51 protein-coding genes (2 of these 51 running past the window's edge) are annotated in these 57,671 nt (G+C 45.8%); 33 read left to right on the forward strand and 18 right to left on the reverse strand.

The genetic code is table 11. The features are described from left to right. Together CGRAC_RS05195 and tgt are read left to right on the forward strand one after the other, a co-directional pair. Nucleotides 1–1,043, forward strand: partial view of a DUF262 domain-containing protein gene (locus CGRAC_RS05195; protein WP_005871636.1) — the 3' portion only. 718 nt of this gene lie to the left of the window's left edge; 1,043 of the gene's 1,761 nt are visible here — the last part of the coding sequence; its start codon lies off the left edge, out of view; the stop codon is at nt 1,041–1,043. A 186-nt stretch (nt 1,044–1,229) separates the two neighbouring features. Further along, nucleotides 1,230–2,396 carry a tRNA guanosine(34) transglycosylase Tgt gene (gene tgt / locus CGRAC_RS05200; RefSeq protein ID WP_005871634.1) on the forward strand — a complete coding sequence of 389 codons (1,167 nt, stop codon included), beginning with the start codon at nt 1,230–1,232 and terminating at the stop codon, nt 2,394–2,396. A gap of 679 nt (nt 2,397–3,075) precedes the next feature. On the opposite strand, the gene CGRAC_RS05205 is transcribed toward tgt, so the two are convergent. Further along, entirely contained in the window at nt 3,076–4,209 is a 1,134-nt protein-coding gene (locus tag CGRAC_RS05205; RefSeq protein ID WP_005871632.1) for a hypothetical protein, read from the reverse strand. Nucleotides 4,210–4,269: 60 nt separating this feature from the next. After that, nucleotides 4,270–6,087: a glutamine--fructose-6-phosphate transaminase (isomerizing) gene (gene glmS, locus CGRAC_RS05210; protein WP_005871631.1), complete on the reverse strand. Its 1,818-nt coding sequence runs from the start codon at nt 6,085–6,087 to the stop codon at nt 4,270–4,272. 141 nt (nt 6,088–6,228) lie between these two features. Here glmS and mqnE point away from each other — a divergent pair, with 141 nt between their 5' ends. The 10 genes from mqnE (at nt 6,229) to CGRAC_RS05260 (ending at nt 17,807) form a co-directional block, all read left to right on the forward strand. Next, a complete protein-coding gene (gene mqnE / locus CGRAC_RS05215) occupies nt 6,229–7,311 on the forward strand; it encodes an aminofutalosine synthase MqnE (RefSeq protein ID WP_005871630.1) in 1,083 nt (360 codons plus the stop codon). Between the two features lie 18 nt (nt 7,312–7,329). Then, on the forward strand, nt 7,330–8,625 hold the full coding sequence (locus CGRAC_RS05220; RefSeq protein ID WP_005871629.1) for an NCS2 family permease: 1,296 nt from the start codon (nt 7,330–7,332) through the stop codon (nt 8,623–8,625). A 15-nt stretch (nt 8,626–8,640) separates the two neighbouring features. Then, a complete protein-coding gene (locus CGRAC_RS05225) occupies nt 8,641–9,090 on the forward strand; it encodes a phosphoribosyltransferase (protein ID WP_005871628.1) in 450 nt (149 codons plus the stop codon). A gap of 111 nt (nt 9,091–9,201) precedes the next feature. Beyond that, on the forward strand, nt 9,202–10,428 hold the full coding sequence (locus CGRAC_RS05230; protein ID WP_040304045.1) for a glycosyltransferase family protein: 1,227 nt from the start codon (nt 9,202–9,204) through the stop codon (nt 10,426–10,428). Nucleotides 10,429–10,455: 27 nt separating this feature from the next. After that, nucleotides 10,456–11,139: a pilus assembly FimT family protein gene (locus CGRAC_RS05235; RefSeq protein ID WP_005871625.1), complete on the forward strand. Its 684-nt coding sequence runs from the start codon at nt 10,456–10,458 to the stop codon at nt 11,137–11,139. 46 nt (nt 11,140–11,185) lie between these two features. Next, nucleotides 11,186–13,183 (forward strand): methionine--tRNA ligase, encoded by a 1,998-nt coding sequence (gene metG / locus CGRAC_RS05240; RefSeq protein ID WP_005871623.1) that lies wholly within the window; start codon nt 11,186–11,188, stop codon nt 13,181–13,183. A gap of 2 nt (nt 13,184–13,185) precedes the next feature. Then, nucleotides 13,186–14,034 carry a hypothetical protein gene (locus tag CGRAC_RS05245; protein WP_040304043.1) on the forward strand — a complete coding sequence of 283 codons (849 nt, stop codon included), beginning with the start codon at nt 13,186–13,188 and terminating at the stop codon, nt 14,032–14,034. Continuing rightward, the gene (locus tag CGRAC_RS05250; RefSeq protein WP_005871617.1) at nt 14,034–15,023 is read left to right on the forward strand and encodes a hypothetical protein; all 990 of its coding nucleotides are present in this window, start codon (nt 14,034–14,036) and stop codon (nt 15,021–15,023) included. The genes CGRAC_RS05245 and CGRAC_RS05250 overlap by 1 nt, the downstream gene beginning before the upstream one ends. A gap of 9 nt (nt 15,024–15,032) precedes the next feature. After that, on the forward strand, nt 15,033–16,868 hold the full coding sequence (locus CGRAC_RS05255) for a menaquinone biosynthesis decarboxylase (protein ID WP_005871615.1): 1,836 nt from the start codon (nt 15,033–15,035) through the stop codon (nt 16,866–16,868). Nucleotides 16,869–17,132: 264 nt separating this feature from the next. Continuing rightward, a complete protein-coding gene (locus CGRAC_RS05260) occupies nt 17,133–17,807 on the forward strand; it encodes a methionine ABC transporter permease (protein ID WP_050346321.1) in 675 nt (224 codons plus the stop codon). 450 nt (nt 17,808–18,257) lie between these two features. Here the strand turns inward: CGRAC_RS05260 and CGRAC_RS05265 are convergent, their stop codons facing one another. The 5 genes from CGRAC_RS05265 to CGRAC_RS05285 form a co-directional block, all read right to left on the reverse strand. Next, nucleotides 18,258–22,730, reverse strand: coding sequence for an autotransporter outer membrane beta-barrel domain-containing protein (locus CGRAC_RS05265; protein WP_050346322.1), 4,473 nt, complete (start codon nt 22,728–22,730; stop codon nt 18,258–18,260). A 495-nt stretch (nt 22,731–23,225) separates the two neighbouring features. Next, nucleotides 23,226–24,029, reverse strand: coding sequence for a transporter substrate-binding domain-containing protein (locus CGRAC_RS05270; protein ID WP_005870746.1), 804 nt, complete (start codon nt 24,027–24,029; stop codon nt 23,226–23,228). Nucleotides 24,030–24,130: 101 nt separating this feature from the next. Further along, nucleotides 24,131–24,937, reverse strand: coding sequence for a transporter substrate-binding domain-containing protein (locus tag CGRAC_RS05275; protein ID WP_005870745.1), 807 nt, complete (start codon nt 24,935–24,937; stop codon nt 24,131–24,133). A gap of 94 nt (nt 24,938–25,031) precedes the next feature. After that, the gene (locus CGRAC_RS05280) at nt 25,032–25,841 is read right to left on the reverse strand and encodes a transporter substrate-binding domain-containing protein (protein ID WP_005870743.1); all 810 of its coding nucleotides are present in this window, start codon (nt 25,839–25,841) and stop codon (nt 25,032–25,034) included. 413 nt (nt 25,842–26,254) lie between these two features. Continuing rightward, complete coding sequence (locus CGRAC_RS05285; RefSeq protein WP_005870741.1) at nt 26,255–26,758, reverse strand: hypothetical protein; 504 nt, start codon at nt 26,756–26,758, stop codon at nt 26,255–26,257. Between the two features lie 83 nt (nt 26,759–26,841). On the opposite strand from CGRAC_RS05285, the gene CGRAC_RS05290 reads away from it, so the two are divergent. From CGRAC_RS05290 to CGRAC_RS05315, 6 genes are all read left to right on the forward strand, one after another. Continuing rightward, a complete protein-coding gene (locus CGRAC_RS05290) occupies nt 26,842–27,720 on the forward strand; it encodes an aminotransferase class IV (protein ID WP_005870740.1) in 879 nt (292 codons plus the stop codon). Between the two features lie 117 nt (nt 27,721–27,837). Next, nucleotides 27,838–28,155 (forward strand): hypothetical protein, encoded by a 318-nt coding sequence (locus CGRAC_RS05295; protein WP_005870739.1) that lies wholly within the window; start codon nt 27,838–27,840, stop codon nt 28,153–28,155. A 422-nt stretch (nt 28,156–28,577) separates the two neighbouring features. Then, nucleotides 28,578–28,853: a hypothetical protein gene (locus CGRAC_RS05300; RefSeq protein ID WP_040303724.1), complete on the forward strand. Its 276-nt coding sequence runs from the start codon at nt 28,578–28,580 to the stop codon at nt 28,851–28,853. 36 nt (nt 28,854–28,889) lie between these two features. Continuing rightward, nucleotides 28,890–29,222 (forward strand): hypothetical protein, encoded by a 333-nt coding sequence (locus CGRAC_RS05305; RefSeq protein ID WP_005870737.1) that lies wholly within the window; start codon nt 28,890–28,892, stop codon nt 29,220–29,222. Then, nucleotides 29,213–29,914, forward strand: coding sequence for a nucleotidyl transferase AbiEii/AbiGii toxin family protein (locus CGRAC_RS05310; RefSeq protein ID WP_005870735.1), 702 nt, complete (start codon nt 29,213–29,215; stop codon nt 29,912–29,914). The genes CGRAC_RS05305 and CGRAC_RS05310 overlap by 10 nt, the downstream gene beginning before the upstream one ends. Continuing rightward, nucleotides 29,911–30,585 (forward strand): AAA family ATPase, encoded by a 675-nt coding sequence (locus CGRAC_RS05315; RefSeq protein WP_005870733.1) that lies wholly within the window; start codon nt 29,911–29,913, stop codon nt 30,583–30,585. The genes CGRAC_RS05310 and CGRAC_RS05315 overlap by 4 nt, the downstream gene beginning before the upstream one ends. 873 nt (nt 30,586–31,458) lie before the next feature. Here the strand turns inward: CGRAC_RS05315 and CGRAC_RS05320 are convergent. Further along, nucleotides 31,459–32,799 (reverse strand): ATP-dependent DNA helicase, encoded by a 1,341-nt coding sequence (locus tag CGRAC_RS05320; protein ID WP_005870730.1) that lies wholly within the window; start codon nt 32,797–32,799, stop codon nt 31,459–31,461. Between the two features lie 56 nt (nt 32,800–32,855). On the opposite strand from CGRAC_RS05320, the gene CGRAC_RS05325 reads away from it, so the two are divergent. Then, complete coding sequence (locus tag CGRAC_RS05325) at nt 32,856–34,244, forward strand: SH3 domain-containing C40 family peptidase (RefSeq protein WP_005870729.1); 1,389 nt, start codon at nt 32,856–32,858, stop codon at nt 34,242–34,244. 340 nt (nt 34,245–34,584) lie between these two features. Here CGRAC_RS05325 and CGRAC_RS05330 read toward each other — a convergent pair whose 3' ends face one another. From CGRAC_RS05330 to CGRAC_RS05335, 3 genes are all read right to left on the reverse strand, one after another. Then, a complete protein-coding gene (locus tag CGRAC_RS05330; protein ID WP_005870727.1) occupies nt 34,585–35,148 on the reverse strand; it encodes a methyltransferase family protein in 564 nt (187 codons plus the stop codon). A 355-nt stretch (nt 35,149–35,503) separates the two neighbouring features. Next, the gene (locus CGRAC_RS11860; RefSeq protein ID WP_156187201.1) at nt 35,504–35,677 is read right to left on the reverse strand and encodes a hypothetical protein; all 174 of its coding nucleotides are present in this window, start codon (nt 35,675–35,677) and stop codon (nt 35,504–35,506) included. Nucleotides 35,678–35,728: 51 nt separating this feature from the next. Then, a complete protein-coding gene (locus CGRAC_RS05335; RefSeq protein WP_040303722.1) occupies nt 35,729–36,748 on the reverse strand; it encodes an ABC transporter substrate-binding protein in 1,020 nt (339 codons plus the stop codon). Between the two features lie 159 nt (nt 36,749–36,907). On the opposite strand from CGRAC_RS05335, the gene CGRAC_RS05340 reads away from it, so the two are divergent. The 4 genes from CGRAC_RS05340 to CGRAC_RS05355 all read left to right on the forward strand — a co-directional run bounded on the left by CGRAC_RS05340 (nt 36,908) and on the right by CGRAC_RS05355 (nt 40,534). Beyond that, nucleotides 36,908–38,332: an SPFH domain-containing protein gene (locus CGRAC_RS05340; protein ID WP_005870721.1), complete on the forward strand. Its 1,425-nt coding sequence runs from the start codon at nt 36,908–36,910 to the stop codon at nt 38,330–38,332. Nucleotides 38,333–38,503: 171 nt separating this feature from the next. Further along, nucleotides 38,504–38,716 (forward strand): hypothetical protein, encoded by a 213-nt coding sequence (locus CGRAC_RS05345; RefSeq protein ID WP_005870720.1) that lies wholly within the window; start codon nt 38,504–38,506, stop codon nt 38,714–38,716. Between the two features lie 284 nt (nt 38,717–39,000). Further along, complete coding sequence (locus tag CGRAC_RS05350; RefSeq protein WP_005870717.1) at nt 39,001–39,678, forward strand: hypothetical protein; 678 nt, start codon at nt 39,001–39,003, stop codon at nt 39,676–39,678. A gap of 115 nt (nt 39,679–39,793) precedes the next feature. Next, on the forward strand, nt 39,794–40,534 hold the full coding sequence (locus CGRAC_RS05355; protein WP_005870713.1) for a sulfite exporter TauE/SafE family protein: 741 nt from the start codon (nt 39,794–39,796) through the stop codon (nt 40,532–40,534). 61 nt (nt 40,535–40,595) lie between these two features. On the opposite strand, the gene CGRAC_RS05360 is transcribed toward CGRAC_RS05355, so the two are convergent. Continuing rightward, the gene (locus tag CGRAC_RS05360) at nt 40,596–41,216 is read right to left on the reverse strand and encodes a hypothetical protein (RefSeq protein WP_143297848.1); all 621 of its coding nucleotides are present in this window, start codon (nt 41,214–41,216) and stop codon (nt 40,596–40,598) included. A 449-nt stretch (nt 41,217–41,665) separates the two neighbouring features. On the opposite strand from CGRAC_RS05360, the gene CGRAC_RS05365 reads away from it, so the two are divergent. The 7 genes from CGRAC_RS05365 to CGRAC_RS05395 all read left to right on the forward strand — a co-directional run bounded on the left by CGRAC_RS05365 (nt 41,666) and on the right by CGRAC_RS05395 (nt 47,177). Then, nucleotides 41,666–42,343, forward strand: a complete 678-nt coding sequence (locus tag CGRAC_RS05365) for a CsgG/HfaB family protein (RefSeq protein WP_005870708.1) — start codon at nt 41,666–41,668, stop codon at nt 42,341–42,343. A 9-nt stretch (nt 42,344–42,352) separates the two neighbouring features. Then, a complete protein-coding gene (locus CGRAC_RS05370; RefSeq protein WP_005870707.1) occupies nt 42,353–42,847 on the forward strand; it encodes a DUF4810 domain-containing protein in 495 nt (164 codons plus the stop codon). Next, nucleotides 42,844–43,524 (forward strand): DUF799 domain-containing protein, encoded by a 681-nt coding sequence (locus CGRAC_RS05375; RefSeq protein WP_005870706.1) that lies wholly within the window; start codon nt 42,844–42,846, stop codon nt 43,522–43,524. The genes CGRAC_RS05370 and CGRAC_RS05375 overlap by 4 nt, the downstream gene beginning before the upstream one ends. An 18-nt stretch (nt 43,525–43,542) precedes the next feature. Then, nucleotides 43,543–44,001: a DIP1984 family protein gene (locus tag CGRAC_RS05380; RefSeq protein ID WP_005870705.1), complete on the forward strand. Its 459-nt coding sequence runs from the start codon at nt 43,543–43,545 to the stop codon at nt 43,999–44,001. A gap of 392 nt (nt 44,002–44,393) precedes the next feature. Then, entirely contained in the window at nt 44,394–45,080 is a 687-nt protein-coding gene (locus CGRAC_RS05385) for a tyrosine-protein phosphatase (protein ID WP_005870704.1), read from the forward strand. 543 nt (nt 45,081–45,623) lie between these two features. Then, the gene (locus CGRAC_RS05390) at nt 45,624–46,094 is read left to right on the forward strand and encodes a hypothetical protein (protein WP_005870702.1); all 471 of its coding nucleotides are present in this window, start codon (nt 45,624–45,626) and stop codon (nt 46,092–46,094) included. A gap of 750 nt (nt 46,095–46,844) precedes the next feature. Further along, nucleotides 46,845–47,177 carry a hypothetical protein gene (locus CGRAC_RS05395; protein ID WP_005870697.1) on the forward strand — a complete coding sequence of 111 codons (333 nt, stop codon included), beginning with the start codon at nt 46,845–46,847 and terminating at the stop codon, nt 47,175–47,177. 595 nt (nt 47,178–47,772) lie between these two features. Here CGRAC_RS05395 and CGRAC_RS05400 read toward each other — a convergent pair. From CGRAC_RS05400 to CGRAC_RS05425, 6 genes are all read right to left on the reverse strand, one after another. Further along, complete coding sequence (locus CGRAC_RS05400; RefSeq protein WP_005870695.1) at nt 47,773–48,300, reverse strand: NAD(P)H-dependent oxidoreductase; 528 nt, start codon at nt 48,298–48,300, stop codon at nt 47,773–47,775. A gap of 283 nt (nt 48,301–48,583) precedes the next feature. Next, nucleotides 48,584–49,927 carry an anaerobic C4-dicarboxylate transporter gene (locus tag CGRAC_RS05405; protein ID WP_005870691.1) on the reverse strand — a complete coding sequence of 448 codons (1,344 nt, stop codon included), beginning with the start codon at nt 49,925–49,927 and terminating at the stop codon, nt 48,584–48,586. A 285-nt stretch (nt 49,928–50,212) separates the two neighbouring features. Further along, the gene (locus CGRAC_RS05410; protein WP_005870686.1) at nt 50,213–51,619 is read right to left on the reverse strand and encodes an aspartate ammonia-lyase; all 1,407 of its coding nucleotides are present in this window, start codon (nt 51,617–51,619) and stop codon (nt 50,213–50,215) included. Nucleotides 51,620–51,934: 315 nt separating this feature from the next. After that, nucleotides 51,935–52,534 (reverse strand): DedA family protein, encoded by a 600-nt coding sequence (locus CGRAC_RS05415; RefSeq protein WP_005870681.1) that lies wholly within the window; start codon nt 52,532–52,534, stop codon nt 51,935–51,937. Between the two features lie 236 nt (nt 52,535–52,770). Beyond that, a complete protein-coding gene (locus CGRAC_RS05420) occupies nt 52,771–53,595 on the reverse strand; it encodes a peptidylprolyl isomerase (protein ID WP_005870679.1) in 825 nt (274 codons plus the stop codon). A 114-nt stretch (nt 53,596–53,709) separates the two neighbouring features. Beyond that, nucleotides 53,710–54,486 (reverse strand): MetQ/NlpA family ABC transporter substrate-binding protein, encoded by a 777-nt coding sequence (locus tag CGRAC_RS05425; RefSeq protein WP_005870677.1) that lies wholly within the window; start codon nt 54,484–54,486, stop codon nt 53,710–53,712. A gap of 233 nt (nt 54,487–54,719) precedes the next feature. Here CGRAC_RS05425 and CGRAC_RS05430 point away from each other — a divergent pair, with 233 nt between their 5' ends. The 3 genes in view from CGRAC_RS05430 to CGRAC_RS05435 are tightly spaced (at most 60 nt apart) and all read left to right on the forward strand, a layout consistent with a single transcriptional unit that may run on beyond the window. After that, nucleotides 54,720–57,335, forward strand: a complete 2,616-nt coding sequence (locus CGRAC_RS05430) for a valine--tRNA ligase (RefSeq protein ID WP_005870675.1) — start codon at nt 54,720–54,722, stop codon at nt 57,333–57,335. Nucleotides 57,336–57,375: 40 nt separating this feature from the next. Next, nucleotides 57,376–57,522, forward strand: coding sequence for a hypothetical protein (locus CGRAC_RS12205; protein ID WP_169748464.1), 147 nt, complete (start codon nt 57,376–57,378; stop codon nt 57,520–57,522). A gap of 60 nt (nt 57,523–57,582) precedes the next feature. Further along, nucleotides 57,583–57,671: the 5' end (the start) of a diaminopimelate dehydrogenase gene (locus CGRAC_RS05435; protein ID WP_005870674.1), read on the forward strand. It continues 898 nt past the right edge of the window; the window shows 89 of its 987 coding nt (coding positions 1–89); its start codon is at nt 57,583–57,585; the stop codon falls past the right edge of the window.

Below are 57,671 nucleotides of genomic sequence, written 5' to 3' on the forward strand. Positions count from 1 at the left end.
CGGTGAACATATTTATTCGTATTAACTCGGGCGGGACACACCTTAGCTATTCTGATATCTTATTTAGCTATGCTATCGCTAACTGGAGACAAAAAGATGCAAGAAAAGAGATCAATGAACTTGTTGATTTTATAAATAACTCTAAAGGCTTTAGTATCTCGAAAGATTTAGTACTAAAAGCGTTTTTATATTTATATCACGAAAATATAAAATTTGACATAGGTAGTTTTAATAACGGATTTATAGAAAATATCGAACAGCAATGGGATAGCATAAAAATGGCCTTCCATAGCGTTTTTGATTTGCTCGAAAATTTTGGGTTTAATGCGCAGACAATGAGTTCAAATAATGCAATCTTACCGGTACTTTATTATGTCTATCATAAAAATTTGGCCAGTTCCATAGTTCACGGTACTGGGCAAAAGCAAACTAGAGAAGTTATAAGAAAATACTTACTAAGAGCTACGCTATTTAAGCCGTTTGGAGGAAGCGCAGATAGCGTTTTAACCGCAACGAGAAAAGTATTTAAAAAGGATTTTGACGGTAAAGTATTTTTTGACGAAAACATTGATGAATTTCCGTTAGAGGGTATTGAAAAGTCTTATAGATATAGTAATATAATCGATGATGGCTTTTTACAAGATTTAATGTTGTATAGGAAAAATAGCCCAGAAGCTTTTGCTGTATTATCTATCTTATATCCAAATTTAGACACAAAAAATAACTTTCACAAGGATCACTTGCATCCAGAAAGCAGGTATAAAGAATATAAAAAAGCAATGAAGGAAAATAAAAAGGAATGCTATGACTTTTCTATGTACGACGCTCTCCCTAATTTACAACTACTAGATGCAAACGAGAATATGGCTAAAAATGATAAGAGTCTTGAAGAATGGGTTGAAGTCGAATGCAGAAATAAGGACAAGAGTAAATTCTTAAAAGACCATCTAATACCTGATGTTGATTTGTCTTTGGATAACTTTAATGAATTTTTTGAGGCGCGTAAAGAGCTTTTAATAAGTAAGTTAAAAGAGCTCATATAGGCCTAATTTTGACACTAATAGAGAGGTAGATTCTTTTTTTGCGTTTTCTTAAAAGAACAGCATTTAATTTTAAATAATTGGCTAAAAAGAAAGTGATATTTGGCGTAGAATTTCCTTCCTTTATTTTTGCCGTAAATTAAAATTTCGCGCCGAGCGCGCGCAAGAAGCTAAATTTAAAGGATCAAGATGGAATTTCAAATAGACGGCGCGGACGGCGCGGCGCGCGCTTGCACGATCCGCACGGCGCACAGCACGATCCGCACTCCCGTTTTTATGCCGGTCGGCACCGTGGGCGCGGTCAAGGCGCTCGATGCGACGGACGTAGCCGGAATTTTAGACGCGCAGATCATCCTTGCCAACACCTATCACATGTATCTGCGCCCGGGCTCGCGGGTGGTGGCGGAATTCGGCGGGCTGCACGGATTTACAAAATTTCCTCGCAGCTTTTTGACCGACAGCGGCGGCTTTCAGGCTTTCAGTCTGCGCGCAAACACCAAAAACGACGAGGGCGGCATAAAATTTAAAAGTCACATCGACGGCAGCATGCATTATTTCACGCCGCGCTCCGTGCTGGATACGCAGTATGAGCTAAACTCCGATATTATGATGATTTTGGACGACTTAGTGGAGCTACCGCGCGAGCCTGGCGCGCTTAGCAGCGATGATAGATCGCGGCTTAAAAAGCGGATCGATCTAAGCGTCGCGCGCACAATAAAATGGGCTCGCGAGGCGATAGATTATCACGAGGCCATGAAATCTCGCGGCTTGCATACGCATCAAAATATCTTCGGTATCATCCAAGGCGGCACCGACCCGCAGGCGCGCAAATTTTGCGCCGAAGCGCTGTGTGAGATGAGCTTTGATGGGCTTGCGATCGGAGGGCTTAGCGTGGGCGAGAAAAACGAGCTGATGTACGAAACCGTCGAGGCTATGATGCCATACGTCGATCCCGCACGCCCGCGATATTTGATGGGGGTCGGCACGCCAGAGGATCTCGTCGAAAATGTCGCTCGCGGCGTGGATATGTTCGACTGTGTGATGCCCACGCGCAACGCCCGCAATGGCACGCTATTTACGAGCTTCGGCAAGATCAGCATCAAAAACGCGAGCTTTATCAGCGATTGCGATCCGATCGATCCGCACTGCGACTGCTACACGTGCAAGCGCTTCAGCCGCGGCTACCTAAATCATCTATTTCGCGCGCGCGAGCTTAGCTTTTACCGCCTTGCGAGCATTCACAATCTGCATTATTACCTGCGCCTTGCCGCGGATATGAGAGAGGCGATCGTGCACGGGCGGTTTGCCGAGTTTAGGCGGGAATTCTATGCCGCGCGAAGTGGGGCGCGAGATTAAATTTCAGCAGGCGAGGGCGTGGAATTTAGCGCGGTAGTTAAATTTAGCCGCGGCGGCGGGCGGAATTTTAATACGGCGTGCGGGCGGCTAAATTTAAACGCGACAAGATGCGCGGGCGATGAAATTTAATTAGCTGCGGAGCGAGGAGCTTGTAGCTTTAAATTCCGCACTTAGGCTTTGGCATCAATTAGAATTTTATTTTGGCAAAATTTTATTATGATAGAGCTATGTCTTGGAATTTTGCCGTATAATGCGATGCGAAATTTGGCTTTGAATTTTGCGCTGAATTGCGTGGATAAAATTCTGCGTTGATATGCGCTGAGCGTGCGAGATTTAAAGATGGAATTTAGCGGTAGGTTTTACAGACGCGATGTAAAATTGCTATGGCTTTTGTCAAATAAGGGGGGCATTGCATCGAAATTTCGCAGGCATTGGTGTATTTTTGTAAGCGTGCATTAACGCGTATAAAACACATATATTGCTTTAGGGCGTGCGATCTGCATTTAAAATTATGGAATTTTATTGTGATAAAATTTTAATGCGGTAGAATTTTACTTTGATAAAGTTCGAATTTCCACTAAATTCTGCCTTCGTGCTAAATTTTGCAATGAAATTTTGGGCAGAATTCTATCATAATAGAATTTCATCGCAGCCAAATCTGCGGTAAAATTTTGTAAAATTATTTTTTAATCCGCCTTATCATGCAAAATCCAAGGAAATAAAGTGGCGACATAACGATAAAGATTATGATGTATCTCCACGCCGTGCTTGCAAAAAATAGCCCCGTAAGCTCCATAAATTTCATCGACGCGCCAGTATAGCGGTCGCCGATGCCGATGAAAATAATAGCTGCGAGCTCCACAAGTAGCGCGGGGGCGAATAGGATCGAGCCTGCAGTTTTGAAAAACATAAACGCAAACGCCTTGAACTTATAATAAAACGAAATGAGCCCAAATCCGATCACGCCGCAGATGAAAATCTGCTCAAACTCATCCAGCCCCAGGCTCTTATCCTGTAGGATCGTAGAGATGACGCACAGGATGATAAAGACGTTGTAATTCGCCATTTGACGCATCGGGTATTGATCGTGCGTCGCTATGGAGAGTAGGTTTATCGCGCGGTTAAGCGGCAGCAGATAAAATAACGCAAAACTAAGGAAAATCAGCAGGTCCATCACCATATAAACCGTATCTTGATTGACATAAGCTTCGATCTGCGAAAAAGATAGAAATATGCTTGCGATTTGCGAACGGAATATCAAAATAATGACTATCGGCACTATCGGCAGGATTATGGATTTAAGCCCTTCCTTACGGATAGATGAAGTATAAATCTTACTCTCAACGCTTTGCGTAGTGCGCAGATCATCGGTTTGGACGAACTCAAATCCAAAGAATTTCGGTTTTTTTGCACTCGTAGGCTTGGCTTTGCGGCTAAATTTAAATTTATTAAATTTTTTTGCGACCTTCGTTTCTTTTACGGCAGATATATCGTTTGCAATATTTTCGGTAGAGCTTTGAAAGGATGGCGTTTCGGATATATTGTTTTCTGCAGAATTCTTATCACCAAAAATTTCATCGTTTTGTTTTGCAGATTCTTTTGGCTGTGGGGCTACTTTTTGCGCTACGCGGTCTTTAGATTTAGAGCCCTCGACGCGCTTTATATTTATCGCACTGGATGCTAGCGTGTCGAAGCTTACCTCATCGCCGTCGGTTAGGCTAGGATCGCGTTCGCCAAGCATTTCGTAGCTATACTCGACCCCGCCTGTGGCGACTATGACATTTTCACCTCTGATAAATCCGATAAGTCTCATATACTAACATTCCCCGATTTTTTAATGAGAAATATTAGTCAAAATGAACTTAAAAAACGATTATTCTACGGTGACGCTTTTGGCTAAATTTCGCGGCATATCCACGTCATTACCGAGCCGCACGGAAATTTCAAGAGCTAGAATTTGTAAAATTATCATCATCTCAAAAAACTCGCTCATCGCGTGGCTCTGCTCGCTTGTTTTGATAAAATCATCCGCGATTTCCGGTTCTTCCGGGCTGATAGCTAAAATATACGCATCGCGCGCGGCAAGCTCTTCGACATTGCTTTTTGTTTTTTCGTAGAGCAAATGCTTTGGCATCAGCGCAACTGTAAAGAGATTAGAATCGGCAAGCGCGATCGGTCCGTGCTTCATCTCGCCGCTCGGATAGCCCTCCGCGTGCAGATATGAGATCTCTTTGAGCTTGAGTGCGCCCTCAAGAGCGAGCGGATAGAAAATATCGCGACCAATAAAGAAAAAACCGTGTCCATGCAGATAGTGCTTACTCATGCGGTAAATTTTATCCTGCAAGCCGTCCTTGATCTTTAGAATTTGCGGGATATGAAGCATCGCCGAAATTTCAGCGGAATTCGTGCGCGCCGAGATGACTTCGCGCAGATTTGCAAGATACACGACGAACATCCATAGCACCATTACCTGCGTTGCAAAAGCCTTCGTAGATGCTACGCCCTTTTCGATACCTGCGCGAGTTAGAATCACGCTGCCCGCCATGCGCACGATCGAGCTGTTATCGACGTTGCAGATCGCAAGCGTCCTAAGACCGGCTTTTTTAGCGATATGCAGCGCCTCTAATGTATCGGCGGTCTCGCCACTTTGCGAGATCACGATAAATAATGAATTCTTGTTTAAAAATGGTTCTTTATAGCGGAATTCGCTGGCAACTTCTACTTTTGTGCGGATTTTAGCGATGCGCTCGAAAAGATACGAACTTACGAGCGCGGCGTGATAGCTCGTACCGCAGGCACATAGCACGACCTCGTCGATGCCCTCGAACATCGCCGCATCAAGTTCGTCAAATTTTATCTTGCCACCCTTGATCACGCGTCCCATCATTGCTTCAGTTACGACTTGCGCTTGCTCGTAAATTTCTTTTTCCATAAAAAATCTAAAGCCCTCTTTTTGCGCATAGCCTTTATCTTTCGGAAGCTCGCTAAAAGCGCAATTATGCGGTTTAGAGTTTTTAAAAACGTCGATCTGCCCGAGCTTGGCAACGCCGTAAATTTGATCGTCCAGATACGCGGCCGTATTTGCAAGCCCGATGAGCGGAGCGTCCGAGGAGCTAAAGAAAATTTCGTTTTTATCGTTTTTCGCGACAATGAGCGGAGCTGCGTTTTTAGCAAAGAAAATTTCTCCGGGTGCTGCCTTGGTGATTAAAAGCGTTGCGTATGCGCCTTTTAGTCGTTTAATTGTAGCTTCGTACGCCTTAAATGCGTCGTTGCTAGCCTTGAAATTTTTTTCAAAAAGATGCACGATTACTTCGGTATCGGTCTGGCTTAAAAATTTCACGCCATCCGCTTCGAGCTCATCTTTTAGCTCGATGTAGTTTTCGATGATGCCGTTATGTACGACGAAGCTAAAATCTCCAAAATGCGGATGCGCGTTAAGCTCAGTAGGCTTTCCGTGCGTCGCCCAGCGAGTATGCCCGATCGCAACGCCAAAGCCTTGCGAAGTGAAATCTTTCATCTTTTCTTCGAGATTATTTAGCTTACCGACCGCTTTGAAATATTTGATATTGGCGCTCTCGTCCATAACGGCAAGCCCAGCGCTGTCGTATCCGCGATACTCGAGTTCTTTTAGCCCGTTTATTATGATTTTTTTCTTTTCGGCATTTCCTATGTAGCCTACGATTCCACACATTTTGCTTTCCTTGTTTAAAATTTGGCGCCCATTTTACTACGCTATTTTAAATTAACGAAATTCGGCTCTAAATTTAGTCCGCCTATCCGTTTTGTAAGCAAAAAATTATATAATTAGCACAAAATTTGGCTTGGGAAATCGATGGAAATTTTAGAAAAACTACAAAGCGGCGAGAGATTAAATTACGAAGACGGCGTGAAATTATGGGATCTGGATCTTTTTGATCTGGGCAAATTCGCCTTTGCTATTCGCAAAGAAAAAAACGGCAAAAACGTCTATTTCAACGCAAATCGTCATATCAATCCTTCGAATTTATGCGCAGATACCTGTAAATTTTGTGCATTTTCGGCGCACCGCAAGAACGAAAACGCCTATACGATGAGCGATGATGAGATCATGCGTATCGTGGACGAGACGGTAGCGCGCGGCACGAAGGAGATTCATATCGTAAGCTCGCACAATCCATTCGTTACGCCGCAGCAATATTTGGGAATTTTCAAAGCGATAAAGCAAAAATATCCGCTTTTGCACATCAAGGCTATGACCGCGGCGGAGATCGATTACTGGCGGCGAAAGTGGAAGATGAGCTACGAAGAGACGATAGGGCTGATGATGCAAAGCGGCGTGGATTCGATGCCCGGCGGCGGCGCCGAAATTTTTGACGAGGACGTGCGCGATAAAATTTGCAAAGGTAAGGTCTCAAGCGAGCAGTGGCTGCGTATCCACTCGCTGTGGCATGCTCGCGGGCGTCAGAGCAACGCCACGATGCTCTTTGGACATATCGAAAGCCGCGCTCACCGCATCGATCACATCTTGCGTATTCGCGCGCTGCAAGATGAGAGCCTCTCTCGCGCTAACGGCGGCGGTTTCAACGCTTTCATCCCGCTCGTGTATCAGCGCGAGAATAACTACTTGGATGTGAAGGGCTTTTTGGGCTCGGTCGAAATTTTAAAAACGATCGCGATTAGTAGAATTTTGCTCGACAACGTCGCGCATATCAAGGCGTATTGGGCGACCTCGACGCTAAGCTTAGCTCTTGTGGCGCAGGATTTCGGCGCGGACGATCTTGACGGCACGATCGAGAACGAAAGCATTCAAAGCAGCGCCGGCGCCGGCAGCAAAAAAGGGCAGAGCAAGCGCGATTTTATCGATATGATCGGCACCGCAGGCTTTGTACCCGTAGAGCGCGACAGCTTGTATAATCAGATCGAAATTTACGAATAAATTCTAAAGGAGGAGCAAGTGGAAAAATTCTTTCATCTCGCCGCGGCAAAAACGTCGGTAAGGCAGGAGCTTATTGCAGGGCTTACTACGTTTTTGGCGATGATTTACATCGTGCCGGTAAACGCTAACATTATGAGCATCGCAGGTATGCCGTTTGATGCGCTGGTTACGGCAACCGCGCTTATTACGATAATCGCAACGTTATTTAACGGGCTCTTTGCAAATACCCCCGTCGCGCTTAGCGTCGGCATGGGGCTAAATGCGTATTTTACCTTTGCGTTGTGCGTGGATGCGAAGATGCCGTGGCAGAGCGCACTTGGCATCGTAGCAATAAGCGGGGCGCTTTTTACCGTGCTTTCGTTTACCAATTTTCGCGTTTGGGTTATCAAATCTATCCCGCTTGATCTGCGTCGCGCAATAAGTGCGGGTATCGGGGCTTTCATCTGCTTTATCGGACTTAAGCAGATGGGCGTCATCGCGCCTAGTCAGGCGACGCTAGTAACTTTAGGAAATTTAAAAGATCTAAACGTTTTGCTTGGAATTTTAGGCTTAGCGGTCGTGCTGGTGCTCTTCGTGCTTAGAATCAAGGCGGCGTTTATCTTAAGCATTTTGATTACTTCGTGCGTTGCGTGGGTGGCTGGAATTTCGCCCGCACCACATGGTATCGTAAGCGCGCCAAGCGGCATAACGCCGATATTTGCTAAGCTAGATATCCCCGGAGCGCTGAAGCTTGCGTTCGTGCCTTTTATAATCACATTTTTTGTCACGCATCTATTCGATAGCATCGGCACTCTAACCGGCGTGGGAAACCGCGCAGGGCTTTTTGGAGAGAATAGTAAAGACGGCATGAAAAAACTATCTAGAAATTTAACCTCCGATGCGATAGGAAGCGTCGCAGGAGCCGTTATAGGAACGAGCACGGTCACCGCATTTGCCGAGAGCGCGAGCGGAGTAGAAGCGGGCGGTCGCACGGGGCTTACCGCAGTGTTTTGCGCTATATTTTTCGTGCTGACGCTGTTTATGTTGCCGCTATTTAAGGCGATCCCCGCAAATGCAATCTATCCGATCCTCGTAATGGTCGGGGTTTTGATGTTTAGCGAGCTTGGCAAGATCGATTATGGCGACGCTGGAATTTTAATCCCTGCCTTTTTTATAGTGTTTTTGATGCCTTTTACCTATTCGATCACCAACGGCTTAAGCTTCGGCTTTATCGCTTATATCGTAGTTAGACTCGCTCAGCGCAGGATAAAAGATTTAAATTTCGGCGTTTTGACGCTTGGCGCGATTAGCGTTTTAGTATTTTTAATGCATTAAATTTTAAGGAAAGATATGAGATTTTATAGTTTTGACGAGATGGATCGCGATGCAAGAGTTATAGCAAAGCAGGTTAGGGACGAATTTATGCCCGATGCAATCGTAGCGATCGCTAGAGGTGGGCTCACATTCGGTCACGCGCTAGCCAATGCGCTTGATATGCGGACGATATTTTCGATAAATTCCATCCACTACGCGGACACCAAAAAGCTCGACACCATCGACGTTTTCAACGTGCCCGATCTGGAGCTTTACAAGCGCGTGCTGCTGGTGGACGATATCATCGACAGCGGCGACAGCATGGTCGAGATCAAGCGCGTGCTGCTGGAGAAATTCCCGCAAATAGAGCTTAAAACCGCGGTGATTTTTTACAAACCTAAGGCGCTTATCCAGCCCGATTTTAAAATTTCAAAGACGGATGAGTGGATAAATTTCTTTTGGGAAAATTATACGATAGAGGAATGAAGCGGCGCGCGGTTAAATTTAGCGGCTAAATTTTAAAGGATTTGGTGGCTTAAATTTTATAAAATTTCGGCCATATAATTTAGTCGTAAATTTAAAGCGCCCGCAGCAAGGATGAGAGTGAAGAAGCTTTATCAAAACGAAATTTTCGTGATCTTTATAATGTGCCTGTTTCAGGGCATATTTTTGCTTTATGCTATCTCAAATTTAAGCATCAGCTACTACGAAGCCGAAATTTTTTATGATAAAAAATCCCTCGTTTCGCTAATCGCAAATTTAAGCTGCGAAATTTTCGGGCGCAACGACTACGCCCTGCGCGTACCGTTTATTTTGATCCACTTCGCAAATGCCGCGATGATCTATAAAATTTCAAAATTTATTCTAAAGCGCCGCTTCGATATGGTGGTCGCTACGGCGCTATTTATGGCGCTTCCTGCGTCAATGAGTAGCGCGATCTTGCTAAATCCTGCGGGCATCATCGTTTTTTTCACGCTGCTGGCGATATATTTTGCAAAAAGCGAATACAATATCGCGCTTTTCGTACTTCTGTCCGTTTGCGCCCTGATCGATCGCGCGTTTTTTATGCTATACGTCGGCTTTGGAATTTGGGCGCTTTATACGCGCAAAAAGGAGCTTTTGCTGCTTTGCATAGCGCTATTTAGCTTCAGCGTGATCTTTTACGATGTAAGCTCGGAGGGCAAGCCGAAGGGATATTTTCTGGACACCGTGGGCGTTTTTGCGGGCGCATTTTCGCCTTTAGTGTTTTTATTTTTCATCTACACGATCTATAGAATTTGGATCAAAGAGGAAAAGAGCCTGCTGTGGTTCATCGCTACAAGTGCGCTTTGTCTGACGATGCTTTTTTCTCTAAGACAGCGCGTGCCACTTGAGATGATGCTGCCGTATTGCGTCATCGCTACGCCTTTGATCATTCGGGTTTTGTTTAATTCGTACCGCGTTCGATTGCCTAAATTTCGCACTTTTCATAAGATTGCCGTAGGTGTGACGCTGGTAAGCTTAGCGGTGAGTTATTTTGCAGTGATTTTCAGCGACGTGATGTATGAGGCGATGTTCGCAAACAAACCGCAGCGGCATTTTATCTATAAATTTGACGTAGCTAGGCAGCTGGCAAGTGAGTTAAAAAATCGCGGAGTAAAAAGCGTAAGCTGCGAGGACGAGAGGCTCTGCCTGCGGCTGAAATTTTACGGACTGCCTAGCGGGGACAGCGCTTTTATCTATGCGGATAAGCCGGAATATGTCTCTGATCATAAAAATTCGATACAAAATATAGATATTTACAAGCGAGGCGTGCGAATTGCGAAATTTTATGTTAAAATATAAACAAAATTTTTATGAAAGGTAAAAATTATGAAAAAAGCATTTACTATGATAGAGCTGATTTTCATCATCGTGGTGGTTGGAATTCTAGCGGCGGTGGCAGTGCCTCAAATCAATCGAAATAGCCTTGTGGAGGCGGCAGATCAAGTAGCTGCTCATATTCGCTATACTCAGCAACTGGCTATGAATGATAACAAATTCGATCCTGACGATCCTAATTGGTTTAAGAGATTTTGGAGGATTCAATTTACTGATCAAGGAGCACCGGGCTCTGCGGCAGGATGGCGATATAATATATATTGGGATAACGGAGACTTCCCTGGTTCAAACGGACAACCAAATAGCCTAAATTCTATGGCAGCTGATCCGCAAAATCCTAACAAACTGCTTACTTCGGGCTTCGCTAGGCAGCCCGCCAATACTGATGGTGCAAGAATGAATCAAAAGCTAAATTTAGGAGCAACATATAATATAAGAAATATACAATTTACTAATTGCGGTAATAGAAACAATCACACCATCTCCTTTGATTCTTACGGTCGCCCAATGGGGCAGTTAGCGAACTCTAATGTGCCATATGATAGGCTTTTTGTGGGCCAGTGCGTTATTACACTTACTAATGATGCAAGAGAGACCGCTAGTATTACTATCGAGCCGGAGACCGGATACGTAAGATACACGCTAAATTCTAATACCGGCACAGCCGCACAATAGGACTAATAAAATTTTTAGTCAAATTTAAGTAAGCGCAAGGAGAATAATGAAAAAATACATAATGACGCCGATTTATTACGTAAACGACGTCCCGCACATCGGTCACGCATATACGACGATCATCGCCGATACGATGGCTAGATTTTACCGCCTGCAAGGACACGAGGTGTTTTTTAAAACGGGCACCGACGAGCACGGTCAAAAGATCGAGGAGGCCGCAGCTAAGCACGCTCAGAGCCCAAAGCAGTACGCAGACGGCGTAAGCGCTAAATTTAAAGACCTGTGGGACGAGTTTGACATCAGCTATGATATGTTTTCGCGCACTACCGATGCCGCGCATGAGGCGGCGGTGCAAAACGTATTTCGCAAGATGTATGAAAAGGGCGACATTTATAAGGGCGAATACGAAGGCAACTATTGCGTAAGCTGCGAGAGTTTTTTTCCTTCCGCTCAGCTAATCGACGGCGAGTATTGCCCCGACTGCGGCAAAAAGACTAAAATTTTAAAAGAGGAGAGTTATTTTTTCAGACTTAGCGCCTATGCAGAGCGGCTTTTGAAATGGTATGAAGACGAAAAGTGCATCCTGCCACTAGGCAAAAAAAACGAGGTCATAAGCTTCGTAAAAAGCGGACTGAAGGATCTTTCGATCACGCGAACGGGCTTTGATTGGGGCGTTAAAATTCCGCCCGAGCTGAACGATCCGAAGCACGTGATTTACGTCTGGCTGGACGCGCTAATGGATTATCTTAGCTCGCTTGGATTTTGCGCGGGCGGCGAGCGGATGGAGTATTGGAGCGACGCGCTGCACATCGTGGGCAAGGATATTTTGCGCTTTCACGCCGTTTATTGGCCTGCGTTTTTGATGAGCCTGGGACTAAATATGCCACGCAGCATCGCAGCTCACGGCTGGTGGACGCGCGACGGCAAAAAGATGAGCAAGAGCCTTGGCAACGTCGTGGATCCGCGCGAGGTCGCAAACGCCTACGGGCTGGAGCAGTTTAGGTATTTTTTGCTGCGCGAGGTACCGTTCGGTCAAGACGGCGATTTTTCGCAAAAAGCGATCATCAACCGCGTAAATTCCGAGCTTGCCAACGAGCTTGGAAATCTACTCAGCCGCATCGTCGGCATGAGCGCAAAATACTCGGATTACGTCATAAATTCCAAAGACGTGATGAAATTTTTCACCGCCGAGATCAAGGAAGCAAACTCCTATCTGAGCGCCGCAATTAGCGCGCTTGAGGAGGTTGCTACCAATAGATATTTAGAGGAGCTTTGGAGGGCGCTTGCGCTCGCAAACGCTTCGATCGCGAAATACGAGCCGTGGAATTTGATTAAAAACGGCGAGCAGGCTAAGGCGTTGGCTCTCGTCGCATTGGTCGCAAACATTTTGGCTAAAGTCGCCGTACTGCTAAGTCCTGCGATGCCGAAGACGGCGGCTCGTATCGCAGACACGCTGGGCTTTGAAATATCCACTCCGCTTTATGAAAAGCTAGTGCTTCGCGGCGAAATTTTAGATTTTAAGGCTAAGCCGTGCGAGCCGCTTTTTACCAAGATCGATCACGAGCTAATGCCGAAGGCGGACTACGATAGACTGGATGGCGCTGCAAATTCTGCAAGCTGTTCGGGCGCAGACGCTGCCGCAAAAGGCGCGCCAAGCTTAAACGCAAACGTTACCGGTTCGAGCGCTACGGCGCAAGAAGCCCAAGGCGAGGCAACCGAAGCTCAAATCAAAATAGATGATTTTAAGAAATGCGTTATCAAAGTCGGCACGATTTTGGAGTGCGAAAACATAGAGGGCAGCGAGAAGTTGTTGCGATTTATGATCGATTTGGGCGAGGAGAGGCCGCGTCAAATCATCAGCGGTATCGCGAAATTTTACGATCCCGCCGCGCTTATCGGCAAGCAGATCTGCGTGCTGGCAAATTTAAAACCCGCTAAAATTTTTAAACATAGCAGCGAGGGTATGATTTTAAGCGCCGAGGATGGCAGCCTTACGCTGCTTAGCACTCTTGCGCCCGTAAAAAACGGCGCGATCGTAGGTTAGCGATGAAGGCTCTAGCGCGCAAGGCTTCGAAGCTCGCTATCTGCGGTGCGGTTGGGCTTTGCGCGCAAAAAAGCGGGGCTTCGGATAAAATTTTAAACCTTTGCCGCGATTCCTCCCTTGCCGCAAAGATCGGCGCGGGCGGGCTTGTATGCGCGGCACCCTTAGCGCTGAAGCTCGGTGCGCCCGTAGTTTTGGAATTTGCGGCGCGTAAAATTTTAACTCTAGGCGTTTGCGAGTTGTCGAAGTTCGCCGCTTTAAAATGTGCAAAACTCGGCGCGCGCGCGGTCGTGCGCTTATTTTCACGCACCGACAAACTTACGGATGAGCGCACGAAAAAGCGTGCAAGCGCGGATGGCGAGAGCTCTAATGCAAGCGCCGCACCGCGCAGAAAGCGCACGGCAGGTGTTTCTAGTGCGAACGCTAAAAAGGACGCCTCGCTTTCCAAAAGTACCTCTGCCAAAAGAGACGTAGCGACAAAAAGCGCGCCCGCAAAAAGATCTCCGCTCGCTAAAAAACCTGCACCTATTGCAAAAACCGCATCGACCACCAAAAATATCGCAGCAAGTGTAGCCTCTATATCTACCGCAAAATCAGCCTCCGTAGCCAAATCCGCATCCGTAAAAAACGCTGTACGAAATAAAATTTCCGCAGCTAGCACAAAAGTAGCGCCCGCCAAAAGTATGGCGCAGAACGTAAAATCTCGCCGCACTGCAAAAAACACTACTGCACTTGCTGTAATCGCCGCAAAAGATGCTGCTGCGCTCGGCGCAACCTCCGCATCTACTGCAAAGCAGTCGCGCCGCGCCGCAAAGAGCGCGCTTCCTAAAAGCTCCGCCGTAGGGAAATCGTAATGGTAAATTTATTAAATTTAACCCGTATCGTAAACGGAACGATGCTAAATAATCCCGCGATCTCCGCTGTCGAGAGCTTTGCGATCGAGCCCGCAAAGGTCGCGAAAAAGAGCGCTTTCATAGCACTCGGCGCAAACGAGCGCGACGTGCGCACCGCGATCGATAACGGCGCGTACGCGATCATTTTCGATAATAATTTCAAGCCGCTTAACGACGAGATTGCCTTTATCAAGGTTGAAAATTTATGCTCGGCGCTAGTGCGACTGATAAAATTTCTGGGCGAGACGTGGCGGCACGGCTTCGTGCTGATAAACGAGGTGCAAAGCGAGATCCTGCGCTACACGAGCGTGCCGAAAAATTTGATGTTTGCGCCGCGCAGCAAGGGCGAGCTTTTTATCAGCCTGCTGAATGCCAAAGAGAAAAATACCTACTTCACCACCGACAGCGAGCTTTTGCAAAGCCTTGGCATCTCGCCCGTTCGGGTTCCTGCGAGCGACGATTTTAGGCTGCTTTACGGCGGCTCGATATTTTACAGCAGCTTCGTTTTCGGCGGGCTTTATTATTCAAATTTAATCTTTCCGCAGCTGTTTTTGCCCGAGCTATGCGGCGTGATCGAGTATCTCTCGCGCAAAAACATACCCTTTAAATTTCAAAGCTTAAGCGCATTCGGTCATTTCGAGCCGATTTTTGTGGATAGATTTTTTAACGTTAGCTCGCTTGGCGGAAGCTATCGCGCCTTTATCGCCGAAAGCGATCCTGAGCTTTTTGCGCGCGAAGCGGAGTTTTTGCGGGCGAAATTCCGCGAAAAAATTATCGTCTGCGCTAGCTGGGAGGATCGCCTAGACGGCGTCAAGATCGACTTTCGCTTCAATAAACTAAGCGCGCTAAAGAGCCTGCCCGAGTTTCACTACGCGCTGGTTTTTGCGGAAAAGAGCGCGATCTTGCAGCTTCTAAATCAAAAACCGCAAGAAAAAAATCTATTTTTTTAAAGGCAGCGGATGCAGAGCTTTGATGAAATTTTAAACGGAAATTTTTGGATAAAGAGGCTTTACGAAAACGGGCTATTGCGCGAGGTAAAGGAGCAGATCGGCACCGAGCTTGAGATAGCGCACGCAAGCTACATCGAGGTAAAAAGAGAGCGCTCACAGGCGCTGCTTTTTACGAACGTACGAAATGCGCAGGGCAAACAGATGCCGCCGGTGCTAAGCAATATTTTCGGCTCATCTTCTGCGCTAAATTTAATCCTCGGTCGCGAACCTGACGAGATCGCCGCCGAGATTGAGAGCCTGCTAAAGCCGAAGCGTCCGCAAAACTTTAGCGAAAAAATTGATTTTTTAGCGCACTTAATCTCGCTTCGTAAAATTTTTGTAAAGCGCCTTAGCGGCCGCGGCGAGTGCCAACATGTCGCGCATCTGGGCGCTGACGTCGATTTAGGCGAGCTTCCCGTTCTTAAGACCTGGGAGGGTGATGGCGGCGAGTTCATCACGATGGGGCAGGTTTATACGAAGGATCTGAACTCTCAAACGCAAAATCTGGGCATGTACCGCCTGCAAATTTACGGGCGCGACCGCTTGGGGATGCACTGGCAGATCCATAAAGACGGCGCTGGCTTTTTCGACGAATACCGCAAAGCGGGGCGCAAGATGCCCGTATCCGTGGCAATCGGCGGCGATCCGCTCTATATCTGGTGCGGTCAGGCGCCGCTACCGAAGGGGTTTTTTGAGCTGCTGCTTTACGGCTTCATCCGCCGTAGCCCCGCTCGCCTCGTAAAATCGCTTACGAATGAAATTTACGTTCCGGAGGGCGCGGACTATGTGATCGAGGGTTTTGTCGATCCCGCCATAAGCGAGCCGGAGGGGCCTTTCGGCGATCACACGGGATATTACACGCCGGTAGAGCCCTTCCCTGTGATGGAGGTTAGCGCGATCACGCACAAGCGCGCGCCCGTATTTCACGCCACCGTCGTGGGTAAGCCACCGCTTGAGGATAAATTTATGGGGTACGCGACCGAGCGGATCTTTTTGCCGCTGTTTCGCACGAGCGCGCCCGATCTGATTGACTATAAAATGCCCGAAAACGGCGTATTTCACAACCTGATTTTGGCTAAGATCGCCGTGCGCTACCCCGCTGCGGCTAAGCAGATCATGCATGCGTTTTGGGGCGTGGGGCAGATGAGCTTCGTCAAACACGCCGTTTTCGTGCCGCAGGACGCGCCGAGCTTGGATGAGTACGAAGCGCTTACGAAGTACGTCCTAAACCGCATAGGCGCGCACAGCCTCGTTTTTAGCGAGGGTGTGTGCGATCAGCTCGATCACGCAAGCCCGAACTCCTGCTTCGGCGGCAAGCTCGGTATCGATGCGACGGTTGATCTAAGCTCGCCGCCGCCGCAAATTTTAAGCGATGAGGAGCTGCTAGCTAAATTTCAGAGCGAAGAACCCGCTATTTTGGCGCTTAAGCAGCACTTTTGCGATACGAAAAACCCGCTCGTGCTAATAAACATAGACAAAAAAGAGTTCGTAGAGCGGAGCTGGCGTCGGCTTTTGAAATTTAGCGAGAATTTTAAAATTTTGATTTTTACCGATGCGAGAAACGACGCGAGCAACCTCTACATGAGCGTTTGGCGCATCGTAAATAGCATCGATGCGCTGCGCGACGTGTTTGTGACGCAGGACGATCGCATCTGCATAGACGCTACGAGCAAGCACGAGTGGGAGGGCTATACGCGCCGGTGGCCGCAGGAGACGCTCTGTAGCCGCGAAGTCGTAGTAAGCCTCATAGAGCGCGGCATCGTGCAGGATGAGCCAGAGCTATTTAAGAAATTTGAAATTTTTTGAGGGCGTGGAGCGAAATTTCGCGTGGATTTGAAATTTTAAAATTTAGCTTTGATTTTAAAGGTCGGTCGCGCGTTAAATTTAGACGGAATTTTATTTAAATTTACGGGCTCGAAGCGGTAAAATTTCATAAAATTTACCGCCGCGCGAGGGCTAAAATTTTAAGGTGTAAAATTTGCTGCAGCGAAAATTTAAAATTTCAAAAATTTTTAAAAGCGGCGCAAAAGCCCGATATAGCGCAAATAGGCACAAAAGGAAAGGACATAAATGATAGAGTGGATACAAAATTTTTTTAGCGGAGTGATTCCGAAGCTGTTACTAAACGCGACGCTGGAGACGCTGTATATGACCTTCGTAAGCACGGCTTTGGCGTTTATTTTGGGGCTCGTGCTCGCGATCGTGCTTATCCTTACGCGCCGCGGCGGGCTTTGCGAAAACCGCATCGTTTACGCCGTGCTGGACGTCGTGATAAACACGCTACGAAGCTTTCCGTTTATAATTTTGCTGATCGTGCTCTTTCCACTTACGAAGCTTCTTGTCGGCACTAGCATCGGCACCACCGCGGCGATCGTGCCGCTTACTATCGGCTCGGCGCCCTTTATCGCGCGGCTCATCGAAAGTGCGCTGCTGGAGGTTGATGGCGGCGTGATCGAGGCGGCGAAGAGCTTCGGTGCGAGCAAGACGCAGATAATCTTTCGCGTAATGTTCGTCGAGGCGCTACCTAGTATTATCGGTGCGATTACTCTGACGCTCATCGTCATCATCGGATTTACGGCGATGGCTGGCACGGTCGGCGGCGGCGGGCTCGGCGACGTGGCGATCCGCTATGGCTTTCAGCGCTTCCGCCCCGATATAATGGCATACACCGTCGTGATCCTGATCGTGCTCGTGCAGATAATCCAAAGTATCGGAAATTTGCTTTATAAAATTACGAAAAAGTAGGGAGCATATGGGCGGCGGAATTTTGTGATTAAATTTTGCCCGCTTCGATTTTTGTCGTGAAATTCTGCTCTTGCTTTGAAATTTCATCTTTGCTTGAGACTCTACTCTTACTAGCGAGATTCGGCATTCATTCGCAAGGCTCCGCTTTCACTCATTTGATTGCACTTTTGCCGTAAATTTTAAATTTGAAATTTCGTATCGCAAAATTTTAAAGCGGCATAGAAAGCATAGAATTTTATGAATCGTCTTGTGGCGCTTGCGGTAAATTTTACGCGGGCGGATACAGCGCGTTTAATAAGATCGTTATCGCATAAGAGCGAAGCTATGAAATTTATCTAGTGCGTAGTGTCTAAATTTAAAAAGGGGCGAGAAATCTCCCGCCCCTGAAATTTTAAGTATAGGATTTGATTTTATAGATGTGTGAGTTAGAGCTTGCTTGCCCCTTAAAATTTAGAACATCACCTCAAACCCTGCATTGATAGCACCGCCTCTTGTTTTGCCTACGTAGCCCTTGCCTCCTAGGTTAAAGATAAGGTTCTTGCTCTCATACTTATAGCCCGCTTCAAATACTCCGGTTGAACCTTTTAGGCTAGGCTTAGGAGCGTCAAGTCCCATAGTAGATGCTTTGGCATCTCCGCTAAACTCATACTCGTATGCGCCTCCAAAGTATAGGTTATGCTCATCTTTTAGATTTATAGTATCTCTAAGACCAGCTCTTACTCTATTAGATGTAATGCTATCAAAGTGATATCTCTCACCAGAGCTTATAGTAGCATCTGCATCATCCGTGTAAGCATATAGCCATTTAGTATAAACGTCTAGCTTGTTTCTTTGGCTTAGATCAAAGATCTGACCTATTCCTATATGAGTAGCCATATAGGTTGAGCTTATATCAAACTTCTCATTATGAGCTAATACTCCAGGAGCTATGGCATAGGTCCAGTCGTTACTATTGTAGTCGCTGCTTATCTTACCTACGTGAAAGCTTGCATCTAGATAGGTACCACTAGTAAAGTTTTGCTTTAGCATCAAGCCTCCGCCTATATACTCGCTATCTCCGTCTGCATGTAGGCCATTATCTAAGTAGCTATCGTAGTTTGCTCTTCCATATTCAACGAATACTCCGCTTAAGATATCTCCTGCGAAATTCTCAGTTAAGCTAGCAAGTCCTGCTGCAACGCCATAGCCTTTGGAATTTACGTGCGAGCCTGTCTCATACCTTAGATCATAAGCTTCGCTTATAGCAAAAGGAAATAGCTCTAAATGACCATCAGGTATTAGCTTATCTAGGTAGTTGGTAATTAACTCGCTTCCGCTCTTTAAGCTAGCCAAGCTTGCGGCACGAGTTTCTGCGAAGGATTTGGTATTATAATTTACGCGCGCGCTAGGAGCCGAGGAAGCATCAAATCCTAAATTTAGATAATTGCCGCTTTGATAAATTTTAGGGCTATAGCTTAGGCTTACTCCTACATTTAGCGTTGCGTGCATATTGGCTGCGTTAGGAGCTATAAGGCTGCCGCTTCCTTGCTTATTGATTAGATGAATCTCGCTGCTTGGACTTAACGGGCCGCTTACTCCGCTGATATAAGCCGTGATATTGCTTACGTTGCTTAGATCTGTGTTAGCGGTAGGATCGCTTAGAGTAAGTACACTATCGCCTGCTCTAATAGAGCTGGGAAGGAAGAAATTTAACCTGTCAAAGCCGCTAATATTTTTAGCGCTTAAGGAATTTACTGCCGCAGGAGAGCTATTGCTAGCTCCTATGTTAAGGGTGTTGCCGTTACCGTTTGCGCTTATTACGCCTACATTATGACCGCTGATAAAATTTAACGTATTATTTGCGCCTGCTGCGTGGATATTTCTAGCGTTAAAATTCTTATCCTCCCCCGCTTTGCCTATATCTATGTTATTTCCGTTAAGACCGCCGGCACCAAGATACTTCCGTAGCTCATCTGCATCGAAATCCCCATTTATGCTCTCGTTAGTCTTAATAAGCTTTTGGATATAAAGCTCCCGCTCATCCTCGCTTATATGCATACCGCCTATGTTTCTGCTAAAGGTATTGGCGTCCTTTATGACATAGTTTTTATTTAGCTGAGTTACGTAGCCCTTGTCTTTAAAGCGCGGATCATATCCGGTAAATTTACCGCCTCCGCTTTTATAGGCAAGGGTATATTTCTTATTGTCGCCATCTGGATAGCTTGCATTATTTAAAGCGTTAAATTCGCTTGCGGAGTTTACGAATATATCGGTACCGCTTAGATCGGTATTGCCGGGACCCGTTAAATTTAAAGCTCTTTTGGTACTTGATGAAGTATCGTTTTCAATCTCGCTAAGAGAAGCTAAGTTAAATTCCAATTTATTGAAATTTGCAAAATTCCCTGCATTTAGGCCATTGCCTGAGTTTGAAGATAGGATATTTAAGCTGTTGCCCGAATTACTAGCGTTTGCGCTAGATACTCCGTATATCGTGCCTGCTACGCTGCCGCCTCTGAAATTTACTACGTTGTCGCTGCCGCTAGCGGCTTCCGCTGCATAGACGTTGCCGGCGACTTGCGTGTTGCCGTTTAAATTTACAGTGTTGGAGGAGGCGGTGCCGCTAGCCTTTCCGCCGTATACGCTTCCGCCTACGTTTACCGAGTTAAGAGTTATGGTGTTGGAAATCGCGCTGTTTCCCTTGCCGCCTACCGCCATTGCTCCTACGCTGCCGTTGTTTATAGTTACGATATTGGATTTGGCTTCTCCGTTGCTAGTATTGCCGCCATAAATGCTATTACGGATTATTGTAGCATTCGTAGTTACGCTATTGTCGTGGACGTTTCCGCCGCCGCTACTACTATGAGTGATGCCCGCATTTACATACCCCACGTCTATTCCGCTTGCTTCGAAAGTTACGTGGTTATTATAAATTTCTTGCGGGGTAGCGGAATTTGAATACCCGCCGTCGATCTCGCCTATGCTGCTTCCGCCCTTGATCTTGGCGTGGTTATCGTGGATGCTATTGCTTCCGTCGGTAGCGTCGTCTCTGCCCGAGCTTATGTTTTTGCCGCCTAGATTGCCTGCAGCCTCTTTTACGATTACGGTGTTGCCCTTATTGCCGAATAGCTCAGTAGCACCCGCAGCCTTGTTGGAATTTTGATTTTGCATTAGCTCGCTTTGATCGAAGTTGGGGTCTATCCAAGAGCGAGTTAGAGTGCCCTTTTGCATGATTAAATTCTTATTGTTTTCGACTTCGATCGTGGTGCCGGTGATTTGATAGTGGTCTTTGTCGGTAATCGTGTAAATTTGATTATCTTGCACGGTTTGCGCGGCTCTGGTGATCGTGCCGCCACCAGAGTTGTGGATCAGATAGTACTTTCCTTCGCCAAGATCTGATTTTATACCCTCTATCTTTGTGCCGTTTAAATTCGTATTGCCGCCAGTGGTTAGAGTAAGCGGCGCATCGGCCTCGGTAGTGGAATATAGATCGTGAAAATTTATAGAGCCGAAATTTTTAATGTCCTTGGCTTTTTTCACACCGCCGCCGACCCAATTTTCTATATGCAATGTATTGGTTTTATCCGTAGGCTTATTGCTGCCGTAGATCGTGCCGTTTATCGTGCCGCCTCTAAAATTTACGTTGCTATTCTCGACGCTGCCGCTTGTAGCGTAGCCTGCAAAGACGTCTCCTGCTATCGTCGTTCTTTCTTTATTGATATAAACGACTGCATTTTTGACGCTTCCCGCGCGTGCGCCGTAGACATTGCCTCCGATGTGCACGCCTTTATTAGAATCGAATGCCCCTAGAGTAACTCTATCGCCGTCCGATTCGCCTGCGATGCCGTTTGCTGCTGCAACATCGTCCTTTACGGTGCCTTTTAAAATATCAACTACGCTTCGCGAGCTTGAGGCGCCGCCCAAAGAGCCCGTGACGCTGCCTACGATCGCATCGTCGTTATTGATCTCTACGCGATTTGCGCTCATTGCGCTAGCGCTATTTGCTTGGCCGCCTACTACTTGGTAATTCTGCGCTTTTAGTCTTGCGTTTATGGATACGGAGTTTGCGCTAGAGTTTCCACTTCCGCCCGCTGCGCCCCAAATTCTACCGCTTCCATTTAGAGTGATAGTATTTGTGCTGCCGTAATAAGGCACCGTTATATTGACGCTATTAGAGCTGCTTTTTCCCGTGGAAGATTGAGCGCCGAATATATCGAAGCCCCCTCTAAACGTGCCGCCTTTGATAGTTATTCTATTTGATAGGGCATCACCGCCGCCGCTTACTATGCCGCCTACGATTACATTTGTAACGGAGCTGTTGCCGATAGTGCCTCCGTCGATCGTTACGGCGTTAGAGGAGGCTCTTTTATCCGCTCCACTTCTGCCGCCGATGATATTATAATGTCTATTTGAGCTACCGCCGAAGTTATCGGCATTTCCCGTGATTTCGGCGCCGTATTTTACAAAAACCTGATTCCGCGTCGCTTCGCCTTCGTTGCCCGTTTTAGACGCCGCTATGCCTTGCCCGCCCACGACCAAATTTACCTTAGAGCCGTTTTCCAAGCTCACGTAATTATCCGATACGCCCTTAGCTTCGGCGCCTATTGCGATACCTACATAGGCGTTTGTGCCTCTAATCGTAAGCCTATTATTGGAAGCAGAGTTTAACTCGGTAAAGCCAGCGATCCCGTCGCCGCTTCCTCCGCCGTAAATCACACTGCCGGAGTAATCCGTTCCACCACTTGCAACGCCCGTAATCGTCGTAATATTGCCGTTCGGGCTGGTGCTACCGCTGCCGCTAGTATTGCCGCTAAATCCCGCCGAATAGAGGTTGTTGTGAGTATGGATAAGCGGCGGATTAGAATCTGAATTGCAAAGCGCTTGTGCGGGCGCTAGTGCGAGCACCGCTGCGAGGCTAAGCATAGAGGAGCAGATGGATTTTTTCATATATTGATCCTTTGAAATTCGTAAAGTTTGCGATTATACATAAAAATAGATCAGTTTGCAATATGAAAATCACCGATCGGTTTTTTACAGAGGGGGGCTGCATTTGTAATTTTAAGTAATAAAAATTTACTCTTTGTGCAGAATAAATTCCTGGCTGAAAAATTTAACCTTTTTTTAGTGGGGGGGGGGTATTTTGAGCGGATTGCAAGTGGTAAAAAAATTCTAGTAAAGAGATTTTTAGTAAAATTTGAAATAATAAAAATCTGAGCTAAATTAATTCTGGTAATTTCAAGCTGCGGTAGAATTTATGCAAGATAAATTTTAAACGAGCGGAATTTTATATAAATGCCGTTTCGCCCGCGAAAAAGCTTTTTTGAAAAATTTAAACAAGCAAGATTGCGCGATAAAATTTTACGTGATCCCCGCCGCAAGCGCTAAAGTATAGCAAGCAGGAGATAAAATTTACGTGATAAATTTTAAAATAAGCCACAAATCCTACAAGAAGCTGTAAATTCCATCTAGCAAGAAATATCTTTTATCCGCAGCGCCGTGATAAAATGGGTTAAAAGTCCCTTCGTATGCCTTTTCAAAAAAACCTTCTTTGCTTAGCTTTATAAGCTCTGCATTGACGAAGTCTAGTAGCTCTTTATTGCCCTTCTGTACGCCAATGCCCATGAAATCGGGCTTGCCTAGAGTTTTAAGCGGTACTTCTACCTCGCTATCGACTACCGGATATGCCATTGCGATGAGATTATCGGTCGCGTAGGCGTCCACGTCGCCGTCTTTTAGCATGCGGTAGCACTCTCTAGCGATCTTGCAAAATGTAAAATTTCCAAAGCCTTCTTGTTTAAAAAACGCCTCGCCCGTACCGCCGCTTTCGAGCAAAATTCTCTTCTCTCGCAGATCGGCTAAGGATTTTATTCTATCGGCTTTGCGGGTTAAAACTCCAAGATTTACTGAAAAATACGGTGTTGAAAAATCGATCTGCTGCGCGCGTTCAGGCGTAATGGTAATCGTAGCGATAACGATATCTACGCGGTTGTTTACTAATGCTGGAATTCTATCCTCGACCTTCATCGGCACAAGCTCGATTCTGCCGCCTTTTTCGCCGAAAAGATCATTTGCTATGGCCTGTGCCATTGTAACTTCAAAACCCTCGAAAGTCCCATCGTTTAGCTCGCTAAAAGGAGGCTGTCCGTCGTAAACGCCGATGCGAACGACGCCTTTTGATCTGATCTGTTCCAAACTATCGGCGAAAGCAACGATAAATGGTAGCAACATTGCAAGAAGCAATTTCATGGCAAATCCTTAAATTTAATCTCTTTTCCGCTTTCAAATGAAGCAGGAAATTTTATTTGCTAAAATTTTAAAAGCCGAACTTAAAAATTTAAAGCAAGCTCTTAGAGCATATTATAAATTCCATCTAGCAGAAAATATTTCTTATCTGCTGTACCGCGATAGAATGGATCAAAGCTCTGCTCGTAGGCCTTTTTGAAAAAGCCCTCTTTGCTTAGCTTGATGAGCTCTGCATTGACGAAATCAAGTAGTTCCTTGTTGTCTTTCTGCACGCCGATGCCGATGAAATCGCTAGGGCCTAGGTTTTTAAACGGCACTTCCAAAGTATCATCGATGACGGAATATGCAAGCACGATGAGATTATCATTTATATAGCCGTCCGCATCGCCATTTCGAATCATTTCGTAGCATTCCTTAGCCGAAGCGCAATGGCCCAAATTTTTAAATCCTTTGTTTTTGAAAAATCTCTCCGCCACCGTCGCGTCGCCTTCGAATACGATCTTTTTATCATGAAGCTGTGCGATATCGGTAAAAGCGTCGGCTTTGCGGGTTAATACGCCTAAATTTACGGAGAGGTAGGGGAGGGAGAAATCGATTTTTCTTTTTCGTTCGTTGGTGATGCTAAATAGACCGATCACCAAATCAAGCTTGTTTGCCTCTAAAAATGGAATTCTATCATTTACGCTTAGTGGGATAAACTCGATTTTGCCCTCTTTTTTGCCGAAAATTTCTTTAGCAATAGCGTTTGCAAGATCGATCTCAAATCCTTCAAATTTGCCGCCATTAGACTCGCAAAGCGGCGGATGAGCATCTCGCACTCCGATGCGAATGACGCCGTTTTGTCTGATTTGATCTAGGCTATCGGCAAAAAGCGCCGCACAAAATAGAGCCGCTATAAAAAGTAGTTTCATTTTATGTCCTTAAAATGGGATTTCGCATATTATCCGCTTATAATAAATGACATTTTAGTCGAAGGCGTTAGATAAAACACTGCTAAATTCCGTCCTAAAATATGGCATAGAGCCCATCTAGTAAGAAATATTTTTTATCTGCAGCACCTTGATAAAATGGCTTGAAAGTTTCATCATAAGAACGTTCGAAAAAGCCTTGTTTACTAAGCGCAACCAGCTCTTTATTTATCAGATCAAGCAATTCAGTATTGCCTTTGCGCACTCCGATGCCTAAGAATTCCGGATTGCCTAGATTTTGGATTGCTACTTCTAAATTGTCGTCGATAATGGAATAAGCTAGCACGATGAGATTATCGTTAACGTAAGCATCAGCTTTGCCTTGTTTAAGCATATCGTAGCATTCGGTAGTAATGGAGCAATGGATTAGATTGTGAATTTTATTTTTATACAAAAAATTTTCTGCCGTAGTACCGTTACCCTCTACTAAGACTTTTTTGTTTGAAAGATCGTCTATGCTTTTGATGCCGTCGCTTTTACGTGTCAAAACTCCCAAGCTCATCGAAAAATATGGATAAGAAAAGTCGATTTGCCTTTTTCTATCTTGCGTTATCGTGATGGTCGCGACTGCAAGATCTACCTTATCGTTTTGTAATGCAGAGATCCTATCGCTGGCGTTTAAAGGGACGAACTCGACTCTACCGCGCTTATCACCGAATATGCTCTTAGCTATAGCGTCTGCAAGGTTGATTTCAAAGCCTTCGAAATTACCACTTTTTTCATCACTAAAAGGCGGCCTACCATCACGAACACCGATTTTAACGACTCCGGCAGATCTGATCTGCTCCAAACTGCCCGCAAAAACACCGCTGCAAAGCGTAAAAATAATGCAAAAAAGTAGCTTCATAAACTATCCTTTTCTTAAATTTTAATATTATCTCTTAGATATTGCGTGATTTTACCCTAAAATAGTTAAACATAACTTCAATTACATAATACGGATTGCTAAATCGGTAGTAAGCGAACGAGATTTATAATTTAAGAAGCGATAGATAAAATTTTATGAAGTGAAATTTGGCCGTAGCGAAATGTCGCGCAGGAAAGTATAGACTTTAATTAAAATTTATCTATCGTAATTTACGGCGCAGTTTTGCAGTATCGGCATAGAATTTTAATATTGGAATTCATCCATCGTGCCGCTTGCTTTTCGAGCCGTAATTTTACGTCTTGCCTACGTGCCGCATATTTCGCAATAAAATTTTAAAATTTGCTTGGATCGTAATGCTTTTTTGCGTTATAGAATTTTGCGGTATTTTAAAACTATTTTTCGCCGACTTCTACGATTTTGCTTAGCACGTATTGTTCTAGCTCGCGTCTAGGCACGTCATTTTTGAGCGCTTCGTTGTAGATATTTTCGACTATGCGGCTGTATTTTTCGTAAGGAAAGTAGAGGAAATGGTTCGCCCAAGCTCGTTTGATGAGCTCGTGGGTTAGCTTTTTTCTAGCCCACGCTTTAAAGCAATCAAATCCGATAAAAACCGCCGACGTCGCTATGATCGTAAATAAAATGGAGAAGTGAAAGTCGATCTTTTCAAACATCGCGTGTGTCAGCGTTATCAAAAACATTACGCAGACAAATGCGAAGCAGGCGAAGATCACGTAGGATTTGCCGTATTTAAATTTAAAATTTAGCTTCGAAGGATCGACGAGCATTCCGTCGTTAAACTCGGCGTTGGCTTCGAGCAGATCACGGAAAAGCACGGGTTTATGCGACACATGAAACATAATTTCTAAAAGCCTATCTTTAAAATTTGATTTATCCATCGGAGTTCCTTCGATTTTTGCGGCATTATATCTTAAATTAAATTGTTATAAGATAAAATGATGCGAAATTTCAAGGAGCGATTATGTTTGAAATCAGCGGAATGAGCGGCGACGAGATAGTTTATATTAACGGCAAGTTTTGCAAGGCCAAAGAAGCCGCGATAAGCCCTTTTGATCGCGGTTTTGTGCTCGGAGACGGCATCTATGAAGTAGCGCCCGTGGTAAATTCTAAAATTTGCGACAGAGCGGATTTTTGGGAGCGCTTTGAGCGCAGCGCCGCGCAGATCGAGCTAAAAATTCCATATTCTCGCGAAAAATATGAGGAAATTTTATATGAGCTCATCGCGCGTAACGGCGTGAGCGAGGGCGCTTTCTATACTCAGATCACAAGAGGCGCGGCGATGCGCGATTTTGACTACGTCCGTGGCATAGAGCCTAGCGTCTTTGCCTTTGTGTATCATACGCAAATTTTTGATAATCCGCTCGCAAAAGAGGGGATTGAGATCGTAAGCTTGCCCGAGATCCGCTGGCATAGGCGCGATATAAAATCGATCTCGCTTCTTGCACAGTGCATCTTAAAGCACGAGGCCCACAAGGCGGGCGCTTATGAGTGCTTTTTGATCGAGGATGGGCTAGTTACCGAGTGTTCGAGCTCCAGCGCGTTTATCATCAAAGATGACGTCCTTATCACGCGGCCGCTTTCAAACGACATACTGCCCGGCATCCGCCGCAAGGTGATCTTAGGCCTTGCCGAGCAGGCGGGGCTTAGCGTGCAGCAGCGAGCGTTTGGAATGAGCGAGGTTTATGAAGCCGATGAGGCCTTTATCAGTGCGGCGACGCTGATGGTGCTGCCGATCGTAAAAGCAGACGGTAGAGCGATCGGCGGCGGCACAGTCGGCAAATACGTACCGCGCCTGCGCGAGATGTATGCCGCGCGACTAAGAGCCGAAGCGGGACTGTAATAGGGCGGTCAAAGTTAATCTAAAAATTGTAATATTATTGGTAATACTTTCTAGCAAAGGAAATTTAAATGGGATTATCAAAGCTCAAGGAAATAAAAAAGATTAAAGGAGTAGAAGATGCTTGGCACCAAAATAGTAATGGATGAGGCTAAAATTATACGCGAAGGTAGGTGTGATCTAGCTAGAGTGTATCAAATAATCGATAAATTTGCGCAGGAGTGTAACCTAGTAAAAAAAGATAAATTTACCTATCTTTGCAAGGAAGACGACGAGCAGGATCTTCCTCATTTAGGTAAATTTACTCATGCTTTTTTACTGAATCAAAAATTCTTTCGTGATAATGTGAAAGAATGGAAATGGCTTGATGGTGAAGATGGTGAGAAAAATCTTATAGATCGTATACAGGAATTTGAACGCGAAGGATATTTTAAATGAGCGTTCGCGTCCGTAAAGCCATAAATTTTGATCTTGCTATCAAAGAGGCAAAAATTCAAAGGCTCATCATAGGGCGAGTGCGGAAAAAGCCGTCTAGGCGTTAGGCGACGCAAAGGCTAAAAAGAATTTTAGATATTTTCTAAGGAGAGGCGATGAAAAAGCTAACGACGAATTTATCTATGATAAGCATATCGATAAAGCAATCACAAGCCGTCAAAAAAAATACTTGAGGACTTAAACGAAGCTTTAAATTTAGGAGCGAGTATAGTCGAAACCAGCGAGGTATCTGATGATGAAACTAAAAGCAAAGTAAAAAATGCTAAAAAATTTATCGGCATGGCGGATCATATTACCGCAGCAGATGAGGAAATCAAAGAAGTCATAGCCTTGACTAGATTAAGAATCTAAAATAAAGGTGTATTATGCAGACACAAGAATTTGTAAAATTCGAGCTCAATATACCAAAAGAGCGTCAGGATCTAATAGATGTAGCTAAGTTGTTGTTTGAAAAAGTTAAGGATTTTAAAAGGTTAGATAATATAAATGTTACAAACAATAATGAGGAAGTGCTAAGTGATGATATAGAAAATAATGAAAGAATCAAAGAATTTAAACAGCTTTTTAGCGGTTTTGCCGTAAAGGAAATACCAAAGAAAGAGGATTTAGACTATATTAGGATAAAAAGATGCGTCAAATAAAAGCGCCCTAACGCCTGATGAGTAAAGGAGATAAGCATGCAATTAAACAAATATGAGCAAATCACGATAGCAAAAAATATTCTAAAGACTTGCTATTGGGGCAATACGAATTATACGCCCGAGTATATAGTAGAAAATATTCATAATAAATTTTTTGCTAGAAAAATTTTCTCCGCGATTTTGGAAAATTCTAAATTTATGACGATGGATTTAGCCATTATGGATGAACGCTTTGTGGTGGAATTTTTAAAAGATTGGCAAAATAAGCCTATAAATTTTAATAAAGAAAGAACGAGATTGAGGCTGGATGCTTTAATAAACGCCTATATCGACAGCTCGTATCAGCTAAGGGATATGAGATGGAACTAAAAAAATACTACGATAAGCTATACCTAGCGCAAGATAAAATTTTAAATTTGCTCGCCAAAAGCTCTTGTTATCTTTATCTGACGGGCGGAACGGCACTTCATAGATTTGTTTTAGATGGCACTAGATATTCGGACGATATAGATCTATTTACCGGTGCTAAAGATGTATCCGCTAAAGACGAAATGGTTAAGCTTGTAAGATTTTTAAAACAAAGTGGCGTCGTATTCGACATTGCGGTAGATTCTTCAAATTTTAAGCGTCTAATCGTCAAGGATGCGGGCGTAGATTTAAAGATCGATATAGTTTATGACGTTACGGAACATATAGGGGATTTTGACCGCAAACACGGCTTTTTGGTGGATAATATCGAAAACATTTTAGTAAATAAATACGATTTTGCATTATCAAGGGAGCAGAGCAGAGATATTTTTGATATATACACAATTATAAAAAATAGTGATGTGGATCTGCTAAAGAGTATGAAAAATTTAAGCAAAAAGAGCGCGAGCGAGCCGGAGACGATATGTGCTAGGATCAAAAGCTTTCCCAAAGAGATGATAGAGGCAAAGGACATAAGAGCTAAAAGCGATGCAGTTTTGCAAGACTTTATGGATAATTATAAAGCGACTTTTGATAAATTTTTTAACTTGCGAAAAGCGCTAAACTTCGCGTTTAAAGGACAGGGGCTATGAAAAATTTATATATTTTCGCAGGCGTAAACGGTGCAGGCAAGTCGACGTTTTATATAAATCAACTAGAGAGCGATTATTTTTACGGCACTAGAATTAATTCGGACGAAATCGTTAAGGAATTTGGAGACTGGAAAAATAAAAAGGATCAAAATAGAGCCGGCAAAATAGCGCTCAAGCTTAGAGAGTCTTACCTGCGCCGGGGGATAGATTTTAATGTAGAAACTACGCTAAGCGGCCGCGGTATAGTTAGATTTATAAGCGCTGCAAAAGCGTCCGGTTATAGGATAACGCTCTTTTATGTGGGTCTTGAAAGCGTTGATCTGTCAAAGCAAAGAGTAGCCATTAGGGCACAAAAGAACGGCCATAGCATAGAGGAAGCCATATTGGAACGTAGATATTCGCAGAGCTTCGATAACCTCGCTAAAGTGATTCCGTTTTGCGAGGAGATATATTTTTATGATAATAGCAGAGAAATTTTAAACGAGGAAGATCAGAAATTTTCGAATTTACGCCTGATAGCCAAGAAAGAAAACGGCCAGATCATAACGCTTGGCAAGGTATCGTGGCTTGAAGATGTTATAAAGAATGCGAGTGAAGACTACCCCGCCGCCAAAGAGTTTCAAAAAGAGGGTAGAGCTTATACTAATAAAAAATTTCAAGAGAAAGAATAGAAACAGCAGCTAAAATAGAATTTGCAAAGTATTGAAAATCAGTTGGTTTTTACGAGGAAATTTTAAAAAGGAAGAGAGGGCACAACCGCCACGTACCTCTTCCACGAGAGCTATTATAACATTTTGTTCTGATAAGAATCTAAATTTAAAAAGCTTTATGTAGAATGCAGTTATAGATACAGCGTGCAAAATTTAAAGAGTAGAGATTGATAATCCAAAAGCAAGCGCGAGCCCAGGGCACACATCTACCCAAAAAGCTTGCGCTCTGACAACTCAAGGGACTAACGCCACGAGCATTGCTAACTAAAATTGTACCACTCCGTTCTGATAAGAAGCTTAAAAAAGACATTATAATTTAAATGTAATTAATAAAGCGTCGAAAAGGAGGGTCATCTACCGCCACTATCCCCTTTCGACACAGGTATTATAACATTCTATTCTAATAGGGATCTAAAGAAAATAATAGTATTTCAAAATTTGTCAGTGCAGGAATTTTATGAGTCTAAAAAACTTGATAGTAGTGAGGTGCTCTGCTTTCAAAGAAATCAAGGCAGAAATTTTAAAGAGCTTGGTATAGAAAAATTTAATAGCAATTGTTAACTCAAAAAAAGTCGTAAACTCAGGTCTATATAATTAAAAGATTCGCACTAGCAGGTCGAAAGGGAGGGTCTAATTGCGCCGCTGTCCCCTTTCGACATCGGTATTATAACATATTTACAAAAATTTTAAATTTTAAATTCACACAAATTCTAAAATAGACTAAAATTTAAGCTTAGCTGTGCGTTGCGGCAATTCGTACTACAAATATCGTTAAATTTAAAATGCCGCAAAATTTCAAAATTCTATGCAAAATCACAACTGCATTTGTTAAATTTATTCCACCTTTTGATCCGAAATTTTATAAAATTCATTCTCTTGATAAAATTTCACCACAGCCTCATCCGCGCTTGCGCTGCGCTGCAAATACCGCAGCAAGGGCTCTGATCGCGTATATATCACGTCTAGCCCCGCAAGGCTCGTCGCGCGCGAAAGCGCCACGTAGAGCTGCCCTTTGGCAAAGATCCTGTCGATGTCGCAGATGAGCTGCGGGATGCTCATGCCTTGGGATTTGTGGATCGTGATGGCGTATGCGAGCTTGAGCGGGAACTGATAATACCGCGCCAGCACGATCTGCTCGGCATCCGCGCCGCTTGCGGCGATCTCGCTTAGTTCGTATGTTTGCAGCCCCACGCGACTTAGCATGCCCGAGGGCTTTTTTACGACCACGCTTTCGATCTCGCCGCCGGAATCTTTTTCGATCTTTTCGACGACGCCTTGCTCGCCGTTAAAAAACTCGCCGCTTTTGTTTGCGGTAAACAGCACCTTTGCGCCCTCTTTCAGCGTCAGACTTTGCGGCGCGTTTAGCGAGGCGATCCATTTTTGAATTTTCTGCTCGCTCACTCCGCTTTGTAGCGCTTCATAAACGCCCTCAAAGCTGCTCTGCGGCGTATTCAGTTTGGCTAGTCTGGCGTTATTTATCGCATCCACTTCGGCGTTTCGGCCCGAGATTATCGTAGCGTTCGGCTCAGCTCGCGCGGCATCGATGAGCAAAGATCGCATCAGCTCCGCCGTCTGCTCGCTTGGGGTGCCGAGTCGCAGCTCGCAAAGCAGGCGGTATAGCGCTGCATCTGCGGTGCGCTTGGAGCCTATCATCTCGACGTAAAAAAACTCGCACTGCCTCCACGCGTACGAGCCGAAGGCGTAATCCGAGTCGCTAAATAGGCTCGCGCGCGTCGCGCTCTCGCCCTCTTTGCGCACCGGCGGAAGCTGATAAAAATCGCCCGTAACGAGCAGCCGCCCGTTAAATTTAGAGCTTGAAATTCTAAGATAGATCATCTCGAAAAGCTCGGCGCCGATCATCGAAATTTCATCGATCACGATGAGATCCGCGAGGGCTAAAATTTTTCGCAGCTCGCTTAGCTTGCCGCTTTGTTTGCGATCGAAGCTTTTTAACTCCTCGTGGTTTTTGCAGATGCCGAAGCGGAAGAAGCTATGCACGGTCACGCCGCCGATCTCTACGGCGCTGATGCCAGTGCTGCCGAGCACGATGACGAGCTTGCCGCGCGCGCGGTAATCCTCGATGAGCTCTTTTATCACGTAGCTTTTGCCCACGCCTGCGCCGCCCGTGATGAAAATATTGCGATCTTTTAGCTTTTTGATGATGAAATTTATCAAGTTTTTTCCTATTTTTTGGCAAAATTATAGCTAAAATTTTTTAAAAGGCATTTTGTTTGAAACGATTAGTATCTCTCATCTTCGCAGCTTTAATCCTTGTAGGTTGCGGCGAAACCGTCGGCCCGCGCAAGTTTATCCCGGAAAATCCCGCTATTTTGGATCTCGAATACGCTCAAAACAGCGAGCGGCTGCCGGCTCCTGCGTCGGTGCAAAACATAAGCGGAAAAGCGTTTAAGAGCCGCTATTTTAAAATTTGGTTTGACGATGCGCCGATTAAAGCCGAAATCGACACGTTTTGGGGGCTTAATTACGCCAAGGGACGCCACTTTGACGCCGCAGGCAGAATATACGACGACGCGGTTTATCAAAGCATTCGCGCAAACGCCAATGAAGAGGCATTTGGGCTGATTTCAGCGCCCGCTATAACAGTAAAAAACGCGCTGCTGCGAAATATCCCAAGCGACTTGCCGATTTTCGGCGATCCGAGCGAGCCGGGGGAGGGCGCGCCGTTTGATTACGCCGCAAATTCCGCCGTGAGCGTGGGCTATCCGCTGCTGTTGTCGCATTACAGCAGAGACGGCGCGTGGGCGTTCGTGCGCAACGACGGCGTGTGGAGCTGGATAAGAAGCGATGCGATAAAACGCATCAGCCCCCAGCAGGCGGATATTTATGCAAATTCTAAATTTATAACGATCCTGCGCGACGGCGCCGCCGTTTATGACGAAAACGGCGCGGAGCTTTTTAGGGCGCGCACAGGCACGATCCTGCCGTATGATTTTAGCGGCGAGCGCGATCTTGGCGGCATGCTCGGCGTACGGAGCGTATTCGGCGGCGAAATTTTAACTCAGTTTGGCAGCAGGAGATATTTTGTTAGCGCGGAGGATGCGAGGCTTTGGCCTGCGCCGCTTGATGAGCAGAACTCAAAGATCGTAGCCGCTAGCCTGCTCGGGCAGAAATACGGCTGGGGCGGGTATAAATTTCTTCGCGATTGCTCGCTTATGACGAAAGACTTTTTGGCAAATTTCGGGCTGTGGCTGCCGCGAAATTCTAAGGCGCAATCGGGCCGCGGCGAGCGTTTTTCGCTAGCGGGGATGAGCGCGGATGAAAAGCTTAGCTTCATCGGCGAAAACGGCGTGGCGTATAAAACCCTGCTGTATATGCCCGGCCACGTGATGCTCTACGTAGGGCAGGTGGATGGCAAGCCTGCGGTGCTGCACGATATCTGGGGGCTTCGCACGATGGACGGCGGGCGCGCGGTCATCGGGCGCACGGCGATTACGTCGCTTACTATCGGCTCGGATCGCGCGGACATCGCCGAGGATCGACTGCTAATCTCGCGTATCAGCGCGATGAGCGTACTTTCGGGCGAGGAGGACGGCGTTTTGGACGATCGGTTCACTCCTGAGGATCCGAGCAGCCTATCTGCGTATGCGAGCGGAAATTAGGCTGCTTGCGGGTATGGGCGTGAATTGGACTTCGCTTAGCAGCTGCCGTCATAGTTTGCTTTTGCCGTTAGTGGAGTCGCGCGCTTGACGGACGCCATAATGCCTGCAAGCGTAAATTTAAAATGGCGTTTTTAAATACCGACTATTTTAAATTTAGCCTAGGCGGCGAGCAAATTTGAAATTTTGAGTTTTTAAATTTAGTTCTAAATTTAAGCCTATATCTCGCAGTCTTTAAAATTTCGAGCAAAATTTTAAAATTAGCCCGCAAGTCTAGTTAAATTTTAAAAATACCGTCTAAATTTACGCTTCTGCTTTAAAGCTCAATCGCGCGCCGCTCCCCTTAAAAGAACAAAAAATATCTCGGCGTCTTGCGTTTATACTCCAAATACTCCCGCCCGTAGGCCTGCTCGCAGTAGCGCTCCTCGCCCAGGACCACGAGATGATTGTATATGGCAAAGGGCACTATCACTATGAGTAGCCACGGCGACGCTGAAGCGACGCAAACGCCCGCCATGCCGAGGAAATAAAAGAAATACATCGGATTGCGCGATAGGCGGTAGATGCCGCCTTGTGCGGCTTTGTCCGCAGGGGCCGCCGCATAGTCGTGAAACGCTTTGATGAAGCCCGCAAAAGCCGCTACGTAGATCACCGCTCCGATCCAAAACCACGCGCTACCCATCTTAAGTGGCACGAACACCGACAAAATAAGCAGCGCTACTTGCAGCAGCGAGCTTATGATCGCATTTCGCTTGTCCGCGAGCGTGTACCACGAGGTATCGGTGGCACGTTTGCCGACCTCCTTGTAGATAAACATATACGCGAACTGTATCAGCACCATCGCAAATGAGGGTATCCAAGCGCCTGCTAGAGCAGGCTTAAGCGTCGTAAAAAATGAAATTTCCATGACCGCCCCTTTGGCTTTAAATTTTATCTTGCAGCTTTGTTTTGCCCTTGTTTGCTTGCCGTTGCTTTGCCCTTTTCTACTCGCCGCGGATTTAAATTTTACTTCGCCTCGCACCGCCCGTTTGACATGCTGTGGCTATGTTTGCTCGGCACGCCGCGCGTTAGGGATGTCGCTTCGGTTGGAACCATGCGGCAGCGTGCCCGCTCATTTGGGATCGGCACCCATAATCAGGCAACGATGCGCTTACTTTATATAGGCTGTTTGCACTTTGACGATGCTCGCGGTACGGCGGCGTTTGCTTGATTAGGCGATATGAAACGCCGTTTATCTGTGGCGAGACGATATGAGGCACCGTTTATTTGATGCCGATGTGCCCTTTGATTTGACGTTCGGCATCAAGACCGCTTATTTGGCGGGACGATCCGCCCTCAAGAGCCGATAAGATAGCACTCCGCTCGGCACCGATGTGTGTCGCACGATGAAACATTCTGTACCGATGTACCTGCCGCACGATGAGAAATTTCGGCACGGGTGCTGCCTACTAGGTACGGCGCTGACGCCGTTGCTTCGGTGCCGCGTCTTATTTACCCTCCGGGCTAAGTCCTTTTAAAATATATCCAAATTCCTCGTCGCTTAGCTCGTAATTCATAAATTTTTTATAAAACGCCTTAGTTTCGGCTTTTATGTCAATGTCGGCAAAGAGCTCCGGCTGGATGGTTTTCGCCGCCCATAAAATTTGAAGCACCGTATCCGCGCCGTATCGATCCCAGTTGAAAACCCCGCGCGGATTGCCGTAAACGCGCCCGTTTTTGACCGCATCCGTGCCGCTGTAAACCGGACTAGATTTGATTTTCTCTACCGCATCTTCGTTGTGATCGCCGCCCACGATTATGATCTGCGGGTTGCTAGCGATGATCTCCTCGGCGGTGATGGTTTTCATCGGGCCTTTTGTGGCGGTGATCGCATTCGTTCCTCCGGCTAGCTCTATCCACGAGTCGATCAGCGTGCCCTTGCCGTCGATCTTTAAAAGATCGCTTCCGCCTACGATGTGAAGGACGCGCGGACGTTTATCGGGGCTTAAATTTGCGGTGCGGCCGCTAACCAAAGCGATATTTTTATCGAGATTTGCGATCAGATCCTTCGCTCTTTGCGGCGCGTCGCCTCCTAGCATATCGCCGCACATCCTGATACTACGCCTCATCTGCTCGTAATCGCTAAAGCTCGCCTTTAAAACGGTAAAGCCCTGCTTAGCTAAATTTTCGCCTGCCAGTGCGGTTGGGACTATGACTACGTCAGGGTTACGGCTCATTAGCTCCTCTAAATTTACGTCATTATTTTTTAGCAGCACAGGGATCTGCGCCAGGCGCGGATAAATTTTAAGAAACCACGCGTTTTTGCTGATGTTATCGGTGGTAGCGACGATCTTATCCGCTCCTCCTAGGGCCAGTAAAATTTGATTGTTCGAGTGCCAGAGTGCCGCAATACGCTCAACTTTTGCGGGGATTTTGACCTCAGCTCCGTCCATATCCTTGATAGTTCTAAGCTCTGCCGCACTCGCAAAAAGCGCACCCGCCAAAAGCAGTAGTAAAAATTTTTTCATTTTTTCTCCTAAAGGGCATTGAAATATATGCCGCGATATTACATAAAATCTCATTAAAATTCCGTAAATTTTAACTGCCGCCGCCGCGATTATTTATTATTTTTCAAAGTAAATTTTTATATAATCCATTTTAAATTTAGCATTTTTAAAGGAGAGAAAATGGATGAAATTTTATATTTAATAGGCGCCGCCGTCGGGGTTTTAATCGTGCTTTTTATCATCGTGCCGCTGTTTTTCAGGCGTATAGTGGAGACGAACGAAGTGCATATCGTCCAGAGTGCGCGCAAGACGACGAGCTACGGCAAAGATACCGGTAACGGCAATAGCTACTATGAATTCCCGAGTTGGGTGCCGGTGCTGGGCGTTACGAAGATCGTTTTGCCGGTCTCTGTTTTTAGCATCAAGATCGAGGATTATGAGGCGTATGATTTAGGCAGACTTCCTTTCGTAGTCGATATAACGGCGTTTTTTAGGATTATGGATTCAAATTTAGCCGCGCAACGCGTCAATAATTTTGAGGATCTTAACAATCAGCTTAGAAATATCATTCAAGGCTCGATCCGCTCGATCCTTTCGAGCCGCGTGCTTGAGGACATCTTGCAGATCCGCTCCGAGCTCGGAGATGATTTTACCAAGGCAGTAAAGACGCAGCTGCAAAATTGGGGTATCGAACCCGTCAAAAACATCGAGCTGATGGATATCCGAGATAGCAGCGGCAGCAAGGTCATCTTAAACATCATGGAGAAGAAAAAATCCCAGATCGAAAAGGAAAGCCGCGTCGAGGTCGCAAACAACACCAAGCTCGCCCAGATCGCCGAGATCGAAGCCGCGCAGGCGACCGAAGTGCGCCAGCAGGAAGCCAATAAGATGGTAGGCCTTAAAACCGTCGAAAACGAGCGAGAGGTCGCGATCTCAAAGGAGCAGGCCGAGCAGCTCATCAAGGATCAGCAAAAGATCACGCAGGAAAAGGCGATGGAGGTCGTGCGGGTAAACGACGTCAAGCAGGCCGAGATCAAAAAGCAGGTGGAGATCGTAAAGGCCGAGCAGGAGCAGCGCAAGATCGAGATCGACGCCGAAGCGCGCAAAAACGCCAAGATCCGCGACGCCGAAGCGATCAAGGAAAATCAAATTTTAGTAGCGCAGGGCGATAAAGAGAAGCAGTTTCTCGCCGCCGCGGCGCTTTTGGAGATGAAGGATAAAGAAGCGCAGGGTACGCTAAAGATAGGCTCTGCAGAGGCCGAAGCGCTTAGGCTAAAAGAGCTCGCGCCCGTAAACGCGCAGATCGAGCTGGCGCGCGAGATCGGCGAAAATCAGGGATACCAGACCTATCTCATTTCGATCAAACAGATCGAAGCGAACCGCGACATCGGCCTAGAGCAGGCCAAGGCGCTAAGCGCGGCGGATCTTAAGATCATCGCGAACGAAGGTAGCGTGGGCGAGGGGATGAGTAAATTCGGCGAAATTTTAAGCGCCAAAGGCGGCACGCAGCTAGCCGCGATGCTTGAAGCGCTAAATCAAAGCGAGGTCGGCAAAAAGGTGCTGGATAAAATTTCAGATGCCAAGGAGGGGGACAAATCCGAGTAATATTCGTAGCGTCCGGGGCGAGTAAAATTTAAATTTATATGCTAGCGGCGCTGTGGACGAGGGTAAATTTGAGTGATAGCTGGTGGCGAGATTATTGCACTCTTGATAGGAGCAAAATTCTGGGGAGTAAATTTTGAATGATAGCCAGCGGCACAGCGCGGGCGAGCAAATTTGAGCGGTCCGCTCGTCTGCGCGGTTTGGCTGCCTGCATTAGATAAATTTAAAGCACTAGTGGAATTTAAAGGTTGTGAAATTTCAAATACTCGCGGAATTTCGGATTTTCGTGGGATTTTAAAACGCCGCGGAATTTTAAATATCGTGAAATTTAAACGCCGCGGAATTTCAAACGCTAGTAAAATTCACGCCCTTGTGCGGAGTATTTAAAGGCGGCGCTGTATCGCAAGTATTTGCAGAGCGCCGAAACTGCTGGTAAATTTTAGAAAATTGGCAAGGCGAGATTTAAAATTTAGACGCGGGTGCATAGCGCTCACGGATTGCACTTAGTAGTTGTAGGTTGCCGCCTAATGCTTGAGCTCTGCCGCCTAGCGGTCAAATTTTGCCGACTAGCGAGGCTAAATTTATTCGGTTCGCATGAAATTCAGGAAGCGCGAGCCGTTGGCGGCAGCGCAAAATTTAACCCGCCCGCATAAAATTTTAAGGAGCGCACGATGCCAAATGCCGTAAATTCCGCGCAGTACCTGGCGCGTATCAAGCAGGCGGAAGCTCTTTTTGAGGGGCAAAATTTTACCCGGCGCCAAACGATAAATTTAGGTAGCGGATATGAGATCGTAAAGGACGCATATAGGCTCGGCGCGGCAAATTTTAGCGGCGGCGAATACACGCTGTTTGGCGCGCCGCAGATAATAAGCTGGCGTAGCATAGACGATCGGGCGGAATTTTTTAGCCTGATCCGCCACGCAAACGGCAAATTTTACCTCATCTTTCGCCAGGATCTATACGGCTACAGCGTGCTTGAACTGGATCGTGGGCGGATCATGCGCTTTGTGCCGGACGCCTGGACGCTCGGCAAGGAGAGCTTCATTTGGGGCGGCGTGCACTATCTGCGGGGCTGGGACGCGCTGGCCGTGAGCGGCTGCTACTGGGGCGCTCCAAACGGCGTGCATTTGGTGAGCTTTGCCGAGCCTATGAGTGAAGAGCAAAGATATGTAGACGTTTTAGACTGCATGCAGGGCGGCTACGACATCTACGAGCAGGCTGATTTTGCGGGCTTTGAGGGTAATGAACTGAGCCTAAAATGCTTTCGCGCGGACGCCTTGCGATATGAAAAAGTAAAAATTTCGCGCGAGCAATACCGCGAATGGATGCGCGAAGCAAAACGGCTATAAGGCTTAAATTTGCTAAATTTCGCGCTTAAATTTCAAGGCTTGCAAGCGGTAAATTTTAATTACAAGCCGCAAAAGCGGAATTCAGAGAGACCAAAGGGGCTGAGAAGGAATACGGATGTTTTTTGAATACATTTTAATCGGCGCCTGCGTAGGCTTTATCAGCGGATTTTTCGGCATCGGCGGCGGCACGGTCGTGGTGCCCGTGATGATGCTCTTCGGCTACGACGTCAAGTACGCCATCGGCATCAGCATCATGCAGATGATCTTTAGCTCGATATTCGGCTCGTTCGTAAATTTTAAAAGCAAAATGCTAGATGTCGCGCCCGCGCTGGTGCTGGGGCTCGGGGGCTTTTGCGGCGCGCTTAGCAGCGGCTTTATCGTAAGCTATTTCTCCTCAAAATTCCTTCTGGGCACGCTTATTTTGGTACAGATCATAAATTTAATCAAACTCTTTAAAACCCCGACCGAGCCCGCGGGCGAGACCAACAAATCTAAAATTTTACTATTTTTGGTCGGGCTGTTCGTCGGCGCCGTGGCGATCAGCGTGGGTATCGGCGGCGCGGTATTCGTGATGCCTATTTTGATCAGCTTTTTAAACTACGACATCAAAAAGGCCGTCAGCACGGGGCTATTTTTCGTGATATTTTCCTCAAGTGCGGGCTTTATTAGCCTCTCCGCGCACGGACTCGTGTACTACGAAATCGGCGCGTTGCTCGGCGTCGGCTCGCTTGCGGGCGTTTATGCGGGCGTCAAAACCTCGCACAAGATCGGCAAAAAAGCTCAAAAGCGCTGGATGATAGCTCTCATCGTCGCGATACTTTGCGTGACGATCAAAAAATTTATCGCCCTAAACTAGCGCTATTCGTTTCGCCTGCCGCGCCTAAATTCGGCCTAGAGCGTGCTTTAAATTTTAAAATTTAAACTTCATCCGTTTGCGCGAGCGATTTTTGAAATTCGTATTTGAAATAAAACGCCCACGCTAGCGGACAAAGGATTATTAAAATGGCGGCTACGACGTCGGCGGCTTGCGCATGAAATATTACAAATAAGGCACCTATGTAGTTAAGAACATAGGCAAAACCCCAAAATACCGCGTTTGAGCGGTCGTTTGATATCTCGGTTGCGACCGAATAAATACAAATGCAAATTAGCGAGGCAATTAAAAAGGCCTCAAGGACGCCTAGCTTTTGGTAGTTTACGTCCGAAGAAAAATAACCCAGCGCGCAAGACGCCAAGATTATCGCGAGTAAAATTTTGCGTAAAATTTTAAGCGATTTGACTTCGGGCGAAGCATAGATTATATGCGCGCAAAGAGCTATAAAATAGGCACCTGCGACAAAATCGAAAAATATGTAATAAGCGAATTCTCCAAATATCCCCAAATCATAGCCGCTTCCTAAAATTTTTTCATCTATGACATATAGCGCGCCGAATTTCGCCGCTAAAAATACAGCCGTAAGCAGGATTGGATGCAGCAATACTCTACCTGCAAGCAGGTCCGTGCAAATGCGCCTCAGGAAATTTATCAATCTTTTCACGCTAGGCTCCTTTGAGATTTCGCTTCTTGCGACGTCTTTCGTGAAATCTTCGCCGCCTGATTTAGGTTTTCGGAGTTTTAAATTTAGTTTCAAATCTGGCTAATTTTAGTTTTAAAGCTTTTAAAAATCGCTTAGAGGCAAAAGCGTAAATTTGCGCGCTTGGGGGTAGGCTGCATATTTTAAAATTTACGTTGCTTAATTGGCCTTCCTATTGCGAGCTGTTTACGGGCAAGCACATATTGCAAAAGGCGCGGATGAAATTGGGCAAAATCTACTTATTGATCAGCTCATTGCAATATTTTATGCATAAATAGCATGAAATTGAATTCATTGGCTTTAAAATAAATCACGCTCAAAGCCCGCTCATATAAATTTGCACACTTAAATTCATAGATAAAATTTTAAGAAAAAATGAGATATTATACGTAAATTTTTTCAAGGAGTAAAGAATGAATTTCAAAAAAACCATATCGGTTGCCGTTATTGCGGCTTCGGTGCTGGCGCTATTTAGCGGATGCGCGAAAGAAAGCTCTCGCGTAGTACAAACCCCTACGGTAGCGAGTCTAAATACCAATTACTCGGGCGAGCGGATCGCCGTATCGGTAGGACGCTTTAACAATCAGTCCTCTTACAACAACGGCGTGTTCTCCGACGGAGAGGACAGACTGGGTAACCAAGCGCAGACAATTTTGATCTCAAGCTTGCAGCAAACAGGACGTTTCTCGGTGCTTGATCGCACGAATATGCGCGCCATCAAAGAGGAAAGCGCAATCTCTAAAAGCGCACAAAACTTAAAAGGCGCCAGATACGTTATCACCGGCGATGTGACTGAGTTTGGCCGCAAGACGACCGGAGATCATCAGTTGTTTGGAATTTTGGGCAAAGGAAAGACCCAAACGGCGTATTCTAAAGTAAATTTAAACATCGTTGACGTTAGAACGTCCGAGGTGGTCTTTTCGACCCAGGGCGCAGGCGAATACGAGCTATCAAACCGAGAAGTGCTAGGTTTCGGCGGCACTGCAGGCTATGATTCGACGCTAAACGGCAAGGTGTTAAGCCTGGCGATCATCGAAGCGGTCAATAATCTCGTAAACGGCCTTGAAAACGGCGCGTTTAAAGTGAGATAAGGATAAAATTTGAAAGCAAGTAGCGCTCTTGCGCTCGCTGCTGCTGCCGTGATCTTTTGCGGCTGCGGCGGCGGGACGCGGAATCAAATTTATTACTGGGACGGCAGCTACACGGACTCGACCTATCAGTATCTAAAGCAGGAAGGCGACGTAGGCGAGCAGATCGAAGCGCTTGAAAAATCTATCCAAAAGGCATACGAAAAGGGACTTAAAGTCCCGCCTGGGCTTTATTCGCATCTGGGACTTTTGTATCTAAGCGCGGGCAACGGCGCGAGGGCGAGGGAGAATTTCGAGAAAGAAGCTCAGGCCTTTCCTGAATCAAAGCCGTTTTTAACCTTCGTTACAAACCCTGCCGCGCTTAAAAAAGCTGAGGCTGTGACCAAGCCGGGCGCTGATAAAGTCCAAGGATCAAGCGAACGCGAAGTCGCCAAAGCAGCCTCTGCAAAGCAAGGCAAAGCTGCCGCGAAACAGGGCGGCAAAACGAATAAAAAGGCTAAAAAATGAAAAATAAAGCTCAAATAGCTATTTTTAGCGTATTCGTGGCGCTGTTTTTTAATGCGTGCGCTCTAAGCGAGCCTGAAATTTACGACTACTCGGCGCTTCAGCAGGCTAAGCCGCGATCGATTTTGGTGCTGATGCCGAGCAACGAAACAACCGAAGTGGACGCAGGTGCTGCCGTGCTCGCCAACGCGATCTATCCGCTAAGCGAGGCGGGGTATTACGTATTTGATCCGGCGCTCGTGCATGAGACCTTCAAAAATAACGGAATTTACGAGGCTAGCGACATCCAAAATGTCTCCGCGCACAAGCTAAGGCAGATTTTCGGTGCGGACGCCGTGCTGTATCTGAACGTCGTCAAATACGGCACTTCGTATATGCTTATCAAAAGTACGAACGTAGTGGCGGTCAATGCCAAGCTCGTGGATCTGCGAAGCGGTGCGACGCTCTGGGAGGGCTCGGCGCAGGTCAGCGACGACTCGGGCGGAGGCGGTAACAATCTCGTGGGTATGCTAATCTCTGCGGTCGTCAAACAGATCGGCGATACGATCACCGATGCGGGATACAAGCTTTCTGCAAGCGCGGATGTGATACTTTTGGGGCAGAACTGCAATAACTGCTTACTATACGGTCCGTATTCGCCGCATTACGGTCAGGATAGGCAGCTTGGCGGCGGCAAATAAATTTTAAAAAGGACGAAAATGAAACTAGCCGAGGCGCTGATACTGCGCGCAGATATACAAAAACGCATCGAGCAGCTAAAATCAAGACTCGCGGACAACGCGAAGGTGCAAGAGGGCGAAAAGCCTAGCGAGGAGCCAAAGGTGCTGCTAGCCGAGCTGGACGCACTCACAAGCGAGCTTGAGCGGCTGATAGTTCGGATAAATTTAACCAACTGCACCGCAAAAGCGGACGGCAAGAGCCTAACCGAGCTAATCGCCAAGCGTGACATACTCACGCTAAAAGCGGGTGCGCTACGGACTTTCGCGCAAGCTTCCGCGCAAAAAGTAGACGTTTATTCGCGCAGCGAGATTAAAATCCTAAGCACGGTCGACGTCGCGGCGCTACAAAAGCAAGTAGATGAGCTAGCCAGGCAGATCAGGCAGCTTGATACGACGCTGCAAGGCGCAAACTGGCAGACCGATCTGATCGAAAGCTAAAAGCGTAAAATTTAGAAAAATTTCGGGTAAGTATCGCAAGAGGCGAGTACGAAACTCACCTGCGAAGCAGGTTTATGGCAGCGCTCGCGGAAACGGGCGCACCCCTTTTACGATTTATTTTCAGTAAATTTACAGGGGCAATGTAACTACGCAATGTAACTACCGCGTACTGATCTAGCGATACCGAGGGTGGGAACGGGGAAATTTAAAACGAAATTTTGATTTTAACGGCGCGCTTTGCAGGCTCGCGGCAAAATTTGGCGGCGGATTTCGGGCGGGCTTGACGCTCAAATTTTGCGTTAAATTAAGGCACGTTTGCCATTTTGCATTTTAGCCGCGAGCGTCAAATTTTACAAAAATCATAAAATTTAGCCAAATTTAAAGGATGAAATTTGAATTTTAAAACCCTTGCACTAGCGGTCGTATTTTTCTTTGCGACCGGCATAAATGCGGAGCTCGCGACAGAAGCAAATTCCATAAATTTTAGAAAAACGAGCAGTGCGGAGCAAAATCTCGCGGACGCAAAAGACGCCAAATTTCAACACGCGCATTTTAAAAACGCAGATACCGCGGCGAGCGGTACAAACTCAAACTCATCGCAAAAAGCAACCCTCATCGACGAAGCGAAAAATTTCTACCGCGTGGACGAGCTGCTGTTTCGTAGCGCACAGCTTGATGGAAGCTATGCCGCAAAGCTGCACGAGCTTGGCATCAAAAGTATCGTAAATCTGCGTCATTTTAGCAGAGGCGGCGACAAAAGAGCGTTCGGGGATCAATTTTGGCTTGCAAACAAGCCGCTTCAAAGCTGGGAGATAAAGCCCGCTCAGATCGCGGACGTCTTACGCACCATTCGCGAGCGCCAAAAGGAGGGCGCCGTGCTCGTGCACTGCTATCACGGAGCCGATCGCACGGGGCTTGTGGTGGCGATGTATCGCGTGATCTATCAGGGCTGGAGCCTGGACGCCGCGCGCAGCGAGATGATAGACGGCGGATACGGCTTTCACTCGATGTGGCAGGATATCGCGGGCTTTTTGACTCCGCAAAATGAAGCGCTCGTAAGAGCCGAGCTTGGAATTTAGACGAAATTTCGCTCGCCCGATCAGACGGCGGCAAAATTTGTAAATTTAATAATGACAAAGTGCCGTTTATAACGAAATTTTAGAATACGAGCTATGTATATTTTCTGGGGCGAGGCTCGGGATACACCAAAATAGGGGCAAAAAACGAGCTGCAAAGACGCGCGGAGTTTGAGCAAAAATTTGAGGCGTGCAAACAAAAGGCGCGGGAAATTTTAAATTTATAGATATCGCTAAAATTTTACTCTGTGCGGTAAGCTAAATTTAAAACCGTAAATTTCTGCAAAAAAGCAAAGAGACCTTAAAATAGTAAAATTTAAGTCGTAAAATTTTACGCATTTTTCTACTTAAAATTCACATACTCTTTTTCAAATATGCGCTCATACCGCTCGTACGTATCGCAACCAAAATCGGCTAAATTTTAAAAGCCCGATTTGCGCTTGCGGCGACGAGGCGCGTAAAACGCCGCAGATATTAGAAAAATATCCGTAAATTTAGCCAAAACGGAGTAAAATTTGAGCGGCAAATTTAGCAAAAGGAGCGATCGTGAAAAATTTATTACTAGCGCAGCTGCGCGAAGCGCTACCGCAGGGCATGCGCGTGCCGAGCGAGCTTGAGGTGCTTTATGCGTGGATCGAAGCAAACGGCTTTTATGACGACGCGGGCGGGCGCAGACGCGGCTATCTCTACCCGCAGGATCGGCTGCAGCAGAGCTGGAGCGACGATGAGCGCGAGGGCGGCACGGACATCGTCTTTTTCACGGATGAGCCGAAAAATCGCGACGAGGAGCTAAGGTATTGGTTTTACGGCGAGGATCGCGAGCTTACCGCGGAGATCAAGCAGCGGCTTTGCGTGTTTGCAGGCAGCGCTCGGAGGGCTCGATGTGCGCGCTGTGGCTGGACGATGCGGGCGAGACTAGACCCCGCACATGGGCTCAGGCTCAGGTTCGACCATGACCTGCGTTTTGGCTCGCAATGGGCTAGATTTTTTGCGATTGCTTGCGATCGGATACGATGAGATCTGCTGGGATGAGGATTTTAGTGCGCCGCCAAACAGCGACGACTTTATCGTGCATCCAAACGTAAAATTTCAGCAGTAGCTCAAGGACGCGTTTAAAACGACGATCCCGCAAACCGCGCTTGAACTCGTCACACCCGCGCATATGGACGACGAGAACCCGAGCGATGAGTTTTTGATCTGGGTAAATCGCGTCGCAGAGTGAAATTTAAAGCGGCTTTTACGCCGCTTAATGAAGTATTGCGGGGTTTGCTTTCGTAGGAAACCTTGAAATTTAAGCTTTTGCTGGCTAATTTAAAGAGCGCAAATTTAATGGATATCTTTTGATTAAAATTTGGCGTCGGTATCCATATAGAAAAGCATTAATCATCTATTACTACTTTTGCTACTCTTAAAATTTTTAATAAATTTGCTCGATAGAATTTAACTCTTTGCGGTGTAACGGCGAAATTTCGAATTGATCTGAAATGTGGGTGCGATGTAAGTTGCCGTGTCTTTAGGAATTCAAATAAATTTAGCTAGTTCCTCGTGGATGGGTTATATCAAAGTATGGAAATTCTGTCGGTTTATTAGCAAAGAACTGATTGAGACTAAATTCTAAAGCAGAAAAATAAGGCTAAAAGCTTTTTGGTAGTTTTGGTGATGGGGTATCTTTAAGTGTCGTATCAGAGAAAATTGCGATGGCAGCGCGCGCAGAGCGAAAAAATGGCGCGAGCATCTGTATATCGGCGTAGCGCTTTTAGGCTTCATATGAAAGAAAGATCGTATCCAAACGATCCTGCTGTCAAATATCCGCATAAATTACGGCGGATTTTTATCGAGGGTATGGGGGGCGAGCTACAAGGCATATCCAGCGAATACGTCTTTGCAGCTAGCTGCGCGCAGGCATTTAAAAGACGGAAAGTAAAAGCGAACAAGTTAAAATCTGAAAGTATTAATAGCCGCGCAATAGGCAAATTGGGCTCAGTAGCGAAGTGGGCGCAAACTTTTGGCAGCTTTGAGCTATTTGCACGCGCGCAAGGTGGCAGGCGCTACTTTGCTTTAAATCTCTTTTTGGATCTTGGGTTTGCATGCGTAGAGTAGCAAGCACTAAGCAGCTCGGCGCGGAGGTATCTTATTTTGCACCGCTTTCGCAGTAGTTTTCTCTTTGATACCTGCCAGCTGACGCGCTTTCTAACAACATGAGTGATTGTTGTTTTGGCATTAATGAGGAATGAGCTTGGTGAGTGCAATACAAGCCCGGTAGCGTATAGTGAACGCGCGACTTTACGCGTTTAATTAATTTAACGGGGAGTTTGAAATAGTGCTGCGGCGAACGTGCATAGTTTTTTAGCGCCTTGTGGAAATTTAAGACGAGTGTTATTGCGAGCGGGTGCAAATTTTTAGGTAAAATTTTATGCTCATTGATTTTTATATGGCTGCACTAAAGCATACTTCATACAGAAAAATTTCGTATAAATTTTTAACGTAAACTTTGCCCATTTAGGGGGAGAGGAGAAGGAAGTAAAATTTACGATCAAAAGGGCGTGGGATTATGTCGGCAGGCTGCGTGTACAACGCAAAAATATCGATGCAGGAAGCGTGCCGTGCCAAGCAGTACGGATGAAAAGATGATCTTCATCCGTCGCTTTTTAAAATAAAATTTCTCGACTAAAAAGCGATTTTGGCTTTGTAAATTTTAAAATTTTGCTAAGAATTCTTCGTATTTTTCTGCACTTTTTGCGATATATTCGCTATCTGGATGAAATGAAAATCCATAGCCGAAGTGGCACGGCAGCAGCTTGGCGCCTGTAAAATTCATCGCGCATTTAAAAGGCGCGATAACTTCCTCTATGCCAAATCCGATCGTGCCGTCTTTTTTATAGTTGTTTCGCTCGTCGCCGATAGTGATCGCCAGAGCAAATTCTTTACCTTTCAGCTTGCCGCCGGCGCTGCCGTAAGCCCAGCCGTAGGCGAATACATCGTCGAACCATTGCTTTAAAAGCGGCGGATAGCTGTACCAATAAAGTGGAAACTGAATGATAATTTTATCGTGGCTTAAAAGTAACTCCTGCTCGCGCGCAACATCGATTTTGCCGTTCGGATAAGCAGCGTAAATTTCGTGAATATCAAATTTATCCGCTTGCTTTTTGGCTACCTCGCGCCACGCCTTGTTTGCGTGCGAGCTTGCCATATCGGGATGAGCGATGATGATGAGATTTTTCATATTTTATCCTTGTTTTAAATTTCTTACATTATATGTTTTTTGGCTGAAATTTTGATTTATCATCTAGCATAATATGGATATGAAATTTCAAATAAAATTTTACTTCCACTCAAATACTAGTGGCAGGCTTGTAGTTTTTTGCATGCGATTAGAAGTTAAATTTATAAGCAAATACGGCAGGCCCCAAAATCGATAGAATTTTATCTATTAAATTGTATTAAAAATTTTAAATGGGATGAAAAATGCGCCGAAAAATTCGGCGCAAATGAAAGGAATGCTAATCTTAGATTAGCGCAGGAGCTACTAAAAATCCTAGAGCGACCGAAAGCGCAACCATAATGGTTCCTGGAAGGAAAAACGAGTGGTTAAATACAAATTTACCGACTCTAGTCGTTCCTGTATCGTCCATAGCGATCGCGCCGAGCGTCGTAGGATAGGTAGGGAGCACGAACAAGCCTGAAACGGCTGCGAACGATGCGACTAAGATCCAAATTTGACCGGAATTTTCAGGGCTGGTCATTCCAAGCGCGGCAGCAACGGCAGGCATCATAACTTTTGTGGTCGCAGCCTGCGAGTATAGCAAGCAGCTTAAGAAGTATAGCGCGACGGCTAGTACGAAAGGATACTGCGTAACGACGTTTTTAGCTACCTCTTTGATGCTGTCAATATGTCCGTTAACAAAAGTAGTACCGAGCCATGCGATACCGATGACGCAGATGCACGCATTCATACCGCTTTGGAAAGTGCTGGTAGAGAGCAGTTTGCCTGTATCGATCTTGCATAAAACAGCAATAAGAAAGCCGATGGTTAGCATAAAGCTGATGATCGCGCTATCTCTTGAAAGGATCGGTTTTTCTACCAAGCCGACGCTCTTTGAGATCGCAAGCGCATAGCAGACGACGATCAAAACGCCGATAGCAAATATCGCAACCGATCTTTTCGCATAAGGCTTCGGCTCTTTATACTCCTCGGCTTTGATCTCAGCTACAAGACCTTTTGAAAGTCTCTCTTTGTAAACAGGGTCTTTTGAAAGATCGAGATCGTAGAATTTATTTACGATGAAAGCCGTGATGATCATAGCTACGAAGGTAGTAGAGATGCAGATAAACAAAAGCTTAGGATAGCTAACGCCTAGCTTCTCGCACAAGCCGCTCATAGCGACGAACGCCGCCGAAATAGGGCTCGCAGTGATCGCTACCTGAGACGAAACGACCGAAAGCGCAAGAGGAGCGGAAGGTTTGATGTTCTGCGTCTTTGCGACCTCGACGATAACCGGGATCATAGAAAATGCAGTATGTCCGGTGCCCGCAAGTATCGTAAGTAGATAGGTAACGATAGGCGCTAGGAAGTTGATCTGCTTAGGATTTTTCCTTAAAATTTTAGATGCTACCTGAACCAAATAATCAAGTCCGCCTGCGACTTGTAGCGCCGTAATCGCGGAGATTACCGATGCGATAATTAGGATAACGTCAATCGGAATATCCTTCATATCGACCTTCATGCCTAAAATGGCTAGGACGACAACGCCCAAGCCGCCTGCATAACCGACGCCCATGCCGCCTAGCTTAACGCCTAGGTAGATGCCGCCTAACAAAACAATAAATTGCAATATCACCATAAAGTCCATTGCAAAACTCCTTATAAAGTAATTTTTTTAACGGCGCGCAGAATTCTAAAGATTTCAGCAGGTGAAATCCGAATTATCTTTATAATTCAGTGGTCGGAATTCTATGCGGAATTTTATCCTAAAATTTCGCAAGTGGAATTTTACTCCACGGAAGCTAAATCTAACTTGATGAAATTCTACATCTACGGAATTCTGCACGATCAATCTTATCTATTAGAATTCTACTTTGCGGAATTTCGCCTATTAAATTAACCGACGAAATTCCGCGCCGCACCTAGTTTGGAACTATTTTTTGCTCATATGCGGGTTGAGCATAGATTTAGGCTCTAGGATCTTATCGATCTCCTCTTTTTTCAAATATCCGCGCTCTAAGCAGATTTCGCCGACGGATTTTCCGGTCTGAAGTGCCTCTTTGGCGATACTTGCGGATTTTTCGTAGCCGATGTATGGATTAAACGCCGTAACGATACCGACGGAATTTAACACCGATTTTAGGCAAGCTTCAGGATTTGCCTTTAGATGTTTGATAGCTTTTTCAGCTAGTGTATTCATCGCATTTTCCAAAAGCACAATCGAGTTAAATAGCGCATATGCGATGCCAGGCTCAAACGCATTAAGCTCGAATTCTCCGCGCTCGGAGCAAAGCATAATAGTCACGTCATTGCCGATTACCTCGTAGCAAGCCTCGCCTACGACCTCGGCGATGACTGGGTTTACTTTGCCCGGCATGATGGAGCTGCCCGGTTGCATCTTAGGAAGCTCGATTTCGCCTAGTCCGCATCTAGGACCAGAGTTCATAAGACGTAGGTCGTTTGCGATTTTACTTAGGCGGACGGCTGCTGTTTTTAACGCACCACTAACGTGAACGAAATCGGCAGTATCTTGCGTAGCGGCGATGAAGTCCTCTGCGGCTTTAAATTTAACGCCGGTGATTTCGCCTAGTTTTTTCTCGACTACGTTTTTGTAATCAGGATGGCAGTTGATACCCGTACCAATCGCCGTAGCGCCCATATTTAGGTAAGTCATCGACTCTCTAGCAGCTTTGATAAGCGCGATATCGGTTTTGATGTAGGTAGCAAAAGCGTTGAAAGTGTTTCCAAGAGTAGTAGGAACGGCGTCTTCAAGCTCCGTCCTTCCCATTTTGATGACATCTTTGTATTCTTTGGCTTTAACTTCAAGCTCTTTTTTCAAATTTTCCATAGCTTTTAGTAGATCGGTTAGCTTGGCGTAAGCGGCGACTTTGATCGAGCTAGGATAGGTATCGTTAGTGCTTTGACCCAAATTTGTGTGATCGTTTGGATGGAGGTATTGGTATTCGCCCTTTTTGTGTCCCATGCTCTCCAAAGCTATGTTAGTAATGACTTCGTTGGTATTCATATTCGTCGAAGTTCCGGCGCCGCCTTGGATCATATCGACTACGAATTGATCTCTGAACTCTCCTGCGATGAGTCTGTCGCAAGCTTTTGCAATCGCATCGGCTTTTTGTGCGTCTAGGACTCCGACCTCTTTATTGGCTAATGCAGCTGCTTTTTTGATTTGTGCAAATGCTTTGATAAAAAACGGATAGTCTTTGAGCGCTCGTCCGCTTAGATGGAAGTTCTCTAGTGCCCTAAATGTCTGCACACCGTAGTAAAAATCGTCGGAAATTTCTAATTCACCGATGAAATCGTGTTCTTTTCTGGTCTTTGCCATAATAAGTCCTTTCGTTGAAATTGTTAATGGAATTTTAAAGCTTTTAGTATTAAAAGCAGCTTAAAACGTAACGAAAAATTAAAATTTAGAAATTAGTATGATTGTTTAAGGCTTTAAATAGAATTTTACTTAAAAAATATTTTGGAATTCGCTACTAAGGCATAATTAGACTTTAATAGAAATATCGTATTGCACGCAGATTATGAAAGTGAAATTATAAAAATTCTTGTTTAGCTTAAATTATAATTTGAAAAATTTGAACTTAAAGGCGATAAAATGGAATTTTTTATTGTATTTATATTTACTAGCGCGAAGCTATTTTTTGCGTTTTATAAAATAAACATATAGAAGCGAGATTATAATGACGACGGCGAACAGAGCGATCGTAATTAGATGCAGATCTTGCTTGATTAGCTCCTCGTTTTCGCCGATGAAATATCCTAAGCTCATCAGTATTAATGTCCAAATCGCAGCTCCAAGCCCGGTAAATAGCACGAAGCGCGCGACATTCATCTTTGCAAGGCCCGCAGGAAGGCTGATGTATTGACGAATGCCTGGAATTAGGCGGCAGTTAAACGTTGAAATTTCGCCATGGCGGTTAAAAAAAGCCTCGAATTTTTCAAATTTCTCCTCGGTAATGCCTACGTATTTGCCGTATTTAGCGATAATCTTACGTCCGAAAAAGTAGCATAGATAGTAATTAAACAGCGCGCCCGTAATACTGCCGCCAAGCCCACAAACAAATGCTATAACAAAGCTCATCTGCGATTTTGAGGCCAGATAGCCCGCAGGGATCATCACGACTTCACTTGGGAAGGGAAAGAAGCTGCTTTCTAAAAACATCATCACAAAAATGCCAAGGTATCCCCAGCCTGCGACAAATTCTACGATAAAATTTACGATATTAGAAAGCATTTGAATTCCTTGACTTAATGTATAAAAAACCGGATACGCTTAAAATTTCGCGAAATTTAGCATCAGCAAAGCAAATAAGCTTGAAATTTAACAATCCGTCGATATAAGAGTGAGCTCAAAATTTCGCAAAATTTATCGCATATAAAACAAAGGCGCGGGCTAAATTTTATCCCTACAAGTTACTGCCGCAGCGAACTTGCATATAAATTTAATAGCCTCGCGCCTTAAAATTAAAACTATTTTGCGTATTCGATGTTTAGTTTGCCGAATAGCTCGTTAGCCTTATCATCGATTTTTTTGTTTACTTTGCTTGGAAGTAATTGGTTTTTAATGAGATCTTTTACCTTTTCAAATGGCATAGTCTCAGCCTTTTTGCTGCTTTCTTTGTAGATTACATGATATCCGAATTGCGTCTTTACCGGCGTTTTGCTCATCTCACCATCTTTTAGCGCAAACGCTGCTTTTTCAAACTCCGGCACCATCATCCCTTTGCCGAAAGAACCCAAATCGCCGCCGTTTTCTTTAGCACTTGGATCGATTGAAATTTCTTTGGCTAGCTTATTAAATTCCTCTTTTAAATTCTCTTTTTTGACTTTTGATAGCTTCGCAATCGCGTTTTTAGCAGCCTTTTCGTCTGCTACTAAGATATGGCTTGCGGTAACGGAATCTGGTTGCATGAAATTTTGTTTATTTTCATCGTAAATTTTTTTAGCTTCCTCGTCGCTGACGCTTACGTCTTTAGCTTGCTCGCGTTGCCATAGATTAAATGCAATGCCATCTTTAGCTAGCTCTAGCTGATGCTTATATTCGTCGCTGTTTTCAATGCCTGATTTTTTCGCCTCTGCGATTAGGAGTTTGTATTTGATCAGATCATCGATTAGTTTCTTCTTCTCATCGGCGGTCGGTTCCTGTCCGCCGTGCTGCATACCTTGAGCCAAAAACGGTGCAACATCCTCATCCGTAATAGTGATATTTGCGTCTTTTGCAGTAGCCAAAACGCCTGCATTAAGCGAAGATATAGCCATAGCGGCAACAAAGCTGAAAGATAAAATTCTTTTCATTATTTTTCCTTTATTCGGTAAATTTCGCGCAATTATAAAAAAAGATAGTAAATAAAATAGCGAATGCCAGCAAATTCGGCGCGAATCCTGCGCCGAATTTTAAAAAGAGAGGAGTTAAAACGACGGGATGATTGCGCCTTTATATTGCGTCTCGATAAATTTTTTCACTTTCTCGCTTTGGATCGCTTTATCTAGCGCCTTGATTTTAGGGCTGTTTTCGTTGCCTTCTTTAACGCTAATAACATTTGTGTAAGGGTTGCCCTCAGCCTTTTCTAAAAATAGCGAATCCTTGATTGGGTTTAAATTTGCGTTAAAGGCAAAATTTGAGTTGATAACTGCAATATCGACATCGCCCAGGGTGCGTGGAAGCGCGGCGCCTTCAAGCTCTAAAATTTCTAAATTTTTAGGATTTTTAGTGACGTCTAGCGGCGTGCGAAGCTTGGCGTTTTGATCAACTTCGATGAGCCCCGCGGCTACGAGCAGATCAAGAGCGCGGCTTTCGTTAGTCGGATCGTTTGGCACGGCAACTTTGGCGCCGTTTTTAAGATCTTTTAAATTTTTAATCTTATGGCTGTAGATGCCCATCGGCTCTAGGTGCACGCCCACGGTCGCTTTTAACTTCGTGCCTTTATTAGCGTTAAATTCCTCCATATACGGCACGTGCTGGAAAAATCCCGCATCCACGTCGCCGCTATCGGTAGCGAGGTTCGGGGTTACGTAGTCATTGAAAACCTTGACCTCAAGATCGTAGCCTTGGGCTTTTAGATCGGGTTTGATCTGCTCTAAAATTTCGGCATGCGGTATCGGAGTAGCGGCGACTACGATTTTTTCGGCAAGAGCGAAGCTGACGACGCTGGCGCTAAGAAGCGAAGCGAGAAGAAATTTCTTCATATTTAATCCTTTTGGTTAAAATTTCGCGGTATTATAGCAGGTAGAATTTTTAATGTCAAATGTTTTTATATGATTTTTTAAAATTTTATCTAAAATATTCTAAAATTCGATATTTTTACATATATTTAAATACTACATTTTATTGTATAATGCAGAATTGGTACGCTTTAATGAGCGCTTTACATAAATTCCGCTAAAATCGCAAAATTTAAAATTTTAAAAAAGGGCTGAAAATGGCAGATTTTTACGACGCGAAAGCCGTAGAGGAGAGCTTTTATAAAATTTGGGAGCAGCGCGGTTACTTCGAGATCGACGGCAATAAAGATATCCAGCAAAAAGGCAAAAATTTTTGCATTATGCTACCGCCGCCGAATGTTACCGGAGTGCTTCATATCGGGCACTCGCTCACTTATACGTTGCAAGACATAATGACGCGATACAAGCGAATGGACGGTTACAAAACGCTGTGGCAGCCGGGGTTAGACCACGCAGGCATTGCGACGCAAAACGTCGTCGAGCGCGAGCTTTTGGCGCAAGGGATTAAAAAAGAAGCGATCGGGCGCGAGGAGTTTTTGAAGCACGTTTGGCATTGGAAGGAGCAAAGCGGCGGGCAGATCGTAAAGCAGATGAAGCGCCTTGGCGTCACGCCTGCGTGGAGCAGACAGCGCTTCACGATGGATGAGGGGCTTAAAAACGCCGTGCGCAAAGCATTCGTAAGCTTATACGATGCGGGGCTCATCGTGCGCGGAAACTACATGGTGAACTGGTGCACGCACGACGGCGCTCTAAGCGACGTGGAGGTCGAGCACAAGGAGAACAAGGGCAAGCTCTATCATTTGCGTTATTACTTTGCGGACGAGCAAGATAAATTTATCGTAGTGGCTACTACGCGACCCGAGACCTACTTTGGCGACACCGCCGTAATGGTAAATCCCGCGGACGAACGCTATAAAAATTTGATCGGCAAAAAAGTCGTGCTGCCGCTAATCGGCCGTGAGATAGAGATCATCGCCGACGAATACGTCGATATGAGCTTCGGAACGGGTGCCGTGAAGGTCACGCCCGCGCACGATACCAACGACTACGAGGTCGGCAAGCGCCACGAGCTGGAGTTTATCACCGTTTTTGACGAAAAAGGAATTTTAAACGAGCAGTGCGGTAAATTCAAAGGCTTAGAGCGACTTGCCGCGCGCGATCAGATCGTAGCGGAGCTTGAGAGGCTGGGCTTTATCGAAAAAATTGAGGATTACGAAAATCAAGTCGGCTACTGCTACCGCTGCAAAAACGTCGTCGAGCCGTACATCTCGCAGCAGTGGTTCGTGCGCGCAGATATCGCAAAAGAAGCAATTGCCAAAGTAAATTCCGGCGAGGCGGAATTTTTCCCGAAGCACTGGATCAATAGCTTTAACGCCTGGATGCGCGAGCTGAAGGACTGGTGCATCAGTCGCCAGCTGTGGTGGGGGCATAGAATTCCAGTGTTTTACTGCGACTGCGGCCATCAGTGGGCGGATGAGCGCGAGAGCCCCGATGCCTGCCCGAAATGCGGCGGTAAAAATTTTACTCAAGACCCCGATGTGCTCGATACATGGTTTTCAAGCGGTCTTTGGCCGATCAGCACGCTTGGCTGGGGTAACGGCGAGGCGCTGAAAAACGAGAAGTGGTTTGAGGAGGATTTGAGCGAATTTTATCCAAATACCATGCTGATTACCGGCTTTGACATTTTATTTTTCTGGGTCGCGCGCATGATGTTTCAGTGCCAAAACGCCATGGGCGAGCTGCCGTTTCGCGACATCTACCTGCACGCCTTAGTTAAGGACAAAGACGGCAAAAAGATGAGCAAATCGAGCAAAAATGTAGTCGATCCGCTGCTAAAGATAGACGAATTTAGCGCCGATATTTTGCGCTTTACACTTACGATTTTGTGCGTGCAGGGGCGCGATCTGCGCCTTAGCGACGACAAGCTTTTGATATATCGAAATTTTACGAATAAGCTCTATAACGCGAGCAAATTTTTGCTTTTAAACGCTTCTAAATTCGACGATTTAGACGCGGCGCAGATCAAAACGAGCCTCGGCAAATATATGCTTTCGCGCTTTAACTGCTGCGTGAGCGCGGTGCGAGAAAATTTAGACGAATACCGCTTTAACGACGCTGCGACCGAGCTTTATAAGTTTTTTTGGGACGAGTTTTGCGACTGGGGCATCGAGCTTAGCAAGGCGGACAAGGCCGCGATAGGCGAGCTAGGGATGATTTTTAAAGAAGCGATGAAGCTGCTAAGTCCGTTTATGCCGTTTCTAAGCGAGTATCTGTATCAGGAGCTAAGCGGCACGAAGCTGCAAGACGCGCGCTCCATCATGGTGATGCGATACCCACAGCCTGGCGAGCGCGACGAGCGGATTGAGGAGCTATTTTCGCTCGTTATCGAAGCGATCGTTAGCATTCGCCGCGCAAAGGCGACGATCGAGCTCGGCAATGCGCGCGTAGCAAAAGCCTACGTTAAATCCGCAGTCGATCTAAGCGCCGCCGCAGACTACATCAAAACGCTAGCAAAGGTAGATGAAGTGGAATTTACGCAGCAAAATATCGCAAATTCCGCCCGCGACGTGAGCGAGAGGCTAGAAACTTTCGTACCGCTTGAGGGGGTCGATCTTAGCGGCGTGATTTCGCGCCTTAACGCGCAAAAGGCCAAACTAGAAAAAGAGGTAGCAAAGCTCTCAAGTATGCTAAATAACGAGAAATTTATAGCCTCCGCTCCGCAAGCCGTGGTCGAAGCCAACCGCGAAGGGCTGCAAAGCGCGCAGGAAAAATTCGCCAAAGTATGCGACGAGCTAAAGGCGTTTGGCGAGTAGTTCGCTCATTTGAGTCTAAATTTAAATCAAGGAGAAAAATATGTCAAAAGGTAGTATCGGTGGATTTACATTAGGCACGGTCATAGCCGTCGCACTATCGTGGGGAGCCAACAAAAGCATAATGTGGGCGATAATCCACGGATTTTTAAGTTGGTTATATGTGATTTATTATTTCCTACTGAGGTAAAATTTCATCGGCGGCGCGCCGTTTTACGCGCTAAATTTTAAAATTTATCAAGGATAAAAAATGAGCGAAAAAATAAAAATAGCGGTTTTGGGATATGGAAATTTAGGTCGCGGCGTGGAGCTTGCCGCGCGAAATAGCAAGGATCTGCA

Source organism: Campylobacter gracilis (assembly GCF_001190745.1).
In the GTDB taxonomy this organism is placed as follows: Bacteria; Campylobacterota; Campylobacteria; order Campylobacterales; family Campylobacteraceae; genus Campylobacter_B; species Campylobacter_B gracilis.

Excerpts from the sequence above, each read along its gene's own strand:
- tgt (WP_005871634.1), top strand. The coding sequence starts at position 1,230 with ATGGAATTTCAAATAGACGGCGCGGACGGCGCGGCGCGCGCTTGCACG.
- CGRAC_RS05205 (WP_005871632.1), bottom strand. The coding sequence starts at position 4,209 with ATGAGACTTATCGGATTTATCAGAGGTGAAAATGTCATAGTCGCCACA.
- glmS (WP_005871631.1), bottom strand. The coding sequence starts at position 6,087 with ATGTGTGGAATCGTAGGCTACATAGGAAATGCCGAAAAGAAAAAAATC.
- mqnE (WP_005871630.1), top strand. The coding sequence starts at position 6,229 with ATGGAAATTTTAGAAAAACTACAAAGCGGCGAGAGATTAAATTACGAA.
- CGRAC_RS05225 (WP_005871628.1), top strand. The coding sequence starts at position 8,641 with ATGAGATTTTATAGTTTTGACGAGATGGATCGCGATGCAAGAGTTATA.
- CGRAC_RS05230 (WP_040304045.1), top strand. The coding sequence starts at position 9,202 with ATGAGAGTGAAGAAGCTTTATCAAAACGAAATTTTCGTGATCTTTATA.
- CGRAC_RS05235 (WP_005871625.1), top strand. The coding sequence starts at position 10,456 with ATGAAAAAAGCATTTACTATGATAGAGCTGATTTTCATCATCGTGGTG.
- metG (WP_005871623.1), top strand. The coding sequence starts at position 11,186 with ATGAAAAAATACATAATGACGCCGATTTATTACGTAAACGACGTCCCG.
- CGRAC_RS05245 (WP_040304043.1), top strand. The coding sequence starts at position 13,186 with ATGAAGGCTCTAGCGCGCAAGGCTTCGAAGCTCGCTATCTGCGGTGCG.
- CGRAC_RS05250 (WP_005871617.1), top strand. The coding sequence starts at position 14,034 with ATGGTAAATTTATTAAATTTAACCCGTATCGTAAACGGAACGATGCTA.
- CGRAC_RS05255 (WP_005871615.1), top strand. The coding sequence starts at position 15,033 with ATGCAGAGCTTTGATGAAATTTTAAACGGAAATTTTTGGATAAAGAGG.
- CGRAC_RS05260 (WP_050346321.1), top strand. The coding sequence starts at position 17,133 with ATGATAGAGTGGATACAAAATTTTTTTAGCGGAGTGATTCCGAAGCTG.
- CGRAC_RS05265 (WP_050346322.1), bottom strand. The coding sequence starts at position 22,730 with ATGAAAAAATCCATCTGCTCCTCTATGCTTAGCCTCGCAGCGGTGCTC.
- CGRAC_RS05270 (WP_005870746.1), bottom strand. The coding sequence starts at position 24,029 with ATGAAATTGCTTCTTGCAATGTTGCTACCATTTATCGTTGCTTTCGCC.
- CGRAC_RS05275 (WP_005870745.1), bottom strand. The coding sequence starts at position 24,937 with ATGAAACTACTTTTTATAGCGGCTCTATTTTGTGCGGCGCTTTTTGCC.
- CGRAC_RS05280 (WP_005870743.1), bottom strand. The coding sequence starts at position 25,841 with ATGAAGCTACTTTTTTGCATTATTTTTACGCTTTGCAGCGGTGTTTTT.
- CGRAC_RS05285 (WP_005870741.1), bottom strand. The coding sequence starts at position 26,758 with ATGGATAAATCAAATTTTAAAGATAGGCTTTTAGAAATTATGTTTCAT.
- CGRAC_RS05290 (WP_005870740.1), top strand. The coding sequence starts at position 26,842 with ATGTTTGAAATCAGCGGAATGAGCGGCGACGAGATAGTTTATATTAAC.
- CGRAC_RS05295 (WP_005870739.1), top strand. The coding sequence starts at position 27,838 with ATGCTTGGCACCAAAATAGTAATGGATGAGGCTAAAATTATACGCGAA.
- CGRAC_RS05300 (WP_040303724.1), top strand. The coding sequence starts at position 28,578 with ATGCAGACACAAGAATTTGTAAAATTCGAGCTCAATATACCAAAAGAG.
- CGRAC_RS05305 (WP_005870737.1), top strand. The coding sequence starts at position 28,890 with ATGCAATTAAACAAATATGAGCAAATCACGATAGCAAAAAATATTCTA.
- CGRAC_RS05310 (WP_005870735.1), top strand. The coding sequence starts at position 29,213 with ATGGAACTAAAAAAATACTACGATAAGCTATACCTAGCGCAAGATAAA.
- CGRAC_RS05315 (WP_005870733.1), top strand. The coding sequence starts at position 29,911 with ATGAAAAATTTATATATTTTCGCAGGCGTAAACGGTGCAGGCAAGTCG.
- CGRAC_RS05330 (WP_005870727.1), bottom strand. The coding sequence starts at position 35,148 with ATGGAAATTTCATTTTTTACGACGCTTAAGCCTGCTCTAGCAGGCGCT.
- CGRAC_RS05335 (WP_040303722.1), bottom strand. The coding sequence starts at position 36,748 with ATGAAAAAATTTTTACTACTGCTTTTGGCGGGTGCGCTTTTTGCGAGT.
- CGRAC_RS05340 (WP_005870721.1), top strand. The coding sequence starts at position 36,908 with ATGGATGAAATTTTATATTTAATAGGCGCCGCCGTCGGGGTTTTAATC.
- CGRAC_RS05350 (WP_005870717.1), top strand. The coding sequence starts at position 39,001 with ATGCCAAATGCCGTAAATTCCGCGCAGTACCTGGCGCGTATCAAGCAG.
- CGRAC_RS05355 (WP_005870713.1), top strand. The coding sequence starts at position 39,794 with ATGTTTTTTGAATACATTTTAATCGGCGCCTGCGTAGGCTTTATCAGC.
- CGRAC_RS05365 (WP_005870708.1), top strand. The coding sequence starts at position 41,666 with ATGAATTTCAAAAAAACCATATCGGTTGCCGTTATTGCGGCTTCGGTG.
- CGRAC_RS05375 (WP_005870706.1), top strand. The coding sequence starts at position 42,844 with ATGAAAAATAAAGCTCAAATAGCTATTTTTAGCGTATTCGTGGCGCTG.
- CGRAC_RS05380 (WP_005870705.1), top strand. The coding sequence starts at position 43,543 with ATGAAACTAGCCGAGGCGCTGATACTGCGCGCAGATATACAAAAACGC.
- CGRAC_RS05395 (WP_005870697.1), top strand. The coding sequence starts at position 46,845 with ATGAAAGAAAGATCGTATCCAAACGATCCTGCTGTCAAATATCCGCAT.
- CGRAC_RS05400 (WP_005870695.1), bottom strand. The coding sequence starts at position 48,300 with ATGAAAAATCTCATCATCATCGCTCATCCCGATATGGCAAGCTCGCAC.
- CGRAC_RS05405 (WP_005870691.1), bottom strand. The coding sequence starts at position 49,927 with ATGGACTTTATGGTGATATTGCAATTTATTGTTTTGTTAGGCGGCATC.
- CGRAC_RS05410 (WP_005870686.1), bottom strand. The coding sequence starts at position 51,619 with ATGGCAAAGACCAGAAAAGAACACGATTTCATCGGTGAATTAGAAATT.
- CGRAC_RS05415 (WP_005870681.1), bottom strand. The coding sequence starts at position 52,534 with ATGCTTTCTAATATCGTAAATTTTATCGTAGAATTTGTCGCAGGCTGG.
- CGRAC_RS05420 (WP_005870679.1), bottom strand. The coding sequence starts at position 53,595 with ATGAAAAGAATTTTATCTTTCAGCTTTGTTGCCGCTATGGCTATATCT.
- CGRAC_RS05425 (WP_005870677.1), bottom strand. The coding sequence starts at position 54,486 with ATGAAGAAATTTCTTCTCGCTTCGCTTCTTAGCGCCAGCGTCGTCAGC.
- CGRAC_RS05430 (WP_005870675.1), top strand. The coding sequence starts at position 54,720 with ATGGCAGATTTTTACGACGCGAAAGCCGTAGAGGAGAGCTTTTATAAA.
- CGRAC_RS12205 (WP_169748464.1), top strand. The coding sequence starts at position 57,376 with ATGTCAAAAGGTAGTATCGGTGGATTTACATTAGGCACGGTCATAGCC.